The sequence below is a fragment of the Streptomyces cupreus genome (genome assembly GCF_014257025.1).
GTDB lineage: Bacteria > Actinomycetota > Actinomycetes > Streptomycetales > Streptomycetaceae > Streptomyces > Streptomyces cupreus.
On the sequence record NZ_JACMSF010000006.1, the window covers coordinates 1 to 55,490 of the forward strand.

At 70.2% G+C, this 55,490-nt stretch carries 55 protein-coding genes, 1 tRNA gene and 2 pseudogenes (1 of these 58 running past the window's edge); 32 read left to right on the plus strand and 26 right to left on the minus strand.

What is annotated here, in order from left to right:
* Positions 1 to 162: 162 nt before the first annotated feature.
* Both H4N64_RS07435 and H4N64_RS07440 read right to left on the minus strand, forming a co-directional pair.
* Positions 163 to 825 carry an HAD family hydrolase gene (locus H4N64_RS07435; RefSeq protein WP_186281310.1) on the minus strand — a complete coding sequence of 221 codons (663 nt, stop codon included), beginning with the start codon at positions 823 to 825 and terminating at the stop codon, positions 163 to 165.
* Positions 826 to 1,039: 214 nt separating this feature from the next.
* Entirely contained in the window at positions 1,040 to 1,621 is a 582-nt protein-coding gene (locus H4N64_RS07440) for a TMEM165/GDT1 family protein (protein ID WP_186281311.1), read from the minus strand.
* A gap of 358 nt (positions 1,622 to 1,979) precedes the next feature.
* On the opposite strand from H4N64_RS07440, the gene H4N64_RS07445 reads away from it, so the two are divergent.
* From H4N64_RS07445 to helR, 6 genes are all read left to right on the plus strand, one after another.
* On the plus strand, positions 1,980 to 2,624 hold the full coding sequence (locus H4N64_RS07445; protein WP_186281312.1) for an HNH endonuclease family protein: 645 nt from the start codon (positions 1,980 to 1,982) through the stop codon (positions 2,622 to 2,624).
* Positions 2,625 to 2,700: 76 nt separating this feature from the next.
* The gene (locus H4N64_RS07450) at positions 2,701 to 4,341 is read left to right on the plus strand and encodes a DUF7800 domain-containing protein (protein WP_186281313.1); all 1,641 of its coding nucleotides are present in this window, start codon (positions 2,701 to 2,703) and stop codon (positions 4,339 to 4,341) included.
* A gap of 189 nt (positions 4,342 to 4,530) precedes the next feature.
* A complete protein-coding gene (locus H4N64_RS07455) occupies positions 4,531 to 6,420 on the plus strand; it encodes an FAD/NAD(P)-binding protein (RefSeq protein WP_186281314.1) in 1,890 nt (629 codons plus the stop codon).
* 49 nt (positions 6,421 to 6,469) lie between these two features.
* Positions 6,470 to 6,907, plus strand: a complete 438-nt coding sequence (locus tag H4N64_RS07460; protein ID WP_186281315.1) for a DoxX family protein — start codon at positions 6,470 to 6,472, stop codon at positions 6,905 to 6,907.
* Positions 6,908 to 7,065: 158 nt separating this feature from the next.
* Positions 7,066 to 7,665: a VTT domain-containing protein gene (locus tag H4N64_RS07465; protein ID WP_186281316.1), complete on the plus strand. Its 600-nt coding sequence runs from the start codon at positions 7,066 to 7,068 to the stop codon at positions 7,663 to 7,665.
* Positions 7,666 to 7,811: 146 nt separating this feature from the next.
* Positions 7,812 to 9,974: an RNA polymerase recycling motor ATPase HelR gene (gene helR / locus H4N64_RS07470; protein WP_418896249.1), complete on the plus strand. Its 2,163-nt coding sequence runs from the start codon at positions 7,812 to 7,814 to the stop codon at positions 9,972 to 9,974.
* On the opposite strand, the gene H4N64_RS07475 is transcribed toward helR, so the two are convergent.
* Positions 9,957 to 10,298, minus strand: coding sequence for a hypothetical protein (locus H4N64_RS07475; RefSeq protein ID WP_186281317.1), 342 nt, complete (start codon positions 10,296 to 10,298; stop codon positions 9,957 to 9,959). The two genes, helR and H4N64_RS07475, sit on opposite strands and share 18 nt — an antisense overlap.
* 153 nt (positions 10,299 to 10,451) lie before the next feature.
* On the opposite strand from H4N64_RS07475, the gene H4N64_RS07480 reads away from it, so the two are divergent.
* Complete coding sequence (locus H4N64_RS07480; RefSeq protein WP_186281318.1) at positions 10,452 to 10,958, plus strand: GNAT family N-acetyltransferase; 507 nt, start codon at positions 10,452 to 10,454, stop codon at positions 10,956 to 10,958.
* A gap of 22 nt (positions 10,959 to 10,980) precedes the next feature.
* On the opposite strand, the gene H4N64_RS07485 is transcribed toward H4N64_RS07480, so the two are convergent.
* Positions 10,981 to 11,877, minus strand: coding sequence for a ketopantoate reductase family protein (locus H4N64_RS07485; RefSeq protein ID WP_186281319.1), 897 nt, complete (start codon positions 11,875 to 11,877; stop codon positions 10,981 to 10,983).
* 119 nt (positions 11,878 to 11,996) lie between these two features.
* Between H4N64_RS07485 and H4N64_RS07490 the strand changes: the two genes are divergently transcribed.
* Positions 11,997 to 12,227, plus strand: a complete 231-nt coding sequence (locus H4N64_RS07490) for a DUF2277 domain-containing protein (RefSeq protein WP_186281320.1) — start codon at positions 11,997 to 11,999, stop codon at positions 12,225 to 12,227.
* Positions 12,228 to 12,272: 45 nt separating this feature from the next.
* Here the strand turns inward: H4N64_RS07490 and H4N64_RS07495 are convergent.
* A tRNA-Val gene (locus tag H4N64_RS07495) sits at positions 12,273 to 12,344 on the minus strand.
* Between the two features lie 167 nt (positions 12,345 to 12,511).
* On the opposite strand from H4N64_RS07495, the gene H4N64_RS07500 reads away from it, so the two are divergent.
* Positions 12,512 to 13,888 (plus strand): hypothetical protein, encoded by a 1,377-nt coding sequence (locus H4N64_RS07500; protein WP_186281321.1) that lies wholly within the window; start codon positions 12,512 to 12,514, stop codon positions 13,886 to 13,888.
* A gap of 9 nt (positions 13,889 to 13,897) precedes the next feature.
* On the plus strand, positions 13,898 to 14,107 hold the full coding sequence (locus tag H4N64_RS07505) for an FmdB family zinc ribbon protein (RefSeq protein WP_186281322.1): 210 nt from the start codon (positions 13,898 to 13,900) through the stop codon (positions 14,105 to 14,107).
* 110 nt (positions 14,108 to 14,217) lie between these two features.
* Here the strand turns inward: H4N64_RS07505 and H4N64_RS07510 are convergent, their stop codons facing one another.
* Genes H4N64_RS07510 through H4N64_RS07520 form a run of 3 tightly spaced genes read right to left on the minus strand, consistent with a single transcriptional unit; the run spans position 14,218 to position 18,807 of the window.
* The gene (locus tag H4N64_RS07510; RefSeq protein ID WP_186281323.1) at positions 14,218 to 15,030 is read right to left on the minus strand and encodes an HAD family hydrolase; all 813 of its coding nucleotides are present in this window, start codon (positions 15,028 to 15,030) and stop codon (positions 14,218 to 14,220) included.
* Positions 15,030 to 17,618 carry a phosphoribosyltransferase gene (locus H4N64_RS07515; RefSeq protein WP_186281324.1) on the minus strand — a complete coding sequence of 863 codons (2,589 nt, stop codon included), beginning with the start codon at positions 17,616 to 17,618 and terminating at the stop codon, positions 15,030 to 15,032. Before H4N64_RS07515 ends, H4N64_RS07510 begins: the two co-directional genes overlap by 1 nt.
* A 22-nt stretch (positions 17,619 to 17,640) precedes the next feature.
* Positions 17,641 to 18,807, minus strand: coding sequence for an HpcH/HpaI aldolase/citrate lyase family protein (locus tag H4N64_RS07520; protein ID WP_186281325.1), 1,167 nt, complete (start codon positions 18,805 to 18,807; stop codon positions 17,641 to 17,643).
* 186 nt (positions 18,808 to 18,993) lie between these two features.
* Here H4N64_RS07520 and H4N64_RS07525 point away from each other — a divergent pair, with 186 nt between their 5' ends.
* Complete coding sequence (locus tag H4N64_RS07525; protein WP_186281326.1) at positions 18,994 to 19,806, plus strand: TerD family protein; 813 nt, start codon at positions 18,994 to 18,996, stop codon at positions 19,804 to 19,806.
* Between the two features lie 12 nt (positions 19,807 to 19,818).
* Here H4N64_RS07525 and H4N64_RS07530 read toward each other — a convergent pair whose 3' ends face one another.
* The 6 genes from H4N64_RS07530 to H4N64_RS07555 form a co-directional block, all read right to left on the minus strand.
* Positions 19,819 to 20,559: a TerD family protein gene (locus tag H4N64_RS07530; RefSeq protein WP_186281327.1), complete on the minus strand. Its 741-nt coding sequence runs from the start codon at positions 20,557 to 20,559 to the stop codon at positions 19,819 to 19,821.
* An 88-nt stretch (positions 20,560 to 20,647) separates the two neighbouring features.
* Positions 20,648 to 21,790 carry a DUF475 domain-containing protein gene (locus tag H4N64_RS07535; protein ID WP_186281328.1) on the minus strand — a complete coding sequence of 381 codons (1,143 nt, stop codon included), beginning with the start codon at positions 21,788 to 21,790 and terminating at the stop codon, positions 20,648 to 20,650.
* 125 nt (positions 21,791 to 21,915) lie between these two features.
* Positions 21,916 to 22,491 (minus strand): TerD family protein, encoded by a 576-nt coding sequence (locus H4N64_RS07540; RefSeq protein WP_186281329.1) that lies wholly within the window; start codon positions 22,489 to 22,491, stop codon positions 21,916 to 21,918.
* A gap of 122 nt (positions 22,492 to 22,613) precedes the next feature.
* Positions 22,614 to 23,189 (minus strand): calcium homeostasis/redox stress adaptation protein, encoded by a 576-nt coding sequence (locus H4N64_RS07545; RefSeq protein ID WP_186281330.1) that lies wholly within the window; start codon positions 23,187 to 23,189, stop codon positions 22,614 to 22,616.
* A 113-nt stretch (positions 23,190 to 23,302) separates the two neighbouring features.
* Positions 23,303 to 23,761: a peroxiredoxin gene (locus H4N64_RS07550; protein WP_336246667.1), complete on the minus strand. Its 459-nt coding sequence runs from the start codon at positions 23,759 to 23,761 to the stop codon at positions 23,303 to 23,305.
* A gap of 120 nt (positions 23,762 to 23,881) precedes the next feature.
* Positions 23,882 to 24,322, minus strand: a complete 441-nt coding sequence (locus H4N64_RS07555) for a DUF3052 family protein (RefSeq protein ID WP_186281332.1) — start codon at positions 24,320 to 24,322, stop codon at positions 23,882 to 23,884.
* Between the two features lie 386 nt (positions 24,323 to 24,708).
* On the opposite strand from H4N64_RS07555, the gene aceE reads away from it, so the two are divergent.
* Complete coding sequence (aceE, locus tag H4N64_RS07560) at positions 24,709 to 27,456, plus strand: pyruvate dehydrogenase (acetyl-transferring), homodimeric type (RefSeq protein WP_186281333.1); 2,748 nt, start codon at positions 24,709 to 24,711, stop codon at positions 27,454 to 27,456.
* A 75-nt stretch (positions 27,457 to 27,531) separates the two neighbouring features.
* Positions 27,532 to 28,266 carry a potassium channel family protein gene (locus H4N64_RS07565; protein WP_186281334.1) on the plus strand — a complete coding sequence of 245 codons (735 nt, stop codon included), beginning with the start codon at positions 27,532 to 27,534 and terminating at the stop codon, positions 28,264 to 28,266.
* 5 nt (positions 28,267 to 28,271) lie between these two features.
* Here H4N64_RS07565 and H4N64_RS07570 read toward each other — a convergent pair whose 3' ends face one another.
* Positions 28,272 to 28,553, minus strand: coding sequence for a small hydrophobic protein (locus H4N64_RS07570; RefSeq protein ID WP_186281335.1), 282 nt, complete (start codon positions 28,551 to 28,553; stop codon positions 28,272 to 28,274).
* Positions 28,554 to 28,934: 381 nt separating this feature from the next.
* Here H4N64_RS07570 and H4N64_RS07575 point away from each other — a divergent pair.
* The 3 genes and pseudogenes from H4N64_RS07575 to H4N64_RS07585 all read left to right on the plus strand — a co-directional run.
* Positions 28,935 to 29,144 (plus strand): annotated as a pseudogene (locus H4N64_RS07575) (TetR family transcriptional regulator); the annotation flags it as partial.
* Positions 29,145 to 29,198: 54 nt separating this feature from the next.
* Complete coding sequence (locus tag H4N64_RS07580) at positions 29,199 to 30,416, plus strand: alpha/beta hydrolase (protein ID WP_186281336.1); 1,218 nt, start codon at positions 29,199 to 29,201, stop codon at positions 30,414 to 30,416.
* 57 nt (positions 30,417 to 30,473) lie between these two features.
* A complete protein-coding gene (locus H4N64_RS07585) occupies positions 30,474 to 31,325 on the plus strand; it encodes a DUF4429 domain-containing protein (protein ID WP_260859599.1) in 852 nt (283 codons plus the stop codon).
* A 14-nt stretch (positions 31,326 to 31,339) separates the two neighbouring features.
* Here the strand turns inward: H4N64_RS07585 and H4N64_RS07590 are convergent, their stop codons facing one another.
* Positions 31,340 to 32,359, minus strand: coding sequence for an aldo/keto reductase (locus H4N64_RS07590; RefSeq protein ID WP_186281338.1), 1,020 nt, complete (start codon positions 32,357 to 32,359; stop codon positions 31,340 to 31,342).
* Positions 32,356 to 32,820, minus strand: coding sequence for a MerR family transcriptional regulator (locus H4N64_RS07595; RefSeq protein WP_186281339.1), 465 nt, complete (start codon positions 32,818 to 32,820; stop codon positions 32,356 to 32,358). Before H4N64_RS07595 ends, H4N64_RS07590 begins: the two co-directional genes overlap by 4 nt.
* A 95-nt stretch (positions 32,821 to 32,915) precedes the next feature.
* On the opposite strand from H4N64_RS07595, the gene H4N64_RS07600 reads away from it, so the two are divergent.
* Both H4N64_RS07600 and H4N64_RS07605 read left to right on the plus strand, forming a co-directional pair.
* Positions 32,916 to 33,296, plus strand: a complete 381-nt coding sequence (locus H4N64_RS07600) for a GNAT family N-acetyltransferase (protein ID WP_186281340.1) — start codon at positions 32,916 to 32,918, stop codon at positions 33,294 to 33,296.
* A gap of 19 nt (positions 33,297 to 33,315) precedes the next feature.
* Positions 33,316 to 34,134 (plus strand): serine hydrolase domain-containing protein, encoded by an 819-nt coding sequence (locus tag H4N64_RS07605; RefSeq protein ID WP_186281341.1) that lies wholly within the window; start codon positions 33,316 to 33,318, stop codon positions 34,132 to 34,134.
* Here the strand turns inward: H4N64_RS07605 and H4N64_RS07610 are convergent.
* On the minus strand, positions 34,131 to 34,784 hold the full coding sequence (locus H4N64_RS07610) for a pirin family protein (RefSeq protein WP_186281512.1): 654 nt from the start codon (positions 34,782 to 34,784) through the stop codon (positions 34,131 to 34,133). The two genes, H4N64_RS07605 and H4N64_RS07610, sit on opposite strands and share 4 nt — an antisense overlap.
* Before the next feature lie 63 nt (positions 34,785 to 34,847).
* Between H4N64_RS07610 and fasR the strand changes: the two genes are divergently transcribed.
* The 5 genes from fasR (at position 34,848) to H4N64_RS07635 (ending at position 39,789) form a co-directional block, all read left to right on the plus strand.
* A complete protein-coding gene (gene fasR, locus H4N64_RS07615; RefSeq protein ID WP_186281342.1) occupies positions 34,848 to 36,053 on the plus strand; it encodes a fatty acid biosynthesis transcriptional regulator FasR in 1,206 nt (401 codons plus the stop codon).
* Positions 36,054 to 36,142: 89 nt separating this feature from the next.
* Positions 36,143 to 37,057: an acyltransferase domain-containing protein gene (locus H4N64_RS07620; protein ID WP_186281513.1), complete on the plus strand. Its 915-nt coding sequence runs from the start codon at positions 36,143 to 36,145 to the stop codon at positions 37,055 to 37,057.
* 16 nt (positions 37,058 to 37,073) lie between these two features.
* On the plus strand, positions 37,074 to 38,075 hold the full coding sequence (locus H4N64_RS07625; protein WP_186281343.1) for a ketoacyl-ACP synthase III: 1,002 nt from the start codon (positions 37,074 to 37,076) through the stop codon (positions 38,073 to 38,075).
* Positions 38,076 to 38,182: 107 nt separating this feature from the next.
* Entirely contained in the window at positions 38,183 to 38,431 is a 249-nt protein-coding gene (locus H4N64_RS07630; RefSeq protein WP_015660680.1) for an acyl carrier protein, read from the plus strand.
* Between the two features lie 86 nt (positions 38,432 to 38,517).
* Positions 38,518 to 39,789, plus strand: a complete 1,272-nt coding sequence (locus H4N64_RS07635) for a beta-ketoacyl-ACP synthase II (protein WP_186281344.1) — start codon at positions 38,518 to 38,520, stop codon at positions 39,787 to 39,789.
* Between the two features lie 66 nt (positions 39,790 to 39,855).
* On the opposite strand, the gene H4N64_RS07640 is transcribed toward H4N64_RS07635, so the two are convergent.
* Positions 39,856 to 40,350, minus strand: coding sequence for a DUF3145 family protein (locus H4N64_RS07640; protein WP_186281345.1), 495 nt, complete (start codon positions 40,348 to 40,350; stop codon positions 39,856 to 39,858).
* Positions 40,351 to 40,605: 255 nt separating this feature from the next.
* Here H4N64_RS07640 and H4N64_RS07645 point away from each other — a divergent pair, with 255 nt between their 5' ends.
* Together H4N64_RS07645 and H4N64_RS07650 are read left to right on the plus strand one after the other, a co-directional pair.
* Positions 40,606 to 41,505, plus strand: coding sequence for an SGNH/GDSL hydrolase family protein (locus tag H4N64_RS07645; protein ID WP_186281346.1), 900 nt, complete (start codon positions 40,606 to 40,608; stop codon positions 41,503 to 41,505).
* Positions 41,506 to 41,520: 15 nt separating this feature from the next.
* Positions 41,521 to 42,495: an aldose epimerase family protein gene (locus H4N64_RS07650; RefSeq protein ID WP_186281347.1), complete on the plus strand. Its 975-nt coding sequence runs from the start codon at positions 41,521 to 41,523 to the stop codon at positions 42,493 to 42,495.
* Positions 42,496 to 42,688: 193 nt separating this feature from the next.
* Here H4N64_RS07650 and H4N64_RS07655 read toward each other — a convergent pair whose 3' ends face one another.
* Together H4N64_RS07655 and H4N64_RS07660 are read right to left on the minus strand one after the other, a co-directional pair.
* Complete coding sequence (locus H4N64_RS07655) at positions 42,689 to 43,084, minus strand: RidA family protein (protein ID WP_186281348.1); 396 nt, start codon at positions 43,082 to 43,084, stop codon at positions 42,689 to 42,691.
* Positions 43,081 to 43,878, minus strand: a complete 798-nt coding sequence (locus tag H4N64_RS07660) for an NAD(P)-dependent oxidoreductase (RefSeq protein WP_186281349.1) — start codon at positions 43,876 to 43,878, stop codon at positions 43,081 to 43,083. The genes H4N64_RS07655 and H4N64_RS07660 overlap by 4 nt, the downstream gene beginning before the upstream one ends.
* A gap of 50 nt (positions 43,879 to 43,928) precedes the next feature.
* Between H4N64_RS07660 and H4N64_RS07665 the strand changes: the two genes are divergently transcribed.
* Together H4N64_RS07665 and H4N64_RS07670 are read left to right on the plus strand one after the other, a co-directional pair.
* Entirely contained in the window at positions 43,929 to 44,870 is a 942-nt protein-coding gene (locus tag H4N64_RS07665) for a LysR family transcriptional regulator (protein WP_418896250.1), read from the plus strand.
* Between the two features lie 39 nt (positions 44,871 to 44,909).
* Positions 44,910 to 45,116 (plus strand): annotated as a pseudogene (locus H4N64_RS07670) (pyroglutamyl peptidase); the annotation flags it as partial.
* Here H4N64_RS07670 and H4N64_RS07675 read toward each other — a convergent pair.
* Together H4N64_RS07675 and H4N64_RS07680 are read right to left on the minus strand one after the other, a co-directional pair.
* Positions 45,106 to 45,897 carry an EI24 domain-containing protein gene (locus H4N64_RS07675; protein ID WP_186281351.1) on the minus strand — a complete coding sequence of 264 codons (792 nt, stop codon included), beginning with the start codon at positions 45,895 to 45,897 and terminating at the stop codon, positions 45,106 to 45,108. The pseudogene H4N64_RS07670 and the gene H4N64_RS07675 sit on opposite strands and share 11 nt — an antisense overlap.
* Positions 45,898 to 45,931: 34 nt before the next feature.
* A complete protein-coding gene (locus H4N64_RS07680) occupies positions 45,932 to 46,795 on the minus strand; it encodes a hypothetical protein (protein ID WP_186281352.1) in 864 nt (287 codons plus the stop codon).
* 162 nt (positions 46,796 to 46,957) lie between these two features.
* Here H4N64_RS07680 and H4N64_RS07685 point away from each other — a divergent pair, with 162 nt between their 5' ends.
* Complete coding sequence (locus H4N64_RS07685; RefSeq protein ID WP_186281353.1) at positions 46,958 to 49,462, plus strand: M14 family zinc carboxypeptidase; 2,505 nt, start codon at positions 46,958 to 46,960, stop codon at positions 49,460 to 49,462.
* Between the two features lie 16 nt (positions 49,463 to 49,478).
* Positions 49,479 to 50,630, plus strand: a complete 1,152-nt coding sequence (locus H4N64_RS07690) for a serine hydrolase domain-containing protein (RefSeq protein WP_186281354.1) — start codon at positions 49,479 to 49,481, stop codon at positions 50,628 to 50,630.
* Positions 50,631 to 50,692: 62 nt separating this feature from the next.
* Here H4N64_RS07690 and H4N64_RS07695 read toward each other — a convergent pair whose 3' ends face one another.
* Both H4N64_RS07695 and H4N64_RS07700 read right to left on the minus strand, forming a co-directional pair.
* Complete coding sequence (locus tag H4N64_RS07695) at positions 50,693 to 51,112, minus strand: organic hydroperoxide resistance protein (RefSeq protein WP_186281355.1); 420 nt, start codon at positions 51,110 to 51,112, stop codon at positions 50,693 to 50,695.
* 97 nt (positions 51,113 to 51,209) lie between these two features.
* The gene (locus H4N64_RS07700) at positions 51,210 to 52,232 is read right to left on the minus strand and encodes an NADP-dependent oxidoreductase (RefSeq protein ID WP_186281356.1); all 1,023 of its coding nucleotides are present in this window, start codon (positions 52,230 to 52,232) and stop codon (positions 51,210 to 51,212) included.
* An 82-nt stretch (positions 52,233 to 52,314) separates the two neighbouring features.
* Between H4N64_RS07700 and H4N64_RS07705 the strand changes: the two genes are divergently transcribed.
* Entirely contained in the window at positions 52,315 to 52,752 is a 438-nt protein-coding gene (locus tag H4N64_RS07705; RefSeq protein WP_186281357.1) for a MarR family winged helix-turn-helix transcriptional regulator, read from the plus strand.
* Positions 52,753 to 52,834: 82 nt separating this feature from the next.
* On the opposite strand, the gene H4N64_RS07710 is transcribed toward H4N64_RS07705, so the two are convergent.
* Entirely contained in the window at positions 52,835 to 53,632 is a 798-nt protein-coding gene (locus H4N64_RS07710) for an SCO2400 family protein (RefSeq protein WP_186281358.1), read from the minus strand.
* A 278-nt stretch (positions 53,633 to 53,910) separates the two neighbouring features.
* Here H4N64_RS07710 and H4N64_RS07715 point away from each other — a divergent pair, with 278 nt between their 5' ends.
* Both H4N64_RS07715 and H4N64_RS07720 read left to right on the plus strand, forming a co-directional pair.
* Entirely contained in the window at positions 53,911 to 55,077 is a 1,167-nt protein-coding gene (locus H4N64_RS07715) for an enolase C-terminal domain-like protein (RefSeq protein WP_186281359.1), read from the plus strand.
* Positions 55,074 to 55,490 carry the beginning of an alcohol dehydrogenase catalytic domain-containing protein gene (locus H4N64_RS07720; RefSeq protein ID WP_186281360.1) on the plus strand. Its footprint extends 597 nt past the window's final position, so the window shows 417 of its 1,014 coding nt (coding positions 1-417); its start codon is at positions 55,074 to 55,076; its stop codon lies beyond the right edge, outside the window. Before H4N64_RS07715 ends, H4N64_RS07720 begins: the two co-directional genes overlap by 4 nt.

Here is a 55,490-nt window from a genome sequence, read left to right on the forward strand (position 1 = left end):
CGGGGTCCAGGATCGGAGCCCAGCCGGGGTCCGGGGCCCAGCCCGGCCGAGGTCCAAGGGGCGCAGCCCTCTGGCGGGGTTGAAGGGGCGGCAGCCCCTGGTGGGGATCCCCCCTCTGGGGGGAGGGACGGGTAGGGGCGGCGGGGGCGAAAACCACCCGCCTCAGCCCACGTGCAGCCGCACTCCCCCGTCGGCCACCTCAACCCGCACCTGCGTAAGGTCCCGCACCACCACATCCGGCCCATGGAACCCGGCCCGAGGCCCGACCCCCACCACCCGCATCCCCGCAGAACGCCCCGCCTGAATCCCCGCCCCCGAGTCCTCGAAGACCACACAGTCCGCCGGAGCCACCCCCAACTCGGCCGCGCCCTTCAAGAACCCCTCCGGATCCGGCTTGCTCGCCCCCACCGACTCGGCGGTCACCCGCACATCCGGCAGCGCCAGCCCCGCCGCAGCCATCCGCGCCGTGGACAAGGCCACATCCGCCGACGTCACCAACGCATGCGGCACGGACGAGGCTCGCAGGCCGGACAGAAACTCCCCCGCCCCCGGAATCGCGACGACCCCCTCCATGTCCGCCGTCTCCTCCGCGAGCATCCGCGCGTTCTCCGCATGGTTCTGCGCCATGGGCCGCCCGGGCAGCAGCAACGCCATCGAGGCGTACCCCTGCCGCCCATGGACGACCTTCATGACCTCGTCCCCGTCAAGCCCGTGCCGATCGGCCCAACGGCGCCAGATCCGCTCCACGACGGCGTCCGAGTTGACGAGGGTGCCGTCCATGTCCAGCAGGAGGGCGCAGGCGGTGAGCACGGCGGTGGCCGTCATCGGCAACTCCTAAGCACGGGGCGGGAAACAAGGTGGTCCCGCCCGCCGGTCAGGGAAAACGGGCGGGAGCCACTTTGTTCCCCCACGGTACAAAACCGTTCCATGATCCCGCCACCACCCACGGCAAACGTTCACCGACCGTTCAGCTCACCCGAGGATCACCCGAGGATCAGCCGAAGATCAGCCCGAAGATCAGCCGAAGCCCACCCGCACATCACCCGGCGACCGCCTCCCACAGGCTCCACACCCCGAGCACCAGCATCAACAGCGCCGCCACCTGCGTGATCAGCGTCAACGGCACCCGCTTCATCAGCGCCCTGCCGCCCACGATCCCGAGCCCGGCCACAGCCCACAGCGCCAGCACCGCACCGAGCCCCACCGACAGCGGATCGTCGTACCGCGCAGCCAGATTCGCCGTCATGATCTGCGTCAGATCACCGAACTCGGCGACGAGAATCAGCATGAACCCCGCCCCGGACACCTTCCAGAAGGACTGGTTCTCCGGCCGCCGGACCTCCCCCTCGCCCTCGTCCTTCTTCAGCAGCAGCATCGCCGCGCCACCCAGGAACAGCACACCGGTCAGCGCGTGCACGATCTGCTGCGGCAACAGGGTCAGGACACTCCCCGCCGCGACGGCGAGCGCGACATGCAGGGCGAACGCGGCGGCAACCCCCGCGAAGACGTACGACGCCCGGTACCGCGTACCGAGCACAAGCCCCGCAAGCGCCGTCTTGTCCGGCAGTTCCGCGAGAAAGACGACGCCGAAGACAAGCGCCGTCACACTGAAGCTGATCAAGGTTCCTCAATCGGTCGGGGCCGCCCCACCGAGAGTGCAGTACCGCTTACACAAAGACACCTCGGCACGGCAGCACACGGAAAATGCACTGCGTTGCCGAAGGTCTCGCTGGCAGGACCCCGAATCCGAGGTCCGCCTCCGGGCGCCGGCTCAGACGAGCTGAGCAGTATGTCGACGGTCCGGCGAAGAGCTACTCCCCTTCTGCGCGATCCATCGTACGTGATCGTTTCACCGTAAACCTTGTCATGTCATGCACGCGTCATTAACTTCTCACGCAACGCACACCTCCCCGCAACACGGCGTGGCGAGCATTCCCTCGCTCGCACGCCCAACGCCCCCACACCCCAAGGGAGTTCGCATGTCGAAGTTCTACGCGCGTCGACGGCTGAGCATACTCGCCGCCTTCACCGGTCTCACAGCCTCCGTCAGCCTCTTCAACGGCCCGACCGCCTCCGCCGCGCTGCCCACCCCGGTCAGCGCGTCCACCGCCCGGACCTACCTCGCATCCCTCACGGTCGCCACCGAGGACCGCACCGGCTACAGCCGCGACCTGTTCAACCACTGGATCACCATCTCGGGCACCTGCAACACCCGCGAGACGGTCCTCAAGCGCGACGGCTCGAACGTCGTCACCGACTCCTCCTGTGCCGCCACCAGCGGCAGCTGGTACTCCCCGTACGACGGCGCCACCTGGACCCTCGCCTCCGACCTCGACATCGACCACCTCGTCCCGCTGGCCGAGGCCTGGGACTCCGGCGCCGACAACTGGACCAGCTCCAAGCGCCAGGCCTTCGCCAACGACCTGACCCGCCCGCAGCTCCTCGCGGTCACCGACAACGTCAACCAGTCCAAGGGCGACCAGGACCCCGCCACCTGGATGCCGTCCCGCACCGCCTACCGCTGCACCTACGTCCGCGCCTGGGTCCAGGTGAAGTACTACTACGACCTGTCCGTGGACTCCGCCGAGAAGAGCGCGCTCACCAGCTACCTGAACGCCTGCTGATCCCGAAGGCCCCGGAACCTCCCCACTGACCTCCGTCGTTCCGTACCGTACGGGGCGACGGAGGAGAGTGATCGTTGTGGCGGACCTGCGCCTTGGACCCCTGCTGAGATACGCCGACGGCTCGTCCGCGACCGTCTGGGTCGAGACGAGCCGTCCGTGCGGCGCCGAGGTGCGCGGCGCGGACGGCGCGCGTGGTGAGTCCCGCACCTTCCAGGTCGCGGGCCACCACTACGCCCTGATCGAGGTCACCGGCCTCACACCCGGCACCACACAGCCGTACGAGGTGTTCCTGGACGGCACGCGCGTGTGGCCGCTCCCGGACTCCCGTTTCCCGCCCTCGGTGATCCGCACCCCGGCCGAGGACGACACCGTCCGCGTCGCCTTCGGCTCCTGCCGCTGGGCCGCCCCGCCGGAGGGCGGGCACGACACGGTCGGCCCGGACGCCCTGGACACCCTCGCGGCCCGGATCGCGGCGGACCCGGACGGCGACCGCCCGGACGTCCTGGTGCTGCTCGGCGACCAGGTGTACGCCGACGAGGTCTCCGAGGACACCCGCCACTGGCTCGCCGCCCGCCGCGACCTCAGCGAACCCCCGGGCAGCGAGGTCGCGGACTACGAGGAGTACACCCGCCTCTACTACGAGTCCTGGCTGGATCCCGAGGTGCGCTGGCTGCTCTCCACCGTCCCCAGCTGCATGATCTTCGACGATCACGACGTCATCGACGACTGGAACACCTCCGCCTCCTGGCTCGCCGAAATGCGGGCCACCCCCTGGTGGCGCGAGCGCCTGCTGAGCGGGCTGATGTCGTACTGGGTCCACCAGCACCTGGGCAACCTCACCCCGGCCGAGCTGGCCACCGACCCGCTCTACGCCGCCGTACGCCAGACCCCCGACGGCACCGACGAGTTGCGCGCCTTCGCCTGCGGGGCCGACACCGACCCGGCCTCGGTGCGCTGGAGTTACCGGCGCGACTTCGGCCGGGTACGGCTGCTGATGGTCGACACCCGCGCCGCCCGCGTCCTCGACGAACAGCACCGCGCGATGCTCGATCCGGGAGAGGCGCAGTGGCTGCGCGAGCAGATACACGAGGGGCGCGGGGACTACGACCATCTCCTCATCGGCACCTCGCTGCCCTGGCTGCTGCCGCATCTGGTGCATGACGCCGAGGCCTGGGACGCCGCGCTGTGCCGGGGTGAACGGGGCGAGCGCTGGGCCCGGTTCGGGGAGCGGCTCAGACGTGCGGCGGACCTGGAGCACTGGGCGGCCTTCCCGGCGTCCTTCGACGCGCTGGCGGAGGCGATCCGCGAGGCGGGTTCGGGGCCCGGGGCGCCGGCGACGGTGTGCGTGCTGTCGGGGGACGTCCATCACGCGTATGTCGCCGAGCCGACCTGGCCGGAGGGCAGCGGGCCTGAGGCCCGGGTCGTCCAGCTGACCTGCTCTCCCGTCCACAATTCCATCCCGCTGTACATCCGCCTCGGCTTCCGGTTCGGGTGGAGCGCCCTCGCGCGGGCGCTGGGGCGGCGGATCGCGGGGCACGGCGGGGTGCCACGGCCGGGTGTCGACTGGCGGCGCACGGGCGGGCCCTGGTTCGGCAACCAGCTGATGACCCTGGCGCTGCGCGGGCGTTCGGCGTCGGTGCGGCTGGAGCAGGCGCGGCCCGTGAAGGGCGGCGGGGCACGGCTGCGGATGGTCGCCGAGTCCGAACTCAGCCCGTAATAGGCCCCTTTCGGGCGGTTGTCGCACCTGTGGCATCCGATGCCCCTGATGCCAGTGACGCATCCCACAGTCCTCGCACCCCGGGCCCGGATCCACCCCCTGCCGACGGCATGATGAGGCGGACCGTCCGCTTCCAACGGAGTCGGCGGTCCGCCCGCCCACGCGCCCCACCGCCCGGGAGTCACCCTCTTGTCTGCACCGACCACGGACCCCGCACCCCTGGCCGTCGCCGTGGTCGGCGCCGGCCCGCGCGGTACCAGCGTCCTGGAACGCCTCTGCGCCTCCGCCCCGGAGCTCCTCCCGCCGGGCGCCCGGCTGACGGTCCACGTGGTCGATCCGGCCCCGCCGGGCCCCGGGCGCGTGTGGCGCACCGCCCAGTCGCCCGAGCTGCTGATGAACACCGTGGCCTGCCAGGTGACGCTGTTCACCGACGAGAGCGTGGACTGCTCGGGCCCGCTGCGCCCCGGCCCCAGCCTGCACGAGTGGGCAGCCGGCACGCTCGGCCCCGACGAGTACCCGACCCGCGCCCACTACGGCCGCTACCTGGAGTGGGTGTTCGCCCGCACGGTCCGCGAGGCGCCGCCCACGGTCCGCGTCGAGACCCACCCGGCCCGCGCGACACGGCTCGACGACGCCCCCGACGGCCGCCAGACACTCACCCTCGACAACGGCCGCACCCTGACCGGCCTTTCGGCGGTCGTCCTCGCCCAGGGCCACCTCCCGACGGCCCCCGACGCCACACAGCGCGGCACGACCGCGTACGCCGAGGAGCACGGCCTGCGCTACACCCCGCCCGCGAACCCGGCCGACGTCGACCTGTCGGCCGTACTCCCCGACGAACCCGTGCTGTTGCGCGGTCTGGGCCTCAACTTCTTCGACCACATGGCCCTGTTGACCACCGGCAGGGGCGGCCGCTTCGTCCGCGGCGGGCAGGGGCTGCGGTACATCCGCTCCGGCAACGAGCCGCGCCTGTACGCCGGTTCGCGTCGCGGTCTGCCGTACCAGGCGCGCGGCGACAACGCCAAGGGCCCCTACGGCCGCCATCTCCCCCTGGTCCTCACTCCCGAGGTCATCGCCGCCTTCCGCAAGCGCGCCGACTCCGGCGAGGCCCCGGACTTCCTCACGGAGATATGGCCGCTGGTGGCGAAGGAGGTGGAGACGGTCTACTACGACGCACTGCTCGGCTCCTCCCCCGACTTCACCGACCGCTTCCTCACCGCCCCGCACCGGAGTCCCCAAGAGTCCGCCGTACTGGACGAGTTCGGGATATCCGAGGCCGACCGCTGGTCCTGGGACCGGATCTCCCGGCCGTACGGGGGGCGGGATTTCGCCGACCCGATGGCCTGGCGCGGCTGGCTGCTGGCCTATCTGCGCGAGGACGCCCAGCAGGCCGCCCTCGGCAATGCGGCGGGCCCACTGAAAGCGGCCCTGGATGTGCTGCGCGATCTGCGCAACGAGCTGCGGCAGATCGTGGACCACGGCGGACTGAGCGGGGCTTCCCGCCGGGACCATCTGGACCGCTGGTACACCCCGCTCAACGCCTTCCTCTCCATCGGCCCGCCCCGGCGCCGCATCGAGGAGTTGGTGGCGCTGATGGAGGCGGGCGTGGTGGAGGTGCTCGGGCCGCGCCTTGAGGTGCGGGAGGAAGGCGGGGCGTGGGTCGCGCACTCCCCGGCGGTGCCGGGTTCGGCGGTCCGGGTCACCACGCTCGTCGAAGCCCGGCTCCCGGAACCGGACCTGCGCCGCACGGCCGACGAACTCCTCGGCCGGCTGCTGAAGACCGGGCAGTGCCGTCCGCACACGGTCGACGGGTACGAGACCGGCGGACTGGACGTGACCGGGCGACCGTATCGCCTGATGGACCGTCAAGGGCACGCGCACGCACGGCGGTTCGCGTTCGGGGTGCCGACCGAGGGCGTGCACTGGGTGACCGCGGCGGGGGCCAGGCCGGGCGTGGATTCGGTCACACTTTCGGACGCCGACGCGGTGGCGAGGGCCGTTCTGCGTACTGCTACGGAGGAAACGGAGCCCGCCGTACGGCCGAATGTTGAACTTGCAAGCACCATAAGGCCTGCCTAGCCTAGGGCTCACAGGCACTCCCGTCCCCACGGATCCAAGGAGCCCCCACATGACCGGACGCCTCAACAGCGCCCAGCCGTATGCCCTCGGCCTGTTCCGCATAGTCGTCGGACTGCTCTTCACCTGCCACGGCGCCTCCTCGCTCTTCGGCGTGCTCGGCGGCCAGACCGTCGAGACCGGCGCCTGGCCCAACTGGTACGCCGCCGTCATCGAGTTGGTCGGCGGCAGCCTGGTCCTGCTCGGCCTCGCCACCCGCGCCGCCGCCTTCATCTCCTCGGGCGCGATGGCGTACGCCTACTTCAAGGTCCACCAGCCGGAGGCCCTGTGGCCCATCCAGAACAGCGGTGAAGGCGCCGCGATGTTCTGCTGGGCGATGTTCCTGCTGATCTTCACCGGCTCCGGAGCATTCGGCCTGGACCGCCTGTTCGCCAAGCGCTCCTCGGCGCGGCGCGAACCGGCCGCGGAGCAGACGCCCGTGGCGGTCTGACGTACGACGACGGCGCCCGTCCCGGTGGGGGCGGGCGCCGTCGTCGTCAGCCGACCCCGCCGGTGAACATCACGTGTTGAACACACGTGCCCCCTGTGAATCACCCGTCACTCCCTGCCGCGTACGCTGTACAACCACGGGGGAAACGGGGAGTCGGGGTGCTGGAGAGTTTCGAAAGTGTTGGATCATTGGCCGCCAGCCCATGGATCTACGGGGTCGTAGCCCTGTCGGTCCTGCTGGATGTGTTCGTGCCGGTCCTGCCGAGCGGCGTACTGGTGATCATGGCCGCCACCACGGCGGCAGCGGGTACGGCCGCCGAGGTCCCTGACATCCTGGCGCTCACACTCTGCGCCGCCACCGCGTCCGTCCTGGGCGACCTGGTCGCATACCGCCTCGCCTGGCACGGCGGCGCCCGCCTGGATCGCGCTATCGCCCGCTCCCGCCGTCTGACGACCGCGCAGGAACGTCTCGGCGCCGCCCTCTCACGCGGCGGCGGCGCCTTGGTCGTCCTCGCCCGCTTCGCCCCGGCCGGCCGCTCAGTCGTCTCCTTCTGCGCCGGTGCGGCACACCGCCGCGCCCGCGACTTCCTGCCCTGGTCGGCATTGGCGGGCCTGTCATGGGCGACCTACAGCGTGGCGCTCGGCTACTTCGGCGCGCAGTGGATGGGGACCAGTTGGCTGGCGACCGGGGTGTCGCTGGGGGCGCTGGTGGCGGCCGGGGCGGGGGCGACGTATCTGGTGCGGCGACGGCCTGCCTGACCCGGGGCAAGAAGAAAGGCAAGGGTTCAGACATCCCTTGCCACTCTCAACTTATAGCGCACAGGGGGCCTTGCGGCAAGGCCCCCCAGGTGCCGCACAATCGCTCATCTCAACGCCAGTAGCTGCGGAAATGAGTGATTCACGAAGTGAGTGCTTCTTTGTCGATCGACCTGTCCAGTGAGAGCGCGTTCGACCTTCCCGAGCGACTGGCCGCCAAGGCCGATCCGGCTCTGATCGCCGCCGACGAGCGGCACTTCGCGGCCATCGCCGAGAGCCTGGAACAGACCATCACCGAACTGTCCGAGCAACTGGCCGCCGAACTCAAGGCGCCCGGCGGCGCGGGCCGCGCGGCGATGGACCGGGACACGGAGGTCCACCGGCTCACCGGCCGGCTGCGCGCCCTGCGCCGCTTCGGACTCGACCTGGTCCTCGGCCACATCGTCGCCGCGGACGAACCGGAGCCCGTGTACATCGGCCGGTTCGGCCTCACCGACAGCACCGGCCGCCGGCTGCTGCTCGACTGGCGCTCCCCCGCGGCCGAGCCGTTCTTCGCGGCCACCCACGGCAACCCGATGGGCCTCGCGAGCCGCCGCCGCTACCGCTGGAAGAGCGGCCGGATCAGCGACTACTGGGACGAGGTGTTCACCGCCGACGGCCGCGAGGGCCATGCGGCACTCGACGACCAGTCCGCCTTCATCGCGAGCCTCGGCACCAACCGCTCGGACCGGATGCGCGACGTACTCGCCACCATCCAGTCCGACCAGGACGCCATCGTCCGCGCCGGATCGCGCGGCGCCCTCGTCGTCGACGGCGGCCCGGGCACCGGAAAGACCGTCGTCGCCCTGCACCGCTCCGCCTACCTCCTCTACTCCGACCCCCGCCTCGGCCACCGGCGCGGCGGCCTGCTCTTCGTGGGCCCGCACCAGCCCTATCTGTCGTATGTCTCCGATGTCCTGCCCAGCCTCGGCGAGGAGGGCGTGCAGACCTGCACGGTGCGGGATCTCGTCGCCGAGGGTGCCGGGGCGCCGGAGGAGACCGATCCGGAGGTGGCCCGTCTGAAGTCCTCCGCGGACATGGTGCGGGCGATCGAGAAAGCCGTCACGTTCTACGAGGAGCCGCCCACCGAGGGCATGACGGTCAGCACCCCCTGGGCCGACGTCCGGCTCAGCGCCGCCGACTGGGCCGAGGCCTTCCAGGCCCCCGGACCGAGCACCCCGCACAACGAAGGACGCGACCTGATCTGGGCGGAACTGGTCACGATCCTGCTGGACAAGCACGACGGCGACATCCCGCCCGAGCAGTTCCGCAGGGCGCTCCAGCACGACGCGGAGCTGGTCGAGACCCTCGACCGCGCCTGGCCGCTGCTCGAAGCCGCCGATCTCGTCGGCGACTTGTGGTCGGTCCCCGCCTATCTGCGGCTGTGCGCGCCCTGGCTCGCCCCCGACGAGGTCCGGCTGTTGCAGCGCAAGGCGGCCCCGCAGGCCTGGACGGTGTCCGACCTGCCGATCCTGGACGCGGCACGGCAGCGGCTCGGCGACCCGAAGGCGGCCAGGCGCAGGCGCCGGGCGCAGGCCGCCCTCGACGCCCAGCGCGACCGTATGGCCCAGGTCGTCGAGAACCTGATCGCGGCCGACCACGACGGCGAGGGCCTGATGACCCAGCTGCGCCGCGAGGACTTCCGACGCAACCTGGTCGACGAGTCCGAACTGCCCACCGCGGACCCGGACTTGCTCGCAGGACCCTTCGCGCACATCGTCGTGGACGAGGCGCAGGAACTGACCGACGCGGAGTGGCAGATGCTGCTGCTGCGCTGCCCGTCCCGCAGCTTCACGATCGTCGGCGACCGCGCCCAGGCCCGGCACGGCTTCACCGAGACCTGGCGGGAACGGCTCGAACGGATCGGCCTTGACCGGGTCGAGGTGGCGTCCCTCAGCGTCAACTACCGCACCCCGGAAGAGGTGATGACGGAGGCGGAGCCGGTCATCCGGGCGGCGCTCCCGGACGCCAACGTACCGACGTCGATCCGGAGGTCGGGCATCCCCGTGCTGCACGGCCCGCTCTCGGACCGGGACGCGATCATCGAGAGCTGGCTCGCCGCGAACGACGACGGGATCGCCTGTGTGATCGGCGACCCGACCTTCCGGGCCACCCCCCGGGTCCGGTCGCTGACTCCGGAACTGTCGAAGGGGCTGGAGTTCGACCTGGTGGTCGTGGTGGACCCGGAGAAGTTCGGCGAGGGCATCGAGGGAGCGGTGGACCGCTATGTGGCGATGACCAGGGCGACCCAGCGGCTAGTCGTCCTCACCTGATGTGTCGCGGGTGTGCTTGGCCTTCATCCGGGCGTCCACCCGGTCGGCGGCGGCGACCTCCGCCCAGAAGCGGTGCGTGCTGACGAACACCGCGAGCTCGTGCTCGCGCTGCCGGAGCTTCTCCACGGCTGCCTGCTCATCGGCGGTCCAGCCGGGAGAGGCGGGCCGCTCGATCTTCCGCCAGCCGTTGTCGTCACTGAATCCGTCCAGCGGCTCGACCGACCAGGGCAGCCGCTTGAGCAGGGCCGACAGCTCGGCCCTGACCTGATGCAGCTCCTCCTGACCGGCGAGGAGGTCACTCGGAAAGTCATAGGTCGTAGCCACGGCCGCAATGGTACGCCTGTTCGATTTTTGGTCGCGAGTTACTTCGCGGGGTTCATTCGAACGGGTGCGTGATGTCCTGAGCCGCCATTAGTTCGTACTCGGGAACCGACCCCACCCGGCCGAGAGACTCATCGCACCGCCCAAAATGGACCCATGACCCCACTCTGGACCGCACGCCCCGAGACGACCGCCGACATCGACGCCGTCCGTGAGATCGTCCTCGCCGCGTTCGAGACGCCGCTGGAGGCCGACCTGGTGGACGCGCTGCGGACCGACGACGCCTGGATCGACGGCCTGTCCTACGTCAGCACCGACACCGACGACGAACCCGTGGGCTACGCCCTGCTGACCCGCTGCCACATCGACGACGTACCGGCCCTGTGCCTGGCCCCCGTCGCCGTCCGCCCCGACCACCAGCGCACGGGCGCGGGCGGCGCGGCGATCCGGGCGGCCCTGAACGCGGCGCGGGAGAAGGGCGAACGCTTCGTGACGGTCCTCGGCCACCCCGCCTACTACCCGCGCTTCGGCTTCACCCGCGCCTCCGCCCATGGCATCGGCGTGACCTTCGACGTCCCGGACGAGGCCTTGATGGCTCTCGCCCTGGGGGCCGATCCCCTGCCCGAGGGCACGATCCGCTACGCGAAGCCGTTCGGCGTCTGACGGCGGCGGACGACGACGTGAATCAGTACCCGGCAGCCCGAAGCTCCCGCACGAGACGGGCCGTAACGGGCACGGCGACGCCATACCGCTCCGCCGCACGCAGCAGCGCCCCGCCGATGGCGTCCAGCTCGATGGGACGACCGGCCTCGACGTCGCGCTGCATGGAGGACTTGGTCGCGGGCGGGAACGCGTCGTAGCGAGCGAGAGCCTGGGCAGGATGGGCGGGACCACCACACGCCCGACTGACAGCAGCGGTCTCCTCGACGAGAGCGGTCAGCTCCTCCCGGTACCGCGTACGCACGTCACCCAACGGAAGCCGATACCGGGCGGTGAGCAGGGCGAAGGGCGCGAGGAAGGACATCTTCGCCCACAGGGCACCGGTCTCGTCCTCAAGCACACGGGTAGTGGGCCCGGCCTCCCCAAGAACCCGGGCCAGCGCGTCCAGCCGCTCACGGGACACGAGATCACCGGTGAGATCGATCTCGGCAAACGGACTCCCGTGCTCGATGACACCCGGGGCGACACGGGTGGACTCGACGCGGATCACGCCAGGAGCGACAAGGTCCGGACGGTACCGATCACGCAGCACAGCAGGATGCTCGACACCATTGAGAAACGGTACGAGGAGGGCGTCGCCGAGAGCCTTGGCCGGAACCCGCTCCAGGGCCGCGTCGAGGGAGGTGTGCTTGACGGCGACAAGACAGGCGTCCACGGGTTCACGCAGAACGGTATCCGCTTCGACGGGCGCCCCGAAGTCCCCGTAAAGCCCACTGCGCACCTGAATCCCGGAGTCCCGCAGGACGCCGACGGTCCCCTCGCCGGCCAGACAGATGACCCGGCACCCGGAACGGGAGAGCAGCGCACCGAGTAGGCCCCCGATGCCACCGGGTCCGAGTATCGCGACGGTGAAGTCGGTCATGGATGTACACCCCTTCATCGGTCGGCCCCATCTGAGTCGGTGGCCGCCACGCGGCGATCATGACAGACCCGATGACCACTCGGGGGCGGATTGTCAGTGCCGCGAGTAAGACTGGACGCATGTGCCGCAGCATCAAGACACTCCGCCCGCCGGTATTGCCCGAAGAGGCCACCGAAGACGAGATCAGGGCCGCCGCCCTCCAGTACGTCCGCAAGGTGTCCGGCTTCAGAGCCCCGGCCGCCCACAACAGGGACGTCTTCGACCGAGCGGTGGACACCATCGCCGAGGCCACGGCAGAGCTCCTGGCAGGCCTGGAGGTAAGAGGCCAGACAGCCCGCAAGGCCGGCTGACGAAGAAGGCCCCGGCCATAACGGCCGGGACCTTCTCCTCCGATGTGGGCGCGGACGGTTTCGAACCGCCGACATCCTGCTTGTAAGGCAGGCGCTCTACCCCTGAGCTACGCACCCGGGATGAGTCGACAGCGTACCTTGCCCGGGGCACTGCCCCGCAAACCCAGGGGTTAACCTCGCAAAGTCACGGTCCGAACCGCGAACTGACCGGCCCGTGTGTTCGTCCTTAACCGGTGGGAGAATGACAGCGCCGGGCAGGGCGGACCACAGCACGGGAGAGGGATGTGACGGCGACACCTTCGCAGTCGGACTCGCCGTCGGTGCCGCGCGCACCTCGTCAGGCATTCAAAGACACCCTCACCCTCGTCGGCCTGCCGCTGCTCGCCGCGCTCGTGCTGCCCGCCGCGTTCGCCGGCGGCGGCACCCGGCGCTGGTTCGGCGGGCGCGCCGAGAGTCAGCGGGCCGAGGCGCAGGCCGCGAAGGACGCCGCCGCGGCCGCGTTCTACGAACTCGACACCGCCCAGCGCGATCTGCGGATCTCGATCGAGACCATCACGGCCGTCGACGACTCCCCCGCCGCCCGTCGGGCGGTCACCGACTTCCAGGCGATCAGCCGGCGTATCGACGAGGCCAGCCATCAGTACATCGAGGCCGTCGACGCCCATGACCTCGACCGGGACGATCTGGAGGCCTCGACCGCCGCGCAGGCGCGCACCGCGCTGACCAGGGCCAAGGAGGAGCTGGTCCGGGTCAAGGGGGAGCTGGACCGTTTCGGGGACGGGCTCGGGCCGCTGCTCGGCAAGGCGGAGACGCAGCTGGCCCGGCTGGCCCCCGCCGTGGAGCGCGCCCGGCAGGGGCTGCTCGCCGCGTCCAACGCCCTGGATACCGCGCGGTCGTCGGGGCTGAAGGCGGACGACCTCGCGGCCCGGCTCGCGGCTCTGGCGCCGGAGCTGACCAGGCTGAACCAGGGTGCCGGGCAGCATGGCGTGCCGCAGACGCTGGAGCGGGCCGAGCGTGTCGCCCGGGAGGCCGAGGCGGTGCGCGTGGAGGCGGGCCGGCTGCCGGAGCGGGCCGCCGAGATCGATCATCGGCTGGTGTCCCTGCGGACTCGGGCGCAGGCCCTCACGACCCGTTCCGGGCAGGTCGAGCCGGTTCTGAGTGAGCTGCGGCGGCGGTTCACCGCGGCCTGCTGGCAGGATCTTCAGGGGGTGCCTGATCAGGCTGTGGAGAATGTGCGGCAGGCCGAGCTGAAGCTGAAGGAGGCGCAGGCGGCGCGGGACGAGCAGCGGTGGCCGGATGCCACGGCGCTGTTGTCCACGGTTCGGGCGCTGCTGAACTCCACGGACGAGTCCGTGTCGGCCGCCGGTGACCGGCTGCGGCGGCTGAACGCCGTGCAGAAGGATCCTGCCGCCGAGATCGACCGTACGCGGTTCGCGATCCGGGATGCGCAGCGGTTGGCGATGGCCGGGCGGAACACGCCTGATCCTCGGCATGCCCGGCCGCTGGACGACTCCGTCGGTCGGCTGGAGCGGGCGGTCGGCACCCTGGAGGGGCGCCATCCCGACTACTGGCACTTCTTGACGGAGATGGAAGCGGTGCGGCGGACCGTGGCTCGGGTCGTGGCGCAGATCCGTGGGGAGCGGGGTGCCTCCGGCGGTTAGTCTGTCGGCATGCCTCGCTATGAGTATCGGTGCCGGACGTGCGGTGACACCTTTGAACTGAGTCGGCCCATGGCTGAGTCCGGCGACCCCGCTGCCTGCCCTGTGGGGCATGACGACACGGTGAAGTTGTTGTCGACGGTGGCTGTGGGTGGCACGGCGAGTGCGAGTGCGCCCGCGCGTCAAGGGGGCGGCTGTTGCGGTGGTGGGTGCTGCGGCTAGTCGGCTCACTGCGGGTGCGTGGGGGCTGGTCGCGCACACGCGGCGGAGCCGCACATTGATACAGCCCCGCGCCCCTTATAGGGGGCTTTGGCCCCCATACCCCCGAACGACTACTTCGGCGCCTGCGTCTCCCTCAGGAACTCCCTGAGAATCCTCTCCCCCGCCAGCACCCCCCGCTCCGGCAGCGAGCTGATCCCCGGCGCCGTCCACTCCGCGTCCGCCAGTTCCCCGTGCCCGGGGCGCCAGCCCTTGTCCGCCGCGAGGAGCAGGTCCGCGTCGAGGAGTGAGTCGCCTGCCGCCAGCGTCAGGTCCGCGCCTGTGCGTCGGGCCAGTTCATGCATCGCCGCGCTCTTGGTCAGCGGCTTGGGTACGGCGTAGATCTTGCGGCCCTGGAGCGAGACCGTCCAGCCTCGGTTCTCCGCCCATACGGCGAGTTCCTTCACCCAGTCCTCGGGCAGCAACTCCCGTTCTACGACCAGGTAGGCGAAGAAGTCCTCGGCGACCCGGTGCTTGCGTACCCACATCGGGTCCGCCGTCGCCATCAGATGCTCGCGGACCTCGTCGAGGGGTGCGCACTCCTCGGCCAGTCGGGCCCTGACCCGGGCCTGCCATTCGGGGTCGGAGACGCCGTCCACCAGGAGGTGGCCGCCGTTGGCGCAGATCGCGTACTTCGGGGGCGGGCCGGGGAGGTTGATGCGCTGGTACTGCTTGCGGGTGCGGGTCGTGGTCGGTACGAAGAGCGCCGCGTCGCCGAGTTCCGCCAGCAACTGCGAGGCCGTTTCGGTCATGTACGACAGGGGCTTGCTCTCGTGCACCTCCACGCACAGCAGCCGGGGCGCCCGCGCGTCCGGCATGGTCAGCGCGAGGGCCGCCGAGGAGTAGATGAGGGTACGGTCCAGATCGCTCGCCACCAGCACCGGCATCAGAGGGTCACCGCCTTGCCGTCGGCGCCCGTCGCACCGCGCGTGTACTTGGGGTGGATCAACCCCACGCAGGTGTACGGCAGTTCGGCGACCTCTTCCACCGGGACCCCTCTCTGTTCGGCGAGCAGGCGGACATGGTCCAGGTCGGCCCCGGCCCCCGCTCGCGCCAGGATCTTCCACGGCACCCGGCGCAGCAGCACGCGGGTGGTCTCGCCGACGCCGGGCTTGACGAGGTTCACGTCGTGGATGCCGTACTCCTCGCTGATGCGCTCAACCGCCGCCCAGCCCTCCCAGGTTGGCGTCCGGTCGGCCGACAGCAGTTCCTTGGCCTGGGCGTCCACCGCGTCCGCGACCTCGGTGAAGCGGGCGGAGACGGCGTCCAGGAAGTCCACCGAGACATCGGCGCCTGCGAGTTCGCGGTAGAACTTCGCGCCGTGGTAGTCGTTCGGGCCGACCAGGTCCGCGCGCAGGACGGTACGCGAAATCAGGCCGGACACCGTCGAGTTGAGGCACGCGGAGGGGATCAGGTAGTCCTCGCGGGTGCCGTACGTCCGTACGCAGGAGCCCGGGTCGGCCAGTACCGCGATCTCCGGGTCGAAGCCGGTGACGCCCTCGGCAGCCTCGAACTCCTCGATGGCGGCGGTCAGTTCGCGGGTGATGGCGCCCTTGCCGGTCCAGCCGTCGACGAAGACGATGTCCCGCGGGTCGTGGTGGGCGGCGAGCCAGCGCAGCGCGTTGGCGTCGATGCCGCGGCCCCGCACGATGGAGACGGCGTAGTGCGGCAGGTCCAGGCCGTGGCGATGCTGGGCCCAGCGGCGCATCAGGACGCCGACCGGGGTGCCCGCGCGGGCCAGCGACACCAGCACCGGGCGCGGCGAACGCTCGGCCAGCACGACCTCCGTCACCGCGCCGACCGCCTGTGCGAGCCGGGACGCCGACTCCTCCAGCGCGGCCTGGAACAGCTGCTGGTACTGCTCGCTGGGCTGGTACTCCACCGGCAGCGACTCCGCGTAGTGCGCGCCGCCGCTCTGGATGGCCTCCTCGCGCTCCTCGGTCGGCGCCTCCAGGGTCACCTCGGACAGGTCCTGGAGCAGCCAGCCGACCTCCTCCGGGGGGTACGAGGAGAAGGCGGGGCCGCGGAGTGGCTCGGGCAGCATCGAGGGCCTTTCGGGTACGTACAGGGGCTCGGGGACGTAGGACGGTACGACCACGAGCAGGACGTGCGGGGTGTGTTCCCCGAGCCGGTCCAACAGGCCGCCGGGGGCGTGCAGTTCCGGGGTGTCGGCCGTTGAGTCGACTACGGCGACGATCGCGTCGAAGTCGGCGCCGGCGACGTTGTAGGCGTAGCGGTCGCCCGGGCCGTCGGCGGGGTCGTCGTGGGCGGGGAAGACGAGGCGGGTGCGTATCGCGTAGCCGGGGTCGTCGACCGCGAGGACCGGTGAGCGGGTGGTGGTGGAGTAGCGGATCTCGGCGTCGGTGATCTGCTCCAGCTCGCGGGCGAGGCGGAGGGGGGCGTACATCAGCTCTTCGAAGCCGAGGATGTGCACGCGGTGGGCATTGGCGGGCAGTGCTTCGGCGAGCCTTGCGGCCATGGCGGGGAGGGCGGCTTCCAGGCGTGTTCGGTGCGCCGGGGTGAAGCCGTGTCTTCCGCCGTCGGGGAGGCCGCGGGGCCAGTGCAGGTCTATTCGGTTGATCGTCGGCTGCGGGCCGGTGGGGGCCGGTCGCGCAGTTCCCCGCGTCCCTAGGGAGGTGGTCCGACCGTCGGCTTCAAAGCTCGCGGCCCCGCCATCGCCCTCAAGGGGCGCGGGGAACTGCGCGACCAGCCACGACGATCCCGCAGACGACCAACCACCCGTCGCGGCACTCTCTGCCTCGTACCGCGCCACCAACTCCTGCCCCTGCTCCAACACCCCCTCCGGCAGTCGTACCGTCCCCGTAGCGGCGGCTACAAGATCAACCCGGGCTCCGATCTCCCTGGCGAAGTCCGCGAGGCGGCTCGCATCGGCCGCCGAGCGCATATCCACCAGCGCCACCACGACGTACCGTCGCCGCGGATAACGCTGGTGAAGATCCCGGATGGTGTTCAGCACCGTGTTCCCCGTGGAGAACTCGTCGTCGACCAGGATCAGCGGGCCGTCGCCGACCAGCAGGGACGGGTTCTCGGGCAGCAGCAAATGCGAGGTCGCGTGGGAGTGGGACTCCTCGAAACCGCCCGCAGGGGCCACTCCGGGGACCGGGCGGCGGGTGGAGTGGAGGTAGGGGGCCAGGCCCACGCCGTCGGCGACGGCGTGGCCGAGGCCGGTCGCGGTCTCCGCGTAGCCGAGGACGACCGCGGCGGCCGCCTCCTCGGCGCCCAGCAGGTCGCGGACCCGTCGGCCGAGGGCGAGGCCATGGCCGTAGACCACGGACGGCGACTGCGGGACGTGCTTGCCGAGCACCTGGGAGACGAGCAGATGCGCCCGCTTGGGGTTGCGGCGCAGCGCGAGTCCCAGCAGGTCCTTCAGCGTGTCGTCGCCCTTGAGTTCGACCCCGAGCCGCTCGGCGACCCAGGTGCCGGACCAGACCGCGTTGTTCACTGCCTTGTTCATGCGTCCCTTGGTTTGTGAGGTGTCAGCCGGGGATTCCGGCTGCGAGCAGCTCGACGAAACCGACGTCCTCGTTGGCCACACCGAAGACCTCGGCGCGCAGCAGGGTCCGCTCGGCCCAGGCGCGGTGCGGCTTCACCTCGTTCATCTTGTTCGTGTACGCCGACCGCAGCACGCCCCCGCCGCCGCGCTCGGGCCGCAGGATGTCCTGCGCGTCGCTGAACTCCTCGTGACTGACCACGGACAGCGCGTGCACGGGCAGGACGTGGGAGGGGTGGATGCAGGTCTTGCCGGTGAGGCCGTTGGCCTGGTCGAGGGCGATCTCGCGGAGCAGGCCGTCCATGGCGTGCTCGATGAGGGCCTCGCGCAGTTCCTCGGCCTGGCCCTCCAGGAAGGGGCTGCGCCGCAGCTGGGGCTTGAACATACGTTCCTGCACGCGGAAGTACTCCCACACCGGGCCGGTCACGGTGAATCCGGTGCCGTCGGCCCGGCCGAGCATGTTGACCACGTCGGCGATGACGGAGGCGACGATCTGGACGTCGTACGCCGTCATGTCGGGAGCCCGGCGAAGACCGTAGGAGGAGCAGAAATCGGTCACGCCGAGGCGCAGCGCGAGCACTCTTTCACGATACTTGTCGACCGCCCGGAAGATCCCCTCCAGCGTCTCCACCCGGGACTCACGGAAGAGCAGCTCGGGCGACTCCAGCACGGGCATGGCGAAGAGTCGCCGCCCGCTGGCCGCCTCGGCGCTCGCCACCGCCTCCAGAAAGGGGATGCCGCGCTCCTCGGTGAACTTCGGCAGCACGAACCCGGACAGCAGGCGTACGGCGGGGCCGAGGCGTCGTACCAGGTCGGGGATCTGTTCGGGGGCGCGGACCCGGATGAAGAGCAGCGGCAGGTCCGCCCGCTCCCGGGCGGCGAGGTCGGTGAACTGGCGGACGAGGTTCTCCTCGCCCGCGGCCACGTCCTCGTCGCCGATCGAGTCCTCCAGGCACAGCACCATCGAGACCACGCCACGTGCCGCCTGCTTGAGGGCGTCCTCGGCGAGCCGGGGCCGGGTGGCCGGGCTGTACAGCGTGGCGCCCAGGGCCGTGGAGAGCAGCCGGACCGAGGAGTCCGCGTCGAACTCGCAGGGCTCCTGGTGGAAGAGGCGCTGCCGCACCTCTGGGGCGATGTGCCCGAAATGACGCATAAAACTCCCCCGTGGTGGCTGAGCGACCCCTGCGATCCGTTCACAGGTGGCCGGTAATAGTACGTAGAGACCTATGTCAGGGGTTCCCGTAGGGCATGAATTTCTGGTAACGCGCGTAAGGACATGGTCAGCTGATCATGTACCCCCGCGTTGTCGTGATCACTACCGAGAGGGCAGGATGACCGCATGACGCACGCGATGCTGAAGGGGTCGAACGTCCCGCTCGAAGCCACGACCGTACGTGCCGTGCTCCGCTGGACGCCCGGGCAGGGGGTCCCGGATGTCGACGCCTCGGCGCTGCTCCTCGGCCCCGACGGTCGTGTGCGATCCGACGAGGACTTCGTGTTCTACAACCAGCCCCGTCACCCCTCCGGGAAGGTCTGGCGGCTCGGCAAGAAGCGGGTCGCCGAGGGCCTCACCGACACGATCCAGACAGATCTCTCCGGTGTCGAGCCCGACGTCAGCCAGATTTATCTGGTCGCTTCGGCGGACGGCGCCCCCTTCGACCACGTACGGGCGCTCCGCATCCTGCTGTACGACGCCTCCGTCGCCGACGGTGAGCCCCTGCTGCACTTCGACATCAAGCCGGAGACCGGCGAGGAGACGGCGCTGATCTGCGGCGAGCTGTACCGCCGCGGTGAGGGCTGGAAGTTCCGCGCGCTGGGCGAGGGCTACTCGAACGGCCTGGAGGGCCTGGCCACGGACTTCGGCATCTCGGTGGAGGAGGAGTCGGAGGCGGCGGCCGCGCAGGAGCCCCCGGAGGAGCCGAGGTCCCAGCCCCTGCCGCCCGAGCAGCCGACCACGGCGGTGCCCCCGCAATCGGCGTACGGCTTCCCCCAGACCCCGCCCACGACCCAGCCGGCCTACGGCTACCCCCAGCCGACCAGCCAGCCGGCCTACGGCGGCTACGGCTACCCGCCGCCGGTGACGCCGGTGACCCCGGTCCCGGCGGGCGATTTCCGGCTGCCGCCGCAGGGGCCGCAGTTCATCGGACGGTAGCGGTGCGCGGGGCTACCGGTCCGACTTGGCCTTGTAGCCCCGCCCCCACTGCAATCCCCACCCGTACAACCGGTCGAGTTCCGCCTGGAACCCGTACACGAACTTGACCTCGCGTCGGACGAAGATCTCGCCCTTCACGTTCTCGATCATCACCACCGCGCAGGACCGGGCCTGCGGATGCCGTTCGTCGAGACCGATCTCGATCCGCGGGCCGTTGCTCGGATAGAGCGTGACCATCGCCTGGGTCCGGTCGAACGCCGGCGTCTGGTCGTAGATGTACACGAAGACCAGCAGCCGCTTGATGTTCTCGCGCTGATCGAGGTTGACGTACATCGTCTCCCCGGACGCCGACCCGAACCGGTCGTCCCCGCTGAGCTTGACGTACGGCGGCGCGTTGACGTCCCCGAGGAACCCGCCCAGGGGCTGGACCACGCCCTTCGAGCCGTCGGTCAGCTCGTACAGGCACCCGAGGTCCAGGTCGACGTTGACCATGGACTGGCTGTGCCCGATGACCTCCGGCGGCTTCAGCGCCTTGAAGGGATGCCGCAGCAGGCTCTCCCGCTGCGGCCCGCCTATGTCGGAGCTGCGCATCCGCCAGTTCAGATTGATCCGCAGATGCCCGGTTGCCGCGTCCTGCTTGGTGAGGGAGACCTGGCCGTGCCGCTTGGTCAGCTCGATCGCGTTGGACGACGCGCTGCCCGAGTCGAACTGGGCGGCACGTCCACTCCGGAGCAGCCCGTCGAACAAGCCCATTCCCGCCCCCACATGCACTCAGGTAAGCCGACGGGGCGGCCGGGCTTCCGGCCGCCCCGTCGAGAAGCGTTCCTCACTCCGAGGGGTGTCACACCCCGGACGAGACCTCAGTCTTGTCCGAGGCCTCCGCTTTTCCCTCGGCCGCCGCGAGCGCGCGGTTGCGGCGGACGGAGGACCAGAAGGACCAGCCGATCAGGATGACGCCGATGGAGCCGGTGATCAGCTCGCTGATCTCGTACTGGATGGTGATCAGCAGGATCGCGGCGAGGGCGCCGATCGCGTAGTGCGCGCCGTGCTCCAGGTAGACGTAGTCGTCGAGGGTGCCCTGACGGACCAGGTAGACCGTGAGCGACCGGACGTACATGGCGCCGATACCGAGGCCGAGGGCCATCAGGACGATGTCGTTGGTGATGGCGAAGGCGCCGATGACGCCGTCGAAGGAGAAGGACGCGTCCAGGACCTCAAGGTAGAGGAACATGAAGAACGCGGCCTTGCCGGCCAGGACGATCGCCGAGCGTGGCTTGCCCGCGCGCTCCGCCGCTTCCTCCTCCTCGTGCTCGCGCTCCTCCTCTTCTTCGAGCTTGTCCTCGAAGTAGCCGGAGAGACCGCCGACGATCATGTAGGTGATGAGACCGGCGACGCCGGAGAGCAGAACCGTCTCTGCCTTGTCCGCGCTGCCCGCGTGGAGATGGGCGTGGGTCGCGAAGGTCATGGAGGTGACCAGCAGGACGATCAGCGCGATGCAGACCGACAGCATGTCGACCTTGCCCAGCTTGGCCAGCGGGCGCTCGATCCAGCCGAGCCACTTGATGTCCCGGTCCTCGAAGATGAAGTCGAGGAAGATCATCAGCAGGAACATGCCACCGAAGGCCGCGATCGACGGGTGGGCGTCGGTGACGAGCTGTTCGTAACGATCCTTGTCGGTCAGTGCGAGGTCGACGGCCTCGATCGGGCCCATCGAGGCGCTGATGGCGACGATGACGACAGGAAAGACCAGCCGCATACCGAAGACAGCGATCAAGATGCCGATGGTGAGGAAGATCTTCTGCCAGAAGGCATTCATCTTCTTCAGGATTCCGGCGTTGACCACTGCGTTGTCGAAGGACAGCGAGATCTCAAGGATGGAGAGGATCGCCACGATACCGAAGGCGGTCCACCCCCCGATGAGGACCGCTGCGACGAGGCCGAGCGCGGTGACCGCGAACGACCAGCCGAAGGTTTTCAGAAGCACTGGCTACCCAATCCTGTATGTACGGGTCTCCCCCGCGCCGTACTCGGCTTTACGAACTTTTGAAGCCGAAGTCTAGTCGGCCCCCCTTCGCAGCCCACCCTGGCCCGGCTTTTGCTCATATCGCGTTATGAGACGTTGACCCCGAAGTCCAGTGCGATGCCCCGCAGTCCCGACGCGTACCCCTGTCCCACCGCCCGGAACTTCCATTCGCCCTGGTAGCGGTAGACCTCGCCGAAGATCATCGCCGTCTCGGTGGAGGCGTCCTCGCTGAGGTCGTAGCGGGCGAGTTCCTGGCCGTCGGCCTGGTTCACCACCCGGATGAAGGCGTTACTGACCTGCCCGAAGGTCTGGCCGCGTTCGTCGGCCATATGGATCGAGACAGGGAAGACGATCTTGTCGCACTGGGCGGGCACCTTGGAGAGGTCGATCACCAGCGACTCGTCGTCGCCGTCGCCCTCACCGGTGAGGTTGTCACCGGTGTGCTCCACGGAGCCGTCCGGGCTCTTGAGCTGGTTGTAGAACACGAACCACTCGTCGCCCATCACCCGTCCGCCGTTGCACATCAGCGCACTGGCGTCGAGGTCGAAGGGTGCTCCGGTGGTGGAGCGTGCGTCCCAGCCGAGCCCGACCATCACCTGGGTGAGGTTCGGTGCGGCCTTGGACAGGGAGACATTGCCCCCCTTGGCGAGCGTGACGCCCATGATGCTGGTCCTCCCCAGGTGCTGCTTCTTTGGTTGTTTCCCCGCGCTTGTTTCCCTGCGCGTCCGGCGCCGCACACAAACCGTGCGGCGCCGGGCGGTTGGAGCGCGGGCTACTGCTTCGCTCAGACGTTCACACCGAAGTCCTGCGCGATGCCGCGCAGGCCCGAGGCGTAGCCCTGGCCGATGGCGCGGAACTTCCACTCCGCGCCGTGACGGTAGAGCTCACCGAAGACCATCGCGGTCTCGGTGGAGGCGTCCTCGCTGAGGTCGTAGCGGGCGATCTCGGCGCCGCCGGCCTGGTTGGCGACGCGGATGAACGCGTTGCGCACCTGGCCGAAGGACTGCTGACGGTTCTCGGCGTCGTAGATCGACACCGGGAAGACGATCTTCTCCACGTCGGCGGGGACGCCGGCGAGGTTGACCTTGATCTGCTCGTCGTCGCCCTCGCCCTCACCGGTGAGGTTGTCACCGGTGTGCTCGACGGAGCCGTCCGGGCTCTTGAGGTTGTTGAAGAAGATGAAGTGCGCGTCGCTGGCGACCTTGCCGGACGAGTTCAGCAGCAGCGCGCTCGCGTCCAGGTCGAAGTCCGTGCCGGTCGTGGTCCGGATGTCCCACCCGAGACCGACGATGACCGCGGTCAGACCGGGCGCCTCCTTGCTCAGAGATACGTTGCCGCCCTTGCTGAGGCTGACTCCCACGAGTCCTCCATTGATGTCCAGGGGCGGGGAGCCCCGCCATGCGTTTGATACCGGATCAACGAGTCGATCCTAGTAACGGGTTCCCGAAGCCCGCAGGCCCTGGTACCCAAGAATCACAGGGTGTCGAGCGCCTTGACGTACTCGTTCAGGTCACGGGCGTCCGGCAGAGCGTTGACGACGGTCCAGCGGACGACGCCCTCCTTGTCGATGACGAAGGTGCCGCGCACCGCGCAGCCCTTGTCCTCGGCGAAGACGCCGTAGGCGCGGGAGACCTCGCCGTGCGGCCAGAAGTCGCTCAGCAGGGGGTACTCGAAGCCCTCCTGCTCGGCGAAGACGCGCAGGGTGGGGACGGAGTCGTTGGAGACGGCGAGCAGTTGCGTGTCGCGGTCCGCGAACTTCGGCAGGTTGTCCCGCAGCTCGCACAGCTCGCCGGTGCACACACCGGTGAAGGCGAACGGGTAGAAGAGCAGCACCACGTTCTTCCGGCCGCGGAAGTCGGACAGCTGCACGGCGCGGCCGTGGTTGTCCTTGAGCTCGAAGTCGGGGGCCTTTTCGCCGACCTGGATGGCCATTTCCGGCATGTCCCTTCGGTGGGGCTGTTCGGGTGGTCGCAACCACCCTACGCAGCGATCACGAAGGGACCGCGGACGGGCCGACCGAAACCGGCCCGTCCGGTGTGTCGGGTGGAGAGGCTACTTCTTGGCGGACTTGGCTGCCTTGGGCGTCACCAGCCGGCTGCCGCTCCAGTCCTTGCCGACGCTGACGCTCTTGGACGCGGACAGTCCGGCCGTCGTCGCGGCTTCGGAGATGTCGCTCGGCTCGACGTAGCCGTCGCGGCCCGTCTTCGGCGTCAGCAGCAGGATCGAGCCGCCCTCCTCGATGTACGTGGTGGCGTCCACCAGCGCATCTGTCAGGTCGCCGTCCTCGTCGCGGAACCACAGCACCACGGCATCGGCGACGTCGTCGTAGTCCTCGTCCACGAGATCGCTGCCGATGACTTCCTCAATGGCCTCGCGGAGTTCCTGGTCTACGTCCTCGTCGTAGCCGATCTCCTGGACCACCTGCTCGGGCTGGAACCCCAGCCTGACGGCAGGGTTCGTCCGCTCCTCCGCGTGGTCCGCGGTCGCGCTCACGGGTTGCCTCCTGATCATGTCTTCGGGAATAACTCAGCCACGCGCGTGCGCGAAGCATTGGCCGTAGTCCACACGGGCGGGGCGGATCGCGCAAGTACCCGGCCGTCCAGACCGCCTAAACGGTGACGTTCCGGGCTGTGTCACCGCGTTTCCCGCCATGGCACCACACTCCAAGGTGACACACGCCACACCGTTCTGCCCTCTTTGCGCTTTTGGGAACCCTCCGGGGGGACCAGGCTTGGATTACCTCGCAGTAGAGATGACGTTTGCCGTCCCGAGGTACACGATGGGGAACGGCGCAGGCAGAGCAAAACCCCCGAAACAAGCCCCGAAGACAAGCCCCGAAGCAAGCCCGAATACCAGCCCTCTGACAGGTAAGGAACAGCGTGGCTTCCGGATCCGATCGCAACCCGATCATCATTGGCGGCCTTCCGAGTCAGGTTCCTGACTTCGATCCCGAGGAAACCAAGGAGTGGCTCGACTCCCTCGACGCCGCTGTGGACGAGCGCGGCCGCGAGCGGGCCCGCTACCTGATGCTCCGGCTGATCGAGCGGGCCCGCGAGAAGCGCGTGGCCGTGCCCGAGATGCGCAGCACGGACTACGTCAACACGATCGCGACCAAGGACGAGCCGTTCTTCCCCGGCAACGAGGAGATCGAGCGCAAGATCCTCAACGCGACCCGCTGGAACGCCGCGGTCATGGTGTCCCGGGCCCAGCGCCCGGGCATCGGCGTGGGCGGCCATATCGCCACCTTCGCCTCCTCCGCCTCCCTGTACGACGTGGGCTTCAACCACTTCTTCCGGGGCAAGGACGAGGGCGACGGCGGTGACCAGGTCTTCTTCCAGGGGCATGCCTCGCCGGGCATCTACGCCCGCGCCTTCCTGCTGGACCGCTTGAGCGAGCAGAACCTGGACGCGTTCCGCCAGGAGAAGTCCAGGGCGCCGTACGGACTGTCCTCGTACCCGCACCCGCGGCTGATGCCGGACTTCTGGGAGTTCCCGACCGTGTCGATGGGCCTCGGCCCGATCGGCGCGATCTACCAGGCGCGGATGAACCGCTACATGGAGGCGCGCGGGATCGCGGACACCTCCAAGTCGCACGTGTGGGCGTTCCTCGGGGACGGCGAGATGGACGAGCCGGAGTCGCTCGGCCAGCTGTCCATCGCGGCGCGCGAGGGCCTGGACAACCTGACCTTCGTCGTCAACTGCAACCTCCAGCGGCTCGACGGTCCGGTGCGCGGCAACGGCAAGATCATCCAGGAGCTGGAGTCGATCTTCCGGGGCGCCGGCTGGAACGTGATCAAGCTGGTCTGGGACCGCACCTGGGACCCGCTGCTGGCCCAGGACCGGGACGGCGTGCTGGTCAACAAGATGAACACGACGCCGGACGGGCAGTTCCAGACGTACGCCACCGAGACCGGGGCGTACATCCGTGACCACTTCTTCGGCGACGACCACCGGCTGCGCGCGATGGTCGAGGGCATGACCGACGACCAGATCCTGCACCTGGGGCGCGGCGGTCACGACCACAAGAAGATCTTCGCGGCCTTCTCGGCGGCCAAGGCGCACAAGGGCCAGCCGACGGTGATCCTGGCCAAGACGATCAAGGGCTGGACCCTGGGCCCCAACTTCGAGGGCCGCAACGCCACGCACCAGATGAAGAAGCTGACGGTCGACGACCTCAAGCGCTTCCGGGACCGCCTCCACCTGCCGATCTCCGACAAGGAGCTGGAGTCCGGCGCGCCGCCGTACTACCACCCCGGGCGGGACACGGAGGAGATCCAGTACATGCACGACCGCCGCAAGGGTCTCGGCGGGTACGTCCCGACGCGTGTCGTGCGTGCGAAGCCGCTCGCACTGCCGGAGGACAAGACGTACGCGACCGTGAAGAAGGGCTCGGGTCAGCAGTCCATCGCGACGACCATGGCCTTTGTCCGTCTCCTCAAGGACCTCATGCGGGACAAGGAGATCGGCAAGCGGTTCGTGCTGATCGCGCCGGACGAGTACCGCACGTTCGGCATGGACTCCTTCTTCCCGAGTGCGAAGATCTACAACCCGCTCGGGCAGCAGTACGAGGCCGTCGACCGCGACCTTCTGCTGGCGTACAAGGAGGCGCCGAACGGCCAGATGCTGCACGACGGCATCTCGGAGGCGGGCTGTACGGCCTCGCTGATCGCGGCGGGCTCGGCGTACGCCACGCACGGCGAGCCGCTGATCCCGGTCTACGTCTTCTACTCGATGTTCGGTTTCCAGCGGACCGGCGATCAGTTCTGGCAGATGTCGGACCAGCTCTCGCGCGGCTTTGTGCTCGGCGCGACCGCCGGCCGCACGACCCTGACCGGTGAGGGGCTCCAGCACGCCGACGGCCACTCGCAGCTGCTGGCGTCGACGAACCCGGGCTGTGTGGCGTACGACCCGGCCTTCAGTTACGAGATCGCGCACATCGTCCAGGACGGTCTGCGGCGGATGTACGGCCCGACGGCGGACGGCAGGCCCGGTGAGGACGTCTTCTACTACCTCACCGTCTACAACGAGCCGATCCAGCACCCGGCCGAGCCGGAGAACGTGGACGTCGAGGGCATCCTCAAGGGCGTCTACCGCTTCAGCGAGGGCACTTCGGGCTCGATCCCGGCGCAGATCATGGCGTCCGGGGTCGCGGTGCCGTGGGCCGTCGAGGCGCAGAAGATCCTCGCCGAGGAGTGGAACGTGAAGGCCGACATCTGGTCGGCGACCTCCTGGAACGAGCTGCGGCGCGAGGCCGTGGCGTGCGAGGAGCACAACCTGCTGCATCCCGAGGAGGAGCAGCAAGTGCCGTATGTGACGCGGAAGCTGTCCGGTGCGGAGGGTCCGTTCGTGGCCGTGTCCGACTGGATGCGGTCGGTTCCGGATCAGATCGCGCGGTGGGTGCCGGGGACATACCAGTCGCTGGGCGCGGACGGCTTCGGCTTCGCGGACACCCGGGGCGCGGCCCGGCGGTTCTTCCACATCGACGCCCAGTCGATCGTGGTGGCCGTGCTGACGGAGCTGGCGAAGGAAGGGAAGGTGGACCGCTCGGCGCTGAAGCAGGCGATCGACCGGTACCAGTTGCTGGACGTGTCGGCGGCGGATCCGGGTGCCGCGGGCGGCGACGCGTAGAGCTCCGCTCGTGGGCGGCTGGAGGGCCGAGGGGCTTGTGCCTCTCGGCCCTTCCGCGTTTCCTACGATGCGGGCATGAAGCAGAGACCCGCGCAGGTCCGCTGGGAACAGCACACCCAACGGCCGCTGATGGCACTGGCGGTGCTGTTCGCCGTCGCCTACGCCGTGCCGATCGTGGACACTTCGGCGAGCAAGGCGCTGACGAGCGTGTGCACGGCGGCCGAGTGGGCGGTGTGGGCGGCCTTCGCGGCGGACTATCTGGTGCGGCTGGGACTGGCCGAGCGGCGGGGGGAGTTCGTACGGCGGCACTGGCTGGACCTGGGCGCGGTGGTGCTGCCGCTGATCCAGCCGCTGCGGCTGCTTCGGCTGGTCTCGACGCTGCTGCTGGTCGGCCGGCGGGCCCGGATGGCGTCCCAGGTCCGCCTGACGACGTACGTGGTCGGCTCGGTCGTCGGCCTGCTGATGTTCGGCTCGCTGGCGGTGCTGTCCGTGGAGCGGGACTCGCCGGATGGGAACATCAAGACGCTGGGTGACGCGGTGTGGTGGTCCTTCACGACGATGACGACGGTGGGGTACGGGGACCATGCGCCGACCACCGGTCTGGGCCGAATACTCGCGGTGGGCCTGATGCTGTCCGGCATCGCGCTGCTCGGTGTGGTGACGGCGAACATCGCGGCCTGGTTCATCGCCCGCTTCGAAATGGACGACGTGGAGGAACGCCGCCAGACGGAGGCGATCCAGCAGCTGACGGAAGAGGTTCGTCAGCTGCGCGCGGAGGTGGCGTCCCTGTCAGAACAACGGGCTCAGTGACCGGGTCAGGCACCGGTCAGCCAGACCAGCGCCAGCACGGTGTCCATCGCGCCCAGGACCAGGGCGATCAGGGCCGGGAGAGGGCGGGCGCCGGACCAGGTGCGGTTCATCGACAGCCAGCCGCAGACCATGGCGATCGGGCCCAGGATGATGCCCAGCGTGAAGAAGCCGGCCACGGCGCAGATGGTGCCGATGATTCCGAGGGTCGCGCGATCCGGCCCGGACCGTGGCCATGTCCGGCCACGCGTGCGGGGGCGCCTGCGCGTTCCATGTCCGAAGCCCGCCATGGTGCACTCAACTCCCGGGAACCGTTCGTTCGTTGGATGCGGTTCCCGGGGCGAGTACCCAAACGACAGGGCCTAGTCCTCCGGGCCGGCGGCGCGCTGTCCCCCTCCGGCAGCGCGCCGCAGCGCCGGGTGCCCCTGCCGTACGAACTTGCCCCAGGAACATGCCGTACGGAGGGCTTGCCCCACTGTGACCTGCGGCGCGTGCCGAGGGCGAGGCATCTTTAGCGTTGTCACCCTGATAGGGGAAATCCGCCGCAAACCCCTTGCCGCGTCAGGTGCGCGACGTCCGTGATCTTCGCGGCGACCGCGTCCGGCGTCCCCGGAGCCACCGGCGCCACACCCACAGGTCATCGGGTCCGTCGTGCCGGTGGAGCTGTATCTGCTCGGGTGCTCGCCGAGCGTGAGGGCCTCGATGTGGACGCCGATCCGCGGCCGCGGCTCGCGGTGGCGGTGTTCGGCGGGGTGATGCGGGTCACCGAACGGCAGTGGAGCATGAGCGAGAACTTCAGCCTGGAGGCAATGCGGGAACCGACCGTCGCCTACCTTGCGCAGGTGGGGCCCGCGCCGGCCGAGAGCCGGCGCGAAACGTGATCCCCGTCACTCGGTTAACGCGAGACGCGTTCGTTCTCCTAGTGTGTCCTCCCAGTGACTTCCTTCGACACGTCCCCGCAACTGAACGTCTGGCGCGCTCTGCTCGCGTTGGCCGTGGTGTTCGTCATGCTGGCGACCACCGGCTGGACCGCGCTGCGCAACCAGCGCACCACGCCCGCCCTGCAGGTCTCGCTCTCCGCCTGGGAGCACGGCCGGATCGCCGGCCACAAGCTGCCCGACCCGGACTCCGCCCCGGCCCGGCTGGCCCGCTTCTTCGCCTCGCTCACCGCTGACCAGCGCGCCGCCCTGGCACGCCGCTATCCGCTCGCGGTCGGCAACATGAACGGCGCCCCGGTCGAACTGCGCTACCGCGCCAACCACATCGCGCTGTTGCAGGCCCGCAAGAACGAGCACAAACGCATGCACGACAGCCGTCTGTCGCCCGAGGGACAGCAGGCGGCCGGCCGTCGAATGCACCGCTACGAGGCGCTGATGAGCCCGGGCCGGCACATCCTCGCCTTCGACCCGGCGGGTTCGGGGCGGGTCGCCGAGGTGTTCGGCGACCTCGACCGGGCCCAGCGGGTCTCCGTGGTCGTCCCCGGCGTCGACACCGACGTGCTCACCTTCCAGCGCACCTACCGCAAGTACTCGGCCCCGGTCGGCATGGCGCAGTCGCTGTACGCGGCCGAGCGCACGGCGGACCCGTCGACGCGTACGGCCGTGATCGCCTGGGCCGACTACACCGCCCCCGGCGGCCTCGGCCTCGACTCGGCCACCGCGGCGCGCGCCGAGGACGGCGCCGTACGGCTGAACTCGCTGGTGCGGGCGCTGCCCGGCAGCTCGCCGGTGTCGCTGTTCTGCCACAGCTACGGCTCGGTGGTGTGCGGCGTCGCCGCGAACACGCTGCCCAGCCGGGTGGCCGACATCGCGGTGGCGGGCAGCCCCGGTATGCGGGTCACGAAGGCGTCCCAGCTGGCCACCTCCGCGCGGGTGTGGGCGATGCGGGACGCCGACGACTGGATCCAGGATGTGCCGTACCTGGAGCTCGGCGGGCTCGGCCACGGCGCGGATCCGATGTCCTCGGCGTTCGGGGCGCGGGTGCTGTCGGCGCGGGATGCCGAGGGACACGGCGGGTACTTCGAACCCGGCACGGACAGTGTGCGCAACTTCGCCGAGATCGGCGTTGGCGCGTACCACGCGGTGCAGTGCGCGGGCGATGACGAAGTCTGTCGGGAGGGTTTGTCCGACACCACGACGGTCGGACGCGCGTAGAAGCGCAGAAACTACGGTCTGCGCGGGGAGGCGACGGAGGAGCTCATGCCGCATACGATGAGCCGCATGGGTGACGTACTGGCCGGATTTCATGCCGCCTGGGAGTTCGAGTCCGACTCCGTGCTCATCCGTTACGAACGGGGGATTCGAACACCCAAGCTGCTACAGGCGCTCGGGGAGCGACGGGTGCCGCTGGCGGCGATCTCGGCGGTGACGCTGACGCCCGGCAAACGCGGGACCGTGGTGCTGCGGGCCGAGCCCCGGCCCGGGGCCGATCCGCTCATGCAGGCGGCCGACGGGCAGCTGAAGGAAGGGGGCGATCCGTACCGTCTGGTGCTGCCGGCCGAGCGCGAGACGCTCGCCGAGTACTACGCCGACGAACTGAAGGCGCAGCTGACCGAATCGGGTCCGGCGGAACGCTTCCTGGTCGCGGCGCCGGATGCGCGGTCCTTCAAGGCGTACGACGGGAAGGCGTCCTTCGACGGGCGTACCGTCTCCTTCCGCTGGTTCTGGACGGGCGCGTCCTCCGCCAAGTGGAAGGCCGGGGACCAGTCCTTCGCGGTGGGTGACCTGTCCGGGGTCGAGTGGCGCTCCCCCGAGGTCTTCGAGGGGCATCTACGGCTGCTGCTGCGCGGGGAGACCCAGCCGGCCCAGGTGGACCAGGATCCGGCGGCTGTGGTGTTCGGGCTGGGATACGGTCCGGTGCACGAGTCGCTGCCGTTCGCTGCCGCGGTGTTGGCGGCGGTTCGCTCCGCGGGTGTGGCCGCTGTCCCGGCTGCGACCGCGCCGCGCCGGGATCCTGCGGACATTGCCGAGCGGATTCGTCATCTTGGGGAGCTGCATCAGGCGGGGCTGGTCACCGATGAGGAGTTCTCCTCCAAGAAGGCGGAGTTGTTGGCGGAGTTGTAGGAACTACTCCCGAACTACTCCCGGCCCGCGGACGTGAACGTCATGTCCGCGTACCGGTCGCCTGCCACCTGGCCCGCGATCGGCTCCAGCAACGCCATTTCCTCCTCCGTCAGTTCGATCCTCGTCGCCGCCGTGTTCTCCTCCACCCTGCTGGGCTTGCGGGTGCCCGGGATCGGGATGACCGGGAGGGTGTGCGCCTTCGTCTGCTGCTGGACCCAGGCCAGGGCGATCTGGCCCAGGGAGGCGCCGTGGGAGTCGGCGATCTTGCGTATGGGGGCCAGGAGGGCCGCGTTCGCCGTGGCGTTGTCACCGGTGAAGCGGGGCTGCCCGCGGCGGAAGTCGTCGGCGGTGAGGTCCTTGTCGGCCGAGCTGAAGGAGCCCGCGAGGAAGCCCCGGCCGAGCGGGGAGTACGGCACCAGCGCGACGCCCAGGTCCCGGGCCGCCGGCACCACCTGCGCCTCGATGTCCCGGCTGAACAGCGACCACTCCGACTGCACGGCCGCGATCGGGTGCACGGCGTGCGCGGCCCGCAGTTCGGCGGCCGTGACCTCGCTCAGGCCCAGATGCTTGACCTTGCCCTCGCGGACCAGCTCGGCCATGACGCCGACGGTCTCCTCGATGGGGACGTTCACATCCCGGCGGTGCATGTAGTAGAGGTCGATCACATCGACCTCCAGACGCTTCAGGCTCGCCTCGACGGCCTGGCGGATGTAGGGCGCGTCATTGCGGATGATCCGTCGCGTCGGGTCGTCCGGCGGGATCGACAGGGCGAACTTGGTCGCGATGACGACCTCGTCGCGGTGGGCGCTGAAGAAGGGGGACAGAAAGCGTTCGTTCTCGCCGGCACCGTAGGCGTCCGCCGTGTCGTACAGGGTGACGCCCAGTTCCAGCGCCCGCTCCAGGGTGGCCCTGGACTCCTTCGCGTCCGAGGGGCCGTAGGCGAAGCTCATGCCCATGCAGCCGAGGCCCTGCACCCCCGTCTCGGGGCCGGTGTCGCCAAGTCGTACGGTCGCGATCGTGCTGTTCTCGGTCATCGGGGCCTCTCCGACGCCAGGGCGTGCCCGGCGTCGCCGTAGAAAGCGATCTTGCGGTCGAGCACGGCGAGCGTGTCCTGGAGTTCCGCGATCCGGGCCAGGACGTCCCGGCGGGTCTCCTCCAGCAGTTCGTAGCGCGCGCCGTAGGTGTGGTCGCCCTCGCGCACCAGCTCGGCGTACCGGACCATGTCGGCGACCGGCATGCCGGTGAGCCGGAGCTTGCCGACGAGGTCGAGCCAGTCCAGGTCGCGGTTGCTGTAGCGACGCTGGCCGGTGTGCGAGCGGTCGATGTGCGGCATCAGGCCGATGCGCTCGTACCAGCGCAGGGTGTGCGCGGTCAGGCCGGTGAAGGCGGCGACCTCGCTGATCGTGTAGCTGTCCTGGCCGTCGGGGCGCCGGTCGGGCTGCGGCGGTCCCGCGCAGGTGTCGGTCCTGGTACCCGTGGTCTCCATCACCGTCATGGCCTCAACGCTATGACCTTGGAGTGCACTCCAAGCAAGCGCGGCGTGAGAAATCGGCAAGACCTGGCGGGGGGCGGGTGATCAGCGTGCGGGGCATGAGTCTTGTACGTCGTGCCACGGCCGAGGACGCGTCGGAAGTGCTGCGTCTGCGCCAGGTGATGATCGATTCCGTGTTCGTCGTCGATCATCCGGAGCGGCCGGGGGTGCTGGCGGCGATGGTGGCGGGGACGCTGGAGTACCGGATCGGGCGGGCGGACAATCCGCACGGGCGGGTGGGATACATCTTCAGTGTCGCGACGGATCCGGACGCACGGCGGCGCGGGTACGCGCGCGCGTGCATGGCGGAACTGCTGGAGTGGTTCCGGGAGCGGGGTGCCGCGCAGGTCGATCTGAACGCCTCCGCCGAGGCCGAGCCGCTGTATGTGTCCCTGGGCTTCGTCCGCAAGCCGGACCCCTCGATGCGGCTGGCGCTGTGAGCCGCTTAGGCTCGACGGCATGTCGTTGAAGAGCCTTGCGTTGATCGAGAACTGGCCGGTTTCCACCGCCGCTGCGGCCGTCGTACGGGCCGACGGGACGGTTCTCGGGTCCCACGGTCCGTCCGGGCACCGGTTCCCGCTCGCCTCGGTCACCAAGCCGCTGGCGGCGTATGCCGCGCTGGTCGCGTACGAGGAAGGGGCGATCGAGCTCGACGAACCGGCGGGGCCTGCCGGCTCGACGGTCCGTCATCTGCTCGCCCACACCTCGGGGCTGGCCTTCGACGAGCACCGGGTGACGGCGCCGCCCGGGGAGCGGCGGCTGTACTCCAACGCCGGGTTCGAGCAGCTCGGGGACCATATCGCGAAGGCCACGGACATCCCGTTCGCGGAGTATCTGCGGCAGGCGGTGCTGGAGCCGCTGGGGATGACGTCGACGTCTCTGGAGGGCTCCCCGGCGAAGGACGCCGTGTCGACGGTGGACGACCTGGCCCGCTTCGCGGCGGAGGTCCAGGCACCGCGGCTGCTGGACCCGCGGACGGTGGCGGAGGCGATGACGGTCCAGTACCCCGGCACGAAGGGCGTCCTGCCGGGCTACGGCCACCAGAACCCCAACGACTGGGGGCTGGGCTTCGAGATCCGCGACGGCAAGTCCCCCCACTGGACGGGCGCTTCGTCCTCACCCCGCACCTTCGGCCACTTCGGCCAGTCGGGAACGTTCCTGTGGATCGACCCGGACGCGGGTGCGGCGTGCCTGGCCCTCACGGACCGAGCCTTCGGCCCGTGGGCGGTGGAGGCGTGGCCGGCGTTCACGGACGCGGTGCTGGCGGAGCTGCGTTAGCCGGACATCTCCCACATCAGCAGCTCCACCCCCGTAACCCCCACCGCCTCGACATCCTTCGCCCCGCTGATCCGCGCCGCGTCCCCCGCCCCCAGCGTCTGTTCCCCCAGCCGTACCTCGCCGCGCACCACGTGGACGTACACGTACGCCGCGTCCGGGACCGCTGTGCGTTCGCCCGGGGTCAGGCGGCGGACGTGGAGCATCGCTCCGGCTTCCGGGATTGCGTACGGGGTGGAGTCCGCGATGCCGTGGACGATTTCGTATGTCGGGGCGCCGCCGGGGGTCAGGGGGGCCAGCCAGGTCTGGATGAAGGTCAGGGGGGTCGTGCCGTCGTTGCGTTCTACGTGGCGGACTCCTGATGCCGCGCTCAGGCGCTGGACGTCTCCGGGGCGGACCCTCGTTTCGTGGCCCTGTGAGTCGCGGTGGGTCAGTTCGCCCTCCACCACCCACGTCACGATCTCCGTGTGGCTGTGGGGATGCTCGTCGAAGCCCGCTCCCGGCGCCAGCCGCTCCTCGTTGCACGCGATCATCGCGCCGAAGCGGAGGTTGTCGGGGTCGTAGTGGGGGCCGAAGGAGAAGGCGTGCCGGGAGTCGATTCCTGCCGCCGGGTCGCCGCCTGGGTAGCGCTCGTCGGCGCGCCGTACGTCCATCACGGACCCCACCGTAGACCCCGCCAGCGCACAGCCCCGTCCGGATAAGGCAGTCTTGTCCCCGTGCCCGAACCCGAAGCCCGCAAGTCCGAAGCCGCAGCGCACGACGTCCATCCGCACTCCGCGACCCTGAGGCGTCTTGAGAAGTCCTCCGGCAGTCTCGCCGCGCAGGCCATCACGCGCATGGACGAGACGCTGCCGTGGTACCGGGCCATGCCCCCGGAGAACCGTTCCTGGATCGGGCTTGTCGCCCAGGCCGGTATCGCGGCCTTCACCGAGTGGTTCCGGCATCCCGACGCCCCGCAGGCGATCTCGACGGATGTGTTCGGGACCGCTCCTCGTGAGCTGACCCGGGCCATCACCCTGCGCCAGACCGTCGAGATGGTGCGGACCACGATCGAGGTCATGGAGTCCGCCATCGACGAGGTGGCGGCCCCCGGTGACGAGTCCGTGCTGCGTGAGGCCCTTCTCGTCTACGCCCGCGAGATCGCCTTCGCCACCGCCCAGGTCTACGCCCAGGCCGCCGAGGCACGCGGTGCCTGGGACGCCCGCCTTGAGTCCCTCGTGGTCAACGCCGTGCTCAGCGGGGAGGCCGACGAGGGGGCTGTGTCGCGGGCCGCCGCCCTTGGGTGGAACTCCCCCGAGCATGTCTGCGTCGTCCTCGGGACCGCCCCCGACGGGGACTCCGAGCTCACCGTCGAGGCGATCCGGCGGGCCGCGCGCCACGCCAAGCTCCAGGTGCTCACCGGCGTGCTCGGCGACCGGCTCGTCGTCATCGCCGGCGGCAGCGACAACCCGCTCGCCGTCGCCAAGTCGCTGATCGGCCCTTACGCCGCCGGGCCCGTCGTCGCCGGGCCCATCGTGCCCGATCTGCTCGCCGCCACCCGCTCCGCGCAGGCCGCCGCGGCCGGGCTCAAGGCCTGTACCGCCTGGCAGGACGCCCCACGCCCGGTACTGGCGGACGACCTGCTTCCGGAACGCGCCATCGCCGGAGATCCGAGCGCGCGCGAGCAGTTGGTGGAGGAGATCTACAGACCGCTGGAGGAGGCCGGGTCCGCGCTTCTGGAGACCCTCTCCGTCTATCTGGAACAGGCGAGCAGTCTCGAAGGCGCCGCCCGGATGCTGTTCGTGCATCCCAACACCGTGCGCTACCGGCTTCGACGTGTGACTGACGTCACCGGCTGGTCGCCCTCCGATGTACGCTCGGCGTTCACGTTGCGGATCGCGCTGATCCTGGGACGTCTGGTCGACGGCGATCTTCAGCCGTAGGGTTTTGTCGGGGCTCCACAAAACCCCTTGCTGTTCTTCGTCCTTGTCCCCACGGGCGGCCGTGGCCGTCCCCAAGAGAGAGTGTGAGAGTGCTCGTACTCGTCGCTCCCGGCCAGGGCGCCCAGACGCCCGGCTTCCTGACTCCCTGGCTCGACCTGCCCGGTGCCGCTGACCGCGTCGCCGCCTGGTCGGACTCCGTCGGCCTCGACCTCGTCCACTACGGCACCAAGGCCGACGCGGACGAGATCCGGGACACGTCCGTGGCCCAGCCGCTGCTGGTCGCCGCCGGAATCCTCTCCGCCGCGGCACTGGGTGCCATCACCCCGGGCGCCGTCGCGGGCCACAGCGTCGGTGAGATCACCGCCGCCGCCTTCGCGGGCGTGCTGGACGACACCGCCGCCCTCACCCTCGTACGCAAGCGCGGTCTGGCCATGGCCGAGGCCGCCGCGATCACCTTGACCGGTATGTCGGCGCTGCTCGGCGGCGACCCGGACACCTCCGTCGCGCACCTGGAGAAGCTCGGCCTGACCCCGGCGAACATCAACGGCGCCGGGCAGATCGTGGCCGCGGGCACCATGGAGCAGCTCGCCGCGCTGATCGAGGACAAGCCCGAGGGCGTGCGCAAGGTCGTCCGGCTGAAGGTCGCCGGCGCCTTCCACACCCACCACATGGCTCCCGCCGTGGACAAGCTCGCCGAGGCCGCCAAGGAGCTCTCCGCGGGCGACCCGACGGTCCCCTACGTCTCCAACAAGGACGGAAGGACCGTCGCCACCGGCGCCGAGGTGCTGGAGCGGCTGGTCGGCCAGGTCGCCAACCCGGTCCGCTGGGACCTGTGCATGGAGACCTTCAAGGAGCTCGGCGTCACCGCGCTGCTCGAAGTGTGCCCCGGCGGCACCCTGACCGGCCTCGCCAAGCGTGCGCTGCCCGGTGTGAAGACGCTCGCCCTGAAGACCCCCGACGACCTCGACGCGGCTCGCGAGCTGATCGCCGAGCACAGCGCCTGACAAGGAGCCCCCAAGCATGGCGAAGCTGAAGCCCAGCAAGGGCGCCCCGTACGCGCGCATCCTCGGTGTGGGCGGCTACCGGCCGACCCGGGTGGTGCCCAACGAGGTGATCCTGGAGAAGATCGACTCGTCCGACGAGTGGATCCGCTCGCGCTCCGGCATCGAGACCCGGCACTGGGCCTCCGACGAGGAGACCGTCGCCGCCATGTCGATCGAGGCGTCCGGCAAGGCGATCGCCGACGCCGGGATCGCCGCCGAGCAGATCGGCGGCGTGATCGTCTCGACCGTCTCGCACTTCAAGCAGACCCCGGCCGTGGCCACCGAGATCGCCGACAAGCTCGGCACCGCCAAGGCCGCCGCCTTCGACATCTCGGCCGGCTGCGCGGGCTTCGGCTACGGCCTGACCCTCGCCAAGGGCATGATCGTCGAGGGCAGTGCGGAGTACGTCCTCGTCATCGGCGTGGAGCGGCTCAGCGACCTGACCGACCTGGAGGACCGCGCGACGGCCTTCCTGTTCGGCGACGGCGCCGGCGCGGTCGTCGTGGGCCCCGCCCAGGAGCCGGGCATCGGCCCCACCATCTGGGGTTCCGAGGGCGACAAGTCCGAGACGATCAAGCAGACCGTGCCGTGGACGGACTACCGCAACGGCGAGGTCGACAAGTTCCCTGCGATCACGCAGGAGGGCCAGGCGGTGTTCCGCTGGGCCGTGTTCGAGATGGCGAAGGTCGCCCAGCAGGCGCTGGACGCGGCCGGGATCAGCCCGGACGACCTGGACGTCTTCATTCCCCACCAGGCCAACGAGCGGATCATCGACTCGATGGTGAAGACGCTGAAACTGCCGGAGCACGTCACGGTCGCCCGCGATGTGCGCACCACCGGCAACACCTCGGCCGCCTCGATTCCGCTCGCGATGGAGCGGCTTCTGGCGACCGGCGAGGCGAAGAGCGGCGACACCGCGCTCGTCATTGGCTTCGGGGCGGGTCTCGTCTACGCCGCCACTGTCGTTACCCTCCCCTAGGCACTCCGTGCCGGATCATCATGTCGGTCCGGTGCGGCTGTACTTGTCTGCCGCTGCCGCGGCGGGCACTGCCAAACCCTCTGGATTACTACGAAGGAGCGCCTGACATGGCCGCCACTCAGGAAGAGATCGTCGCCGGTCTCGCCGACATCGTGAACGAGATCGCCGGCATCCCGGTCGAGGACGTCCAGCTGGACAAGTCCTTCACCGACGACCTGGACGTCGACTCCCTGTCCATGGTCGAGGTCGTCGTCGCCGCCGAAGAGCGCTTCGACGTCAAGATCCCGGACGAGGACGTGAAGAACCTCAAGACGGTCGGCGACGCGACCGACTACATCCTCAAGCACCAGGCCTGAGTTTCCGCTTAGGCCGGATGTGCCCGGCCCCGCCACCCGGCGGTGGCGCCGCTGAATCCTCGTATCCCGTTGGAGAAAGAATTCCCGTGAGCTCGACCAATCGCACCGTGGTCGTCACCGGTATCGGCGCAACCACACCGCTGGGTGGCGACGCGGCCTCTACCTGGGAGGGCCTCGTCGCCGGACGTTCCGGTGTCAAGCCCCTGGAGCAGGAGTGGGCCGCCGACCAGGCGGTCCGGATCGCCGCCCCGGTCGCCGTGGAGCCGACCGAGGTGATCGCGCGTCCGCAGGCCCGCCGTCTTGACCGCTCGGCCCAGTTCGCGCTGATCGCGGCGAAGGAGGCCTGGGCCGACGCCGGTTTCACCGACAAGGCCGGGGAGGACGGCAATGTCGACCCGGACCGGCTCGGTGCGGTCATCGCCTCCGGCATCGGTGGCGTGACGACCCTGCTCGACCAGTACGACGTGCTCAAGGAGAAGGGCGTCCGCCGCGTCTCCCCGCACACCGTCCCCATGCTGATGCCGAACGGCCCCTCCGCGAACGTGGGTCTGGCCGTGGGCGCCCGTGCGGGCGTGCACACGCCGGTCTCCGCGTGCGCCTCCGGCGCCGAGGCCATCGGCTACGCCATCGAGATGATCCGCACCGGCCGTGCCGACGTGGTCGTCGCCGGCGGCACCGAGGCGGCGATCCACCCGCTGCCCATCGCCGCGTTCGGCAACATGATGGCGATGTCCAAGAACAACGAGAACCCCGAGGGCGCGTCGCGTCCCTACGACGTCGCCCGGGACGGCTTCGTCCTCGGCGAGGGCGCCGGCGTGATCGTCCTGGAGTCCGCCGAGCACGCCGCCAAGCGCGGGGCGCGGGTGTACGCCGAGGCGGTCGGCCAGGGCATCTCCGCCGACAGCCACGACATCGTGCAGCCGGAGCCGGAGGGGCGGGGCATCAGCCACGCCCTGCAGAACCTGCTGGAGCGGACCGACCTGGACCCGGCGGAGATCGTGCACGTCAACGCGCATGCGACGTCCACGCCTGCCGGTGACATCGCCGAGTTGAAGGCGCTGCGGAAGGTGTTCGGTGACGATGCCGACCACATGGCCGTGTCCGCCACCAAGTCGATGACGGGTCATCTGCTGGGTGGTGCCGGCGGTGTCGAGACGGTCGCGACCGTGCTCGCCCTGTACCACCGGGTGGCTCCGCCGACCATCAACGTCGAGAACCTCGACCCCGAGGCCGAGGCCAACGCGGACGTGGTCTGCGGCGAGGCCCGCAAGCTGCCGGTCGAGGGCCGGATCGCCGCGCTGAACGACTCGTTCGGCTTCGGCGGCCACAACGTGGTGCTGGCGTTCCGGACCGTCTGAGATTTGCTCGTACGAGCGTGAAGGGCCCCCACCTCGCAAGGTGGGGGCCCTTCATATGTCCAGGCTTCAGACCACCTGATGCAGCCAGCGCACCGGCGCTCCCTCACCGGCGTACCTGAACGGCTCCAGTTCGTCGTCCCAGGGCTTGCCCAGGAGCTTGGCCAGTTCCGCCTCAAGGTCGGTCTCGCCGCGCTGGGACCTCGTCAGGGCGGCGCGCAGGCGGTCCTCGGGGATCAGGATGTCGCCGTGGATGCCGGTGACGGCGTGGAAGATGCCGAGGTCGGGGGTGCAGCTGTAGCGCTCGCCCTCGGCGGTGGGGCAGGGTTCCGCCGTCACCTCGAAGCGCAGCAGCTGCCAGCCTCGTAGCGCCGACGCCAGTTTGGACGCCGTGCCGACCTCGCCCTTCCAGGAGAACTCCGAGCGCCAGGTGCCGGGGGCGGCGGGCTGCCGGATCCAGTCGAGGTTGACGCGCGTGCCGAGCACCCCGGCGACGGCCCACTCGACATGCGGGCACAGCGCGCGCGGCGCGGAGTGCACGTACAGAACTCCACGTGTCGTCACCGGGACCTCCGGGCAGAGCGGGACATCTTGCGAACTGGCGGACGGCTGTGGCGGGCAGCCACGTTGATGGCGAGGCTACCGTGCGGCGGCGCAAGGAGTGTGACGTACCGTCGGTCCCGATGCCGTGAAACGCCCGCCATTCACCCGGCAGGACGCCTGCAAGGGGTGGATCCGTTGCATCGCGCGCGCTCGGGAACTCCCACGCGTTGTATGGGGAGGGGAGCAGTAGCCGACGAGCGAGGGGATCAGCAGCGGATGCGGAAGACCGGTCACCGCTCACGAGCCGTGCTCGCCGTGCTGTCCGCGGCCGTCCTGGGACTCGCCGGCTGTGACGCCGTCGGGGGGAACTCACCGGGGCCATCGGGGTCGGACGCGCAGCGGGAGAAGCCCAGGACGAAACCGGCCCCGGTGTGGGACCGCAGCCCGGAGTCGGTCGCGGCGGTCGGCGACTCCATCACCCGGGGCTTCGACGCCTGCTCGGTGCTCTCGGACTGCCCGGAGGTGTCGTGGGCGACCGGCAGCAGCGAGCAGGTGGACAGTCTGGCCGTACGGCTGCTGGGCGAGTCGAAGGCGGCCGAGCGGAGCTGGAACTACGCGGTGACCGGGGCGCGGATGGCGGATCTGCCCGGGCAGATGGCGCAGGCGGCGACCCGGAAGCCGGAGCTGGTGGCGGTCATGGCGGGGGCGAACGACGCCTGCCGGGACACCACCGAGGCGATGACCTCGGTGGCCGACTTCCGGGCGCAGTTCGAGGAGGCGATGCGGACGCTGCGCGGGGCGCTGCCGAAGGCGCAGGTGTATGTGGCGAGCGTGCCGGATCTGAAGCGGCTGTGGTCGCAGGGGCGGACCAGTGCGCTGGGCAAGCGGGTGTGGAAGCTGGGGATCTGCCCCTCGATGCTCGGTGACGCGGACTCGCTGGATGCGGCGGCGACGCTGCGGCGGGAGACGGTGCGGAAGCGGGTGGAGGACTACAACAAGGTGCTGAAGGAGGTGTGCGCGAAGGACCGGCGGTGCCGGTTCGACGGGGGCGCGGTGTACGCGTACCGGTTCGGGACGGAACAGCTCAGCCGCTGGGACTGGTTCCATCCGAGTGTGAACGGTCAGGCGAGGCTGGCCGAGATCGCCTACCGGACCGTCACGGCGAGAACCTCGTGACTTAGGGTTCCGCACATGAACGAACTCTTCGGCACACTTTCCGACGGCACGGCCGTGCACCGCTGGACCCTGGAGCGGGCCGGAGTACGGGTGCGGGTGCTGACGTACGGCGGGATCGTGCAGTCGCTGGAGGTGCCGGACCGGGACGGGGCCGCCGGGAACGTGGTGCTGGGGTTCGCCGAGCTGGACGGCTACCCGGCGCATTCGGGGCCGTACTTCGGCGCCCTGGTGGGGCGGTACGCCAACCGGATCGCCGGCGGACGCTTCACCCTGGACGGGCTGACGTACGCCCTGCCGCAGAACGACGGCTCGAACTGTCTGCACGGCGGCGCGCGCGGCTTCGACCAGCGGGTGTGGGACGTGGAGCCGGTCGAGCACGGGGTACGGCTGAGCCGGGTCGCCGGGCATGGCGAGGAGGGTTTCCCGGGCCGTCTGGAGGTGTCGGCGACCTACACCCTGGACGCTCACGGCGCGCTGCGGATCGCGTACGAGGCGGTGACGGACGCGCCGACCGTGGTGAATCCGACGAACCACAGCTACTTCAACCTGGCCGGGGCGGGGGCGGGGAACGCGGGCGGGCAGGAACTGCGGATCGCCGCCTCCCGGTTCACGCCCGTGGACGCGGATCTGATCCCGACCGGTGTCGAGTCCGTCGAGGGCACCCGGTTCGACTTCCGCGAGGCGCGCAAGGTGGGCGCGGGTCATGACCACAACTTCGTGCTCGACAAGGGGGTGACCCCGGCCCCGGTGGAGGTGGCCGAGCTCCACGACCCGGCGTCAGGGCGGGTGCTCACGGTGTCGACGACCGAGCCAGGACTCCAGCTGTACACCGCCGACCACCTCGAAGAGCCCTTCGCTCCCTGCGACGGCGTCGCCCTGGAGACCCAGCACTTCCCCGACTCCCCGAACCGGCCGGAGTTCCCGAGCACGGTGCTGCGTCCCGGCGAGGTGTTCCGCTCGGAGACGGTGTACGCCTTCTCCGTGCGATAGACGTAGGCGGTCGGCGGACATGAGCCCCGGCCCGGCGTCAGGTCCCGGACCGGGGCTGTCCATGGGAAACGTGTCCCGGGTCAGACGTTAATCGTCCCCGTGAGCCTGCGGTCGGTGATCGAGCGGCAGGCCCGGATCTCGTACGAACCCTTCACAAATGACCATGAGCTGGTCTTCTTGTTCCGGGACTTCCTCACGCTGCTGGGCGAGGACTGACCGCGGCCACCACCTCGATCTCGATCATGGCCTCGGGCCTGAACAGCTTCGGCACCTCGAAGGTCATGCTGGTGGGCGGCGTCCCGGTGATCAACTCCCGGCGCACGGCGGCGTATTCGGCGAGCTTGGAGATGTCGGTCAGGTAGGTGCGGATGTTGATGATGTCGGCCAGGGTCGCGCCGTGCGCGGCGAGCAGGGCCTCCAGGGTCGCGAAGACGCCCCGGCTCTGCTCCTGAAGCGTCTCGCCCTCCGCGATCTGCCCCGAGACGAACAACAGCGCGCTGCCGTCGGCGTGTTCGACCCGGGCGACCTGCGAGTAGGCGGGGCTGTAGGGCTGGGGTGCGGTGGCGGGGTTGTCGAGGGTGACCTTCATACGGTGCTCCCGGCTCGGATGCGGGCTGCTGCCTCGGACAGATCGGCGTCGGGGACGCCGGCTTTTCGGTAGTGCTCCAGTACGGCCTCCTGGGCGGGGAGCCGGGCTGCCGCGGTGGCCAACTCGATGTCCTTCACCGCCAGTCCGGTGCCGAAGTGCACGCCCTCGGCGAAGGCGCGGGCGACCGCACCGCCGAGCGGGCTGCCGGCGAGGGCGCTGCGGGCGACGGTGTCGTCGAGGCCGAGCGCGTCCGCCAGCCGGAGGGACTCGGCGACCAGGGCGACCCCGCCGATGACGGCCGAGTTCACGACGAGCTTGAGCGCGGCGCCGGTGCCGAGGGGGCCGGTGCGGGTGACCTCGCCGAGCACCGCGAGCACCTCCTCGACCCCGTCCGCCTCGCCGCCCGCGAGGATCCGCAGCTCCCCCGAGGCCGCCTTGTCGGTGCTCCCCATGACGGGAGCGTCGACGAGGGTCACCGCGGTTCCGAGGCGGGCGGCCAGGTCCCGTACCGCGTCGGGGCCGACGGTCGACATGTCGATCCAGTGGGTGCCGGGGCGGAGGGCGGGCACGGCTGAGTCCGCGACCGCGGCGAGGGCCTCAGGGCCGGTGAGCATCGTGATGACGACATCGGCGTCCCGGACGGCGTCGGCCGGGGAAGCGGCTCGCACGGTATCCAGCGTCGCCGCCTTCTCGGCCGTACGGTTCCAGACGGTCAACGGGTGCCCGGCGGCGAGGAGTCGACGGGCCATCGGGGCGCCCATGTGCCCCAGCCCCAGAAAGGCGATCTTCTGCATGCGGTCGACGCTAGGCCCGCCCCCATCGATGCGACAAGCGAATGTCTAGCATGGCGGCCATGCCGAATCAGCATCACGTCACTGACCCCGACCTGTCGACCGTCTGGCTCCGGGTCTTCCTGGAGGTCGCCCGGCACGGCTCCTTCACGGTCGCCGCCCGCACCCTCGGCTGGACCCAGTCCGCGGTGTCCCGGCAGATCTCCTCGCTGGAGGGGGCGCTCGGCGGCGCCCCGCTGTTCGACCGGCTGCCCAGGGGCGTACGGCTGACCGAGGCCGGCCGGATCCTCGCCCCGTACGCCGAATCCGTCACCGAGGCTCTGCACGGCGCCGGACGGGAACTGGCGGCCCTGCGCGAGGCGGCCGGCGGACGGCTGCGGTTCGGCGCCTTCGCCACCGCCGACGCAGCCCTGGTGCCCCAGGCGCTGGCCGCGTTCCGGGCCCGCCACCCCCGCGTCCGCGTCTCCCGCGAGGAGGGCCTCACCCCGGTCCTGCTGGACCGTCTGACCGCGGGCCATCTCGACCTGGCGGTGGTCTCCACGACGGGCGGCGCCCCGCTGGAGCCGTACGAACTCCACCACCTCCTCGACGAGTCGCTGTACGTGGCCGTCCCGGCGGACCACCCGCTCGCGGCACAGGGCCCCGTACGGCTCGCCCGACTCGCCGACGCCGACTGGATCTCCGGCAGCCCGCGCCCCGAGGGCACCCTGCTGGACGCGGCCCTGCGCCAGGACTTCCGGCCGCGCGTGGCGCACGTCGTCGGTGAGTGGACCGCCAAACAGGGTTACGTCGCCGCGGGCCTCGGCGTGACCCTGGTCCCGGCGCTGGCGGCGGCGTCCGTACGCCCCGACATCGCCCTCCTTCCGGTGCTCGACGAGGGCGCGCCCGCGCGGGCGGTGTACGCGGCGACGGCACGGGGCCGCTCGCTCACTCCGGCCGGTGAGGCGTTCCTGGCGACACTGCGGGAGGCGGCGGGCCAACTCCGCGGGGCATGACGGACGGAACCGACCTCGGCCGAGTCCGTGCGCGCACAGGTCGCCTACCGGGCGACGCTGCTACGGGACCGGCTCGGGCTGCACGACTCGCTGCCGGCCGGGCATGTGCACACGCCTGTGCTGCAGTTCGGGATCGGCAACACCTCCGAGGTGACCGATCCCGAGTTCGTGCGCAACCGGCTGGACATCATCGCCCAGGTGCGGGCGATCCTGACGGTGGCGATCAGCGCGCCGGTCACGCGCTGACGTCCTCGTTGCGGTCGGCGCCGGCCTCCTCCAGCGTCTCCTCGCCGAGGAGTTCGCGGGACATGAGGGTGGCGCCGGCGACCGCGCCCGGCATCAGGAACACCGCGACGAACGGGACGATGAAGGCCACGGCGAGCGGGGTGCCGAAGCCCCAGACCAGGGTCCTGCGGGAGCGCAGGAGGGCGAGCCGGTCGCGGAGTTCGACGCCGCGGCGCTGCATGGCGACCGCGGTGAGCTCCTCGGTGAGGAAGAAGCCGGTGACGAAGAAGCCGATCACCGGGACGACCGTCTGGCCGAGGACCGGGATGAAGCCGAGGCCGAAGAGCAGCACGCCCCACAGCAGCGCGCGCACGACGATACGGAGGCTGTCGCGGGCCGAGATCCACAGCTCGCGCCAGAGCGGGAGGCCGGACTCGGGGGCCGTGCCGTCCGGGGAGACGTCCCGGTCGACCTTCTCGGAGAGGTTCTCGTAGAAGGGCTGGCCGATCAGGAGCGTGACCGCGGTGAAGGTCAGGACGGCGAGAAGCAGGGCGAGGGCGAAGAGCACGACGGTGAGGAAGCCGCGGAAGAGACCGAGCCAGGGGCTCGACCAGTCGTCGGCGAAGGGGGTCGACCAGGCCACGAAGTCCTCGCCCCACACCGCCAGGGCGACGAGCGCCCCCGCGTAGAGAACGAGTGTGATCAGGCCGGGAAGCAGCCCGAAGTCGTACTGCTTGCCGTGCCGGGCCACCCAGCGCTGGCCCTGCAGGAGATAGCGGAAACCCACCCCAAGATCGCGCATGGCCGAACTCTATCGGTCGGCCGATACGCTCCGGTCACCCCACCGCCACGGCCACCACCACCCCTGGCTCCGCCGACGGCGACACCGCCGCCGACACCCGTACCGCCGCCGCGCGGGCCACCCGCCCTGCCCGCGACGCACTGGACAGCAACAGTGGCTGGATCTGTTCCAGGCCCGCCACCAGCAGCTCCTCCCCCGCGATCAGCGCCGGCCGGGCGGCCTTCGTGGTCGCCGCCGCCGCCTCCGTCAGGTCGGCGAGTGGGGGCAGGGTGGCGCGTACGACATTGGCGCCGGCGTTCGCGGTGCGCTCGGCCAGGGACACCTGGAGCGGGATCAGCGGGGCCACGGCGGCGGTCAACGCATCGGCGATACGGCGCAGTTCGGGGGTGCCGTCGCGCAGTACCTCCGCCGCCGAGCGCAGCACCGGGGTCAGGGCCAGCAGGACGCCCGCGACCAGGCCCGCGCCCGCCGGGAGCAGCGGGGACATCGCCTCGATCAGGTCGCCCAGCGCCGTCGCGAACTCCTCGACCGCCGGTTCCACCGCGTCCAGCACCGGCAGCAGGCTGTCGCCGAGCGCCGTGAGCAGGGCCTGGGCGGGTTCGCTGACCGGGTGCACGGCGAGCGGGGCGCCGGTCGTGCCGAGGCGGGTGAGGGTGTCGACGATGCGGTAGAAGGCCTCCTGTGCCTGCGGGGAGGCGCTCGCCTCGGCGAGTTCGGCGGTGGTCTGGCGCAGCACGCGCAGCATCTCCGCGCCCGAACCGTCCCTGGGGTCGAAGGTGTTGAGGGCGATCCTGGTGATGTTCCCGGCCGTGTCCAGGAGCTGGCCGGTGATGTCGGTGGTGTTGCGCGCCATGCGCAGTACGTCGTCCCTGCTGGGCAGCGGCGGGATCGTCGCCATGTGCTCTCCTCGGCTCGGGCACCGTCGCCCTCAGGATGCCCTCTCCGCGTGCCTCGGATACGCCATCCGGGGCATCGGTGACACCAACTCACTCTTGTTGTAGTTGAGTCGAACAGGTACACCTCGCCGTACCGATCTCAGGAAGCCCCGGAGGAGGTACGTGTGCGCACCACAAGAACCGTCCCCGTGCTCGCCCTTGTGACCCTCGGATCCCTGTTCCTCACCTCGCACAGCGCCGTCGCCGACCGCCCCGCGCCGACCCGGGAGCGTGCCGCCCCCGACGAACGGGCCGCCCGCACCCCCGTGAGCGCCGCTCTGCGGGCCCTCGCCGAGGACGCCCCCGCCCTCGACCGGACCGTCCGCGGCTACCCGCGCGAACAGATCCTGACCCCCGACCCCGAGAACCCCGCCGACAAGTCCCTCAAGCTGGGCCTCACCCCGTACCACGCCATCGCCCCCGAGCTGAACGCCCTGCAGCGGCTCGGCGACCGGGTGAGCGTGGAGATCGCGGGCCGTTCGGCCGGCGGGCACCGGCTCTATCTCGTCACCGTCACCGCTCCGGAGACCGACCGCCAGGCCCGCGCCCAGGAGCGGATGCGCGAACTCATCGAGAACGCCCCCTCGGCGGCGGCCAAATCCCCTGAGATCGAGAAGAGTTACAAGACCCCCGTCTTCTTCAACAACAACATTCACGGCAACGAGTGGGAGGGCACCGACGCCTCCCTGAAGCTGATCGAGCGGCTCGCCACGGCGAACGACGCGCGCACGAAGGACCTTCTCGCCCGCAACCGCCTCTACTTCAACATCACCGCCAACCCGGACGGCCGGATCGCCGGCACCCGCGCCAACGCCAACGGCTTCGATCTGAACCGGGACTTCGTCACCGCCTCGCAGCCCGAGGCGCGGGCGATGCGGCAGATCATGCTCGACAAGCAGCCGGCCGTGATGCTGGATCTGCACGGGTACGTCAACGGCACCCTCATCGAGCCCACCACTCCCCCGCACGGCGAGAACTACGAGTACGACCTGTTCCTGAAGAACACCTACGCCAACGCCCTCGGCATGGAGGCCGCGGTCAACGGCCTCGGCTACACCCCGCAGAAGGACGGGGTGCAGCCCGCGCAGATCCCGTTCCGCGACCAGGAGGAGGGCTGGGACGACTGGCCGCCGATCTTCACCCCGCAGTACGCGGCCTTCCACGGCACGGTCGCCGCGCACACGGTGGAGATCCCGATGCGGGTGAACAACACCGCCTACGACACCCTGCCGGAGAGCGAGCTGCGCCGCCGCTCGGCGATCAACACGGACGTGGCGGGCGCCGCCCTGCGCGCCACCCTCGACTTCGTCCAGGAACGCCGCACTTCGCTGATCGCCGACCAGATCGAGGTCTTCCGGCGGGGCACGGTCGGCGCGGCACAGGTGCCGGTGTCGTCCGAAACGGTTCCGGGCGTACCGGGCATCGGACCCGAGGACGTGTACACGACCACCTTCCCGCGCGCGTACGTCATCCCCGGCGGGACGACCGCCGCCGCCCGTCTCGTCGACCACCTGATCGCCAACGACGTCCGCGTCACCCGCGCCACCCACCCCTTCCGGCTCGGCGGGCGGACGTACCCGAAGGGCTCGTACGTCGTGGACCTGCGCCAGCCCAAGCGCGGCATGGCGAACGTGCTGCTGGCCGACGGGCGGGACATCAGCGACAAGGTGTCGGTGATGTACGACATCTCGGGCTGGAGCCTGGGGCGGTTGTGGGGCGCCACGGTGGACGCGGTGCCTTCCGGCAGCCTGAGCGGACTTCCGCTGCGTCCCGTCGAGGCGGCCGCGTCCGTCGGCCATGTCGCCCCGCGCGGCGACCTGCGGCTGCGGCTGACCGACCCGAGTGAGGTGGCCGCGCTCAACTACCTGCTCGAGAAGGGGATTTCGGTACGGCAGGCGCCGGACGGCAGCGCGATCGTGCCCGGGTCGGCGCGGGCCCAGGCGGCGGTGGCGGCACGGACGTACGACGTCGTCTTCGACGCGACGCGGATCGGCGGCGGCCGTGAGCTGCGCCGGGTGCGGGTGGCGGCGGCCGTGACGCCGGGTGAGCTGTTCGCGCTGCGGGAGATGAACTTCGAGGTCACGCCGGTCTCCACGGCGGTGCTGAACGCGGGGTTCGACTGGTCGTCGGCGGATGTGCTGTTCGTGTCGGCGGGGCTGGACCACGACGGCCTGAACTCGGCCGCCCGCACGGCACTGGACGCCTTCCTCGCCGAGCACGGGCTCGTCGGGCGGGGTGCCGTGGGCGCCGCGCTCAACTCGGCGGTCGGGCTGCTGGCGGCGAAGCCGGTGGAGGGCAACGGGGACGCCAACGGCGTGGTGCGGCTGGTGGATTCGGGCGGCCGCGCGGACCATGGGTTCGTGTACGCGCCGGTGTGGTTCACCGATCTCGGGCCCGGGGTGCGGGTGGAGCAGTCGTACGCGACCGGGAATCCGTTGCTGTCCGGGCACTGGCGGCCGGGCGAGGACGGCTCGGGCGGGCCCGCGGACGCGGCGGGACAGGCGGCGGTGGTCAGCGGCCCGCGGGCCGTGCTGTTCGGCACCGAGCCGCTCTTCAGGGATCATCCCAAGGGAGAATTCGCCCAGGTGGCAGGGGCGTTGTTCACCATGGCACACGCGCACAGCGGTTAGTAATCGAGGAGAGCGGATGACGCTGGAGATCCACGGCACCGTCGCGGACGGGTTCGAGGCGGTGCGCGAGGAGTTCGCCGCCTTCGTGGCCGAGACACGGCCCGACTACGAAGGACAGTTGTGCGCGTACGTGCACGGCCGCAGGGTCGTCGACCTGTGGACGGGGGAAGGCGCCGACGCGGAGTCGCTGTACGGCGTGTTCTCGTCGACCAAGGGAGCCGCCCATCTCGTGGTCGCCCTGCTGGTGCAGGACGGCACCCTGGAGCTGGACCGCAGGGTGACGTACTACTGGCCGGAGTTCGGGGCCGAGGGCAAGGGCGCGCTGACGCTGCGCGATCTGCTCGCGCACCGGGCCGGTCTTGTGGGCCTGGACGCCGGGTTCTCCGCGGAGGAGCTGGCCGACGACCGGGTGATCGCCGAGCGGCTCGCCGACCAGCGGCCGTTCTGGCGTCCCGGCACCGCCTTCGGCTATCACGCCCTGGTCATCGGGGCGCTGACCGGCGAGGTGGTCCGCCGGGCCACGGGCCGTACGCTCCAGGAGGTGTACGAGGAGCGGGTGCGCGCGCCGTACGGGCTGGACTTCTTCCTGGGCCTGCCCGCCGCCCTCGAACCCCGCTTCCGCTCGGTCCAGCCGATGGCTCCGACGCCGGAACAGCAGGCGCTGCTGAACGCGACGATGACCGGTCCGCACACGCTCTCCTCGATCGCCTTCAACACGCATGTGCCGGAGCCGGGTGAGCTGGTGGACCACGCCAACTCCCGTACCGTGCGCGCCAAGGGCCCCGCCTCGGCGGGCGGGGTGGCCGCCGCGCGCGGGCTCGCGGGGATGTACGCGGCGGCGCTCAGTGAGGTGGACGGGCGGCCGCCGCTGCTGAAGCCGGACACGATCGCCGAGTTCGGCCAGATCCATTCCGTGGGCTACGACCTGGTGGCCCGGGCGCACAAGGCGTTCGGCCTGGGATTCCAGGCGACGGCGGACGTCTGGTACCCCTTCCTCGGCGCTGGCACCTTCGGCCACAGCGGAGCGGGCGGCTCCCAGGCCTTCGCCGACCCCCGCAGCGGCCTGGCCTACGGCTACACCAGGCGCCGCTGCGCGTTCCCGGGCGGTGCGGCACCGGAGAACGTACGGCTGGTGCGGGCAGTACACACGGCGGCACTGGCCGTCTGACACAGGCGAAGGCCGCACCCCACGTCCAAGGGTGCGGCCTTCGTCGTACACAACGAGCGACCTCAGACCAGCGTCACTGTGATGTTGCCCCGCGTCGCCTTCGAGTACGGGCACACCTCGTGGGCCTTCTTGAGCAGGCTCCGGGCCGTCTCCGCGTCGACGTTCGGGATGCTCGCGGAGATCTCCACGATCAGGCCGAAGCCGTCGTCGTTCTTGCCGATGCCGACCTTCGCGGTGACGGTCGAGCCGGTGATGTCGGCGTTCTCCTGGCGGGCGACGACGCCGAGGGCGCCCTGGAAGCAGGCGCTGTAGCCGGCGGCGAACAACTGCTCCGGATTGGTGCCGGCGCCGCTGCCGCCCATCACGGCCGGCGGGTTCACGATGACGTCGAGCTTGCCGTCGTCGGTGGCCACGCGGCCGTCGCGGCCGTTCTCCGCGGTGGCCACGGCGGTGTACAGGACGTCGGACTGCTGAATCGGCATGCGGTGTCTTCTCCTCCTCGGTCCGCCGCGACTCGCGCCCACGATCGACGACGGTTTCGGAAAGAAGTTACCGCATGCCGGAAACAGCGGGGAAGGTTCAGAGCTTGACGATCATCTTCCCGGTGTTGTCGCCGCGCAGAACCCCGAGGAAGGCCTCCAGGTTGTTCTCGATGCCCTCGACGACCGTCTCGCGGTACTTCAGCGCGCCCGAGGCGACCCAGGGGCCGACCTCCTGGACGAACTGCGGCTGGAGGTCGTAGTGGTCGCCGACCAGGAGGCCCTCGATACGGCCGCGGGTCTGGATCAGGCGGGCGAGGTTGCGCGGGCCGGGGGCGGCCTCGGTGTTGTTGTAGACCGAGATCATGCCGCAGACGGCGATCCGGCCGCCCCGATTGAGGAGGCCGATGGCCGCCTCCAGGTGGTCACCGCCGACGTTGTCGAAGTAGACGTCGACACCGTCGGGGGCGGCGGCGCGCAGCTGCTCGCCGACCGGGCCGTTCTTGTAGTTGAAGGCCGCGTCGAAGCCGTACTCCTCGACCAGCAGCTTGACCTTTTCGTCGGAGCCGGCCGAGCCGATGACCCGGGAGGCGCCCTTGAGCTTGGCGATCTGGCCGACCTGGCTGCCCACGGCACCCGCGGCGCCGGAGACGAAGACCGAGTCGCCCTCCTTGAAGGCGGCGGTGCGCAGCAGGCCGGCGTAGGCGGTGAGGCCGGTCATGCCGAGGACGCCGAGGTACGTCGACAGAGGCGCGGCGTTCGCGTCGACCTTGACCGTCTGGCCGGCGCCGACCGTGGCGTACTCGCGCCAGCCGCCGAAGTGCAGGACGTGGTCACCGGGGGCGATGCCGTCGATGTTGGAGGCGATGACCTCGCCGACGGCGCCGCCCTGCATGACCTTGCCGAGTTCGAAGGGGGCGACGTAGGACTTGGCGGAGCTCATCCTGCCGCGCATGTACGGGTCGACCGAGAGGTAGGCGTTCCGCACCAGCACCTCGTCCGGCCCGGGCTGCCGGATCTCCGCCTCCACCAGCGCGAAGTCCTCGGGCTTCGGCCAGCCCACCGGGCGGCTGAGCAGGTGCCACTCGCGGCTGACGGCGGGGAGGGCGGGGGACTCGGACATGGCGGGTGACCTTCCTGAATACTTCAGTACGTGAAACAACCATGCGCCTGAATATTTCAGGATGTCAAGTACGCTGGATCCCATGGCCACACCGCACAAGACCCACCGCCCCGATGAGCTGACCTTGGAGGTCGTCGACCTCATCGGGTCCGTTGTGGCGCGGTATCACGAGGAGTACGAGGACGCCGCCGCCGAGCATGCGCTGACCGGGGCACAGGCCCGGTTGCTGGGGTTGCTGTCGCTGGAGCCGTTGCCGATGCGGAAGCTGGCGCAGCGGCTCAAGTGCGAGCCGTCGAATGTGACCGGGATCGTGGATCGGCTGGAGTCACGGGGGCTGGTCGAGCGGCGGCCTGATCCCGCGGATCGGCGGGTGAAGGTCGCGGCCGCTACGGCGGAGGGGCGGCGGGTGGCTCGTAGCCTGCGGGAGTCTCTTCGGTTCGCCCGGGAGCCGCTCGCGGGGCTCTCCGAGGACGAACGGCTGTCTCTGCGGGATCTTTTGCGGCGGATGCTGGAGTCATAGCCTGCGGCTAAGCAGGTCGGGTCAAGTCCACTACGGTTCGGCAGCGAACCGACGGCATATCGCGGCACTTCCAACGGAGCGCTTAGCTGCACCACCAGAGGAAGCGCGTGCACGTCTCCGACGGCTCCGGGTTCGGGACCGCCGTCGTCGGATCCGGCGTCGGTGTCGGGGCCGGGTCCTCCTTCGTGGGCTCCGGGGCCGCCGTCGCGTCCGGGGCTCCGCCGCCCGTCGCCGACGACTGCGTCTCCTTCGTCGGCTTGTCCTCGGGCTTCTCCGACTCCTTGTCCTTCTCGGACTTCGACGGCGACGGGGACGCGGAGGCGTCGGGGGATGCCGCGCCCGTCGCCGTGTCCGTCACGTCGCTGGTCGGCTCCTCCGATTCACCCGCGCCGGCTTCCGCGTCATCGTCCGCCGACACATCGCCCGCCGCGGCCGGGTTCGCGGGGGACGAACCGGGGGCGTCCAGGCCCAGCTCGGCGAGGCTCAGGCCGCCGGCGGCGAGCACGAAGCCCGCCGTGATCATCAGGGTGCGGCGCCTGCGGCGCCGATGCGCCGCCGCCTTGCGGTCGCGGCGGCTGGTGCCCGTGCCGCCCTCAGGGGCGGTCTCCTCGCCCTCGGGCTGAAGGTCGTCCTCGCCACGTCCACGCCGCCCCTGGGCCGCCCGACGGCTCGCCGCCCGGCCTCCCGGGCGCGCGGCCTCCGCGGCCGCACCCACCTCGACCGGCTCCGGCTCGCGCTCGGCTTCGTCGTATGCCTCGTACGGAGCCGTACGCGACGCCTCTTCGCTCGCGTACGTGCGGAGATCTTCGACCGGCGCGCCGCAGCCCGGGCAGGCGAGGGCGCCATTCAGGTGCCGTCGGCACGGGTGGCAGTAGTCCATGACGCGGGAAGACTAAGTTCCGCACAGATAACGTTCATAGGGCCGCCTGTGAAAATTGTGTGCGGAACTACCCCCTCCAGCACGCTGGTTGAGGTATACGCCCCATCCGTCACCGATGCCGCACCGAAAGCCGTGTCGAAAGCGGTGTCGAAACCGTTATGCGTTCGACCCATTGACACTCCAGCCACCCCCTCCCTACTGTCACGTCAGCATTTCGAACGTGTGTCGAAATTTCGAACACACGCAATGGGCCGACGACGCAGCAAGGGACAACTGCCGTGCGCATCACCGGAATCAGCACACACGTGGTCGGAACGCCGTGGCGCAACCTGACCTACGTCCAGGTGCACACCGACGAGGGAATCACGGGAGTCGGCGAGACCCGGATGCTGGGCCACACCGACGCACTGATCGGCTATCTGCGGGAGGCCGAGGCCAATCACATCCTCGGCTCCGACCCGTTCGCCACGGAAGACCTCGTACGCCGTATGAAGTACGGCGACTACGGCCGCGCGGGTGAGATCGTGATGTCCGGTATCGCCGTCATCGAGATGGCCTGCTGGGACATCAAGGGCAAGGCGCTCGGGGTGCCGGTCTGGCAGCTGCTCGGCGGCAAGGTCACCGACAAGGTCAAGGCGTACGCCAACGGCTGGTACACCACCGAGCGGACTCCGGAGGCGTACCACAAGGCCGCTCAGGGCGTCATGCAGCGCGGGTACAAGGCGCTCAAGATCGACCCCTTCGGCACCGGGCACTTCGAGCTGGACCACGAGCAGACCCTGTACGCCGTGTCGCTGATCGAGGCCGTGCGCGACGCCATCGGGCCCGACGCCGAGCTGATGCTGGAGATGCACGGCCGGTTCTCGCCGGCGACCGCCGTCCGGCTCGCGCACGAGCTCGCGCCCTTCAAGCCGGCCTGGCTGGAGGAGCCCTGCCCGCCGGAGAACCTCAAGGCGCTGGAGAAGGTGGCCGCCAAGGTCGACATCCCGGTCGCCACCGGTGAGCGGATCCACGACCGGATCGAGTTCCGTGAGCTCTTCGAGAGCCAGGCCGTCGACATCATCCAGCCCGACGTCGGCCACATCGGCGGCATCTGGGAGACGCGCAAGCTCGCCGCCACCGCCGAGACCCACTACATGCTGGTCGCTCCGCACAATGTCGGCGGCTCCGTCCTCACCGCGGCCTCCCTCCAGGTCGGCTTCACCTCCCCCAACTTCAAGATCCTTGAGCACTTCAACGACTTCGCGGACGCGGAAATCAAGAAGGTCGTCAAGGGCGCCCCGCAGGTGAACCCGGAGGACGGCTGCTTCCACCTCTCCGACGCCCCCGGCCTCGGGGTCGAGTTCGACGCCGACGCCGCCGCCGAGTTCCCGCAGCAGCAGGCCCGGTTCGACCTGTGGGCCGAGGGCTGGGAGCAGCGCAAGCCGAAGGGCACCGAGCAGTGAGCACCGCCGTTGTCATCGAGGCGCCCGGCGAGCACCGGCTGGCCGAGCACACTCCGCGCGAGCCCGGCCCCGGGGAGGCGCTGGTGCGCGTCCACGCGGTCGGCATCTGCGGCAGCGACCGCGAGGTGTATCAGGGCAACCGGCCCGAGGGGTACGTCCGTTACCCGCTCACCCCCGGCCACGAATGGTCGGGAACGGTCGAGGCGGTCGGCGCCGGAGTTCCCGGCTCCCTCGTCGGCCGCAAGGTCGTCGGTGAGGGGTTCCGCAACTGCCAGGTCTGCGACCGCTGCCACGCCGGTGAGACCACGCTGTGCACCGCCGGGTACGAGGAGACCGGGTTCACCCAGCCCGGCGCGATGGCGGCCACGCTCACCCTGCCGGCCCGGCTGCTGCACGCGCTGCCGGACGACTGC

Bases quoted from the DNA above. Each gene is read 5' to 3' on its own strand.
- H4N64_RS07435 (WP_186281310.1), bottom strand. From the start codon at position 825: ATGACGGCCACCGCCGTGCTCACCGCCTGCGCCCTCCTGCTGGACATG.
- H4N64_RS07445 (WP_186281312.1), top strand. From the start codon at position 1,980: ATGTCGAAGTTCTACGCGCGTCGACGGCTGAGCATACTCGCCGCCTTC.
- H4N64_RS07460 (WP_186281315.1), top strand. From the start codon at position 6,470: ATGACCGGACGCCTCAACAGCGCCCAGCCGTATGCCCTCGGCCTGTTC.
- H4N64_RS07480 (WP_186281318.1), top strand. From the start codon at position 10,452: ATGACCCCACTCTGGACCGCACGCCCCGAGACGACCGCCGACATCGAC.
- H4N64_RS07485 (WP_186281319.1), bottom strand. From the start codon at position 11,877: ATGACCGACTTCACCGTCGCGATACTCGGACCCGGTGGCATCGGGGGC.
- H4N64_RS07490 (WP_186281320.1), top strand. From the start codon at position 11,997: ATGTGCCGCAGCATCAAGACACTCCGCCCGCCGGTATTGCCCGAAGAG.
- H4N64_RS07505 (WP_186281322.1), top strand. From the start codon at position 13,898: ATGCCTCGCTATGAGTATCGGTGCCGGACGTGCGGTGACACCTTTGAA.
- H4N64_RS07510 (WP_186281323.1), bottom strand. From the start codon at position 15,030: ATGCCGGTGCTGGTGGCGAGCGATCTGGACCGTACCCTCATCTACTCC.
- H4N64_RS07515 (WP_186281324.1), bottom strand. From the start codon at position 17,618: ATGAACAAGGCAGTGAACAACGCGGTCTGGTCCGGCACCTGGGTCGCC.
- H4N64_RS07520 (WP_186281325.1), bottom strand. From the start codon at position 18,807: ATGCGTCATTTCGGGCACATCGCCCCAGAGGTGCGGCAGCGCCTCTTC.
- H4N64_RS07525 (WP_186281326.1), top strand. From the start codon at position 18,994: ATGACGCACGCGATGCTGAAGGGGTCGAACGTCCCGCTCGAAGCCACG.
- H4N64_RS07530 (WP_186281327.1), bottom strand. From the start codon at position 20,559: ATGGGCTTGTTCGACGGGCTGCTCCGGAGTGGACGTGCCGCCCAGTTC.
- H4N64_RS07540 (WP_186281329.1), bottom strand. From the start codon at position 22,491: ATGGGCGTCACGCTCGCCAAGGGGGGCAATGTCTCCCTGTCCAAGGCC.
- H4N64_RS07550 (WP_336246667.1), bottom strand. From the start codon at position 23,761: ATGGCCATCCAGGTCGGCGAAAAGGCCCCCGACTTCGAGCTCAAGGAC.
- H4N64_RS07565 (WP_186281334.1), top strand. From the start codon at position 27,532: ATGAAGCAGAGACCCGCGCAGGTCCGCTGGGAACAGCACACCCAACGG.
- H4N64_RS07570 (WP_186281335.1), bottom strand. From the start codon at position 28,553: ATGGCGGGCTTCGGACATGGAACGCGCAGGCGCCCCCGCACGCGTGGC.
- H4N64_RS07585 (WP_260859599.1), top strand. From the start codon at position 30,474: ATGAGCCGCATGGGTGACGTACTGGCCGGATTTCATGCCGCCTGGGAG.
- H4N64_RS07590 (WP_186281338.1), bottom strand. From the start codon at position 32,359: ATGACCGAGAACAGCACGATCGCGACCGTACGACTTGGCGACACCGGC.
- H4N64_RS07595 (WP_186281339.1), bottom strand. From the start codon at position 32,820: ATGACGGTGATGGAGACCACGGGTACCAGGACCGACACCTGCGCGGGA.
- H4N64_RS07600 (WP_186281340.1), top strand. From the start codon at position 32,916: ATGAGTCTTGTACGTCGTGCCACGGCCGAGGACGCGTCGGAAGTGCTG.
- H4N64_RS07605 (WP_186281341.1), top strand. From the start codon at position 33,316: ATGTCGTTGAAGAGCCTTGCGTTGATCGAGAACTGGCCGGTTTCCACC.
- H4N64_RS07610 (WP_186281512.1), bottom strand. From the start codon at position 34,784: ATGGACGTACGGCGCGCCGACGAGCGCTACCCAGGCGGCGACCCGGCG.
- H4N64_RS07625 (WP_186281343.1), top strand. From the start codon at position 37,074: ATGGCGAAGCTGAAGCCCAGCAAGGGCGCCCCGTACGCGCGCATCCTC.
- H4N64_RS07630 (WP_015660680.1), top strand. From the start codon at position 38,183: ATGGCCGCCACTCAGGAAGAGATCGTCGCCGGTCTCGCCGACATCGTG.
- H4N64_RS07645 (WP_186281346.1), top strand. From the start codon at position 40,606: ATGCGGAAGACCGGTCACCGCTCACGAGCCGTGCTCGCCGTGCTGTCC.
- H4N64_RS07650 (WP_186281347.1), top strand. From the start codon at position 41,521: ATGAACGAACTCTTCGGCACACTTTCCGACGGCACGGCCGTGCACCGC.
- H4N64_RS07655 (WP_186281348.1), bottom strand. From the start codon at position 43,084: ATGAAGGTCACCCTCGACAACCCCGCCACCGCACCCCAGCCCTACAGC.
- H4N64_RS07660 (WP_186281349.1), bottom strand. From the start codon at position 43,878: ATGCAGAAGATCGCCTTTCTGGGGCTGGGGCACATGGGCGCCCCGATG.
- H4N64_RS07665 (WP_418896250.1), top strand. From the start codon at position 43,929: ATGGCGGCCATGCCGAATCAGCATCACGTCACTGACCCCGACCTGTCG.
- H4N64_RS07675 (WP_186281351.1), bottom strand. From the start codon at position 45,897: ATGCGCGATCTTGGGGTGGGTTTCCGCTATCTCCTGCAGGGCCAGCGC.
- H4N64_RS07680 (WP_186281352.1), bottom strand. From the start codon at position 46,795: ATGGCGACGATCCCGCCGCTGCCCAGCAGGGACGACGTACTGCGCATG.
- H4N64_RS07690 (WP_186281354.1), top strand. From the start codon at position 49,479: ATGACGCTGGAGATCCACGGCACCGTCGCGGACGGGTTCGAGGCGGTG.
- H4N64_RS07695 (WP_186281355.1), bottom strand. From the start codon at position 51,112: ATGCCGATTCAGCAGTCCGACGTCCTGTACACCGCCGTGGCCACCGCG.
- H4N64_RS07700 (WP_186281356.1), bottom strand. From the start codon at position 52,232: ATGTCCGAGTCCCCCGCCCTCCCCGCCGTCAGCCGCGAGTGGCACCTG.
- H4N64_RS07705 (WP_186281357.1), top strand. From the start codon at position 52,315: ATGGCCACACCGCACAAGACCCACCGCCCCGATGAGCTGACCTTGGAG.
- H4N64_RS07710 (WP_186281358.1), bottom strand. From the start codon at position 53,632: ATGGACTACTGCCACCCGTGCCGACGGCACCTGAATGGCGCCCTCGCC.